At 69.5% G+C, this 55,510-nt stretch carries 54 protein-coding genes and 5 pseudogenes; 25 read left to right on the top strand and 34 right to left on the bottom strand.

From position 1 onward, the window contains the following. Positions 1-479 precede the first annotated feature (479 nt). From ACIBLA_RS25865 to ACIBLA_RS25835, 7 genes are all read right to left on the bottom strand, one after another. The gene (locus ACIBLA_RS25865) at positions 480-2,294 is read right to left on the bottom strand and encodes an ATP-binding cassette domain-containing protein (RefSeq protein WP_399200038.1); all 1,815 of its coding nucleotides are present in this window, start codon (positions 2,292-2,294) and stop codon (positions 480-482) included. Beyond that, positions 2,291-4,018, bottom strand: a complete 1,728-nt coding sequence (locus ACIBLA_RS25860; RefSeq protein ID WP_399200037.1) for an ABC transporter ATP-binding protein — start codon at positions 4,016-4,018, stop codon at positions 2,291-2,293. Before ACIBLA_RS25860 ends, ACIBLA_RS25865 begins: the two co-directional genes overlap by 4 nt. A gap of 77 nt (positions 4,019-4,095) precedes the next feature. Next, positions 4,096-5,145, bottom strand: a complete 1,050-nt coding sequence (locus ACIBLA_RS25855; protein WP_399200036.1) for an LLM class flavin-dependent oxidoreductase — start codon at positions 5,143-5,145, stop codon at positions 4,096-4,098. Positions 5,146-5,159: 14 nt separating this feature from the next. Continuing rightward, positions 5,160-5,675 carry a lasso peptide biosynthesis B2 protein gene (locus tag ACIBLA_RS25850; protein WP_399200035.1) on the bottom strand — a complete coding sequence of 172 codons (516 nt, stop codon included), beginning with the start codon at positions 5,673-5,675 and terminating at the stop codon, positions 5,160-5,162. Further along, positions 5,672-5,929, bottom strand: coding sequence for a lasso peptide biosynthesis PqqD family chaperone (locus tag ACIBLA_RS25845; protein WP_399200034.1), 258 nt, complete (start codon positions 5,927-5,929; stop codon positions 5,672-5,674). The genes ACIBLA_RS25850 and ACIBLA_RS25845 overlap by 4 nt, the downstream gene beginning before the upstream one ends. Beyond that, positions 5,926-7,776, bottom strand: coding sequence for an asparagine synthase-related protein (locus ACIBLA_RS25840; RefSeq protein WP_399200033.1), 1,851 nt, complete (start codon positions 7,774-7,776; stop codon positions 5,926-5,928). The genes ACIBLA_RS25845 and ACIBLA_RS25840 overlap by 4 nt, the downstream gene beginning before the upstream one ends. Before the next feature lie 154 nt (positions 7,777-7,930). Beyond that, positions 7,931-8,071, bottom strand: coding sequence for a keywimysin-related RiPP (locus ACIBLA_RS25835; RefSeq protein WP_399200032.1), 141 nt, complete (start codon positions 8,069-8,071; stop codon positions 7,931-7,933). Between the two features lie 472 nt (positions 8,072-8,543). Between ACIBLA_RS25835 and ACIBLA_RS25830 the strand changes: the two genes are divergently transcribed. Then, positions 8,544-9,077 carry an AAA family ATPase gene (locus tag ACIBLA_RS25830; protein WP_399200031.1) on the top strand — a complete coding sequence of 178 codons (534 nt, stop codon included), beginning with the start codon at positions 8,544-8,546 and terminating at the stop codon, positions 9,075-9,077. A gap of 212 nt (positions 9,078-9,289) precedes the next feature. On the opposite strand, the gene ACIBLA_RS25825 is transcribed toward ACIBLA_RS25830, so the two are convergent. From ACIBLA_RS25825 to ACIBLA_RS25810, 4 genes are read right to left on the bottom strand one after another with little or no spacing between them, the layout of a single operon-like run. Beyond that, positions 9,290-9,577, bottom strand: coding sequence for a hypothetical protein (locus ACIBLA_RS25825; protein WP_399200030.1), 288 nt, complete (start codon positions 9,575-9,577; stop codon positions 9,290-9,292). Positions 9,578-9,597: 20 nt separating this feature from the next. Beyond that, complete coding sequence (locus tag ACIBLA_RS25820) at positions 9,598-10,119, bottom strand: polymorphic toxin type 44 domain-containing protein (RefSeq protein WP_399200028.1); 522 nt, start codon at positions 10,117-10,119, stop codon at positions 9,598-9,600. Between the two features lie 4 nt (positions 10,120-10,123). Beyond that, positions 10,124-10,762, bottom strand: a complete 639-nt coding sequence (locus ACIBLA_RS25815) for a hypothetical protein (RefSeq protein ID WP_399200027.1) — start codon at positions 10,760-10,762, stop codon at positions 10,124-10,126. A 13-nt stretch (positions 10,763-10,775) separates the two neighbouring features. Then, on the bottom strand, positions 10,776-11,111 hold the full coding sequence (locus ACIBLA_RS25810; protein ID WP_399200026.1) for a hypothetical protein: 336 nt from the start codon (positions 11,109-11,111) through the stop codon (positions 10,776-10,778). A 267-nt stretch (positions 11,112-11,378) separates the two neighbouring features. On the opposite strand from ACIBLA_RS25810, the gene ACIBLA_RS25805 reads away from it, so the two are divergent. Together ACIBLA_RS25805 and ACIBLA_RS25800 are read left to right on the top strand one after the other, a co-directional pair. Next, positions 11,379-11,789, top strand: coding sequence for a hypothetical protein (locus tag ACIBLA_RS25805; RefSeq protein ID WP_399200025.1), 411 nt, complete (start codon positions 11,379-11,381; stop codon positions 11,787-11,789). 278 nt (positions 11,790-12,067) lie between these two features. Further along, complete coding sequence (locus ACIBLA_RS25800; RefSeq protein ID WP_399200023.1) at positions 12,068-12,364, top strand: hypothetical protein; 297 nt, start codon at positions 12,068-12,070, stop codon at positions 12,362-12,364. Positions 12,365-12,376: 12 nt separating this feature from the next. Here ACIBLA_RS25800 and ACIBLA_RS25795 read toward each other — a convergent pair whose 3' ends face one another. From ACIBLA_RS25795 to ACIBLA_RS25770, 6 genes and pseudogenes are all read right to left on the bottom strand, one after another. Then, positions 12,377-12,892 (bottom strand): hypothetical protein, encoded by a 516-nt coding sequence (locus ACIBLA_RS25795; protein ID WP_399200022.1) that lies wholly within the window; start codon positions 12,890-12,892, stop codon positions 12,377-12,379. An 18-nt stretch (positions 12,893-12,910) separates the two neighbouring features. Continuing rightward, positions 12,911-13,149, bottom strand: a pseudogene (locus ACIBLA_RS25790) (hypothetical protein). A gap of 19 nt (positions 13,150-13,168) precedes the next feature. After that, a complete protein-coding gene (locus ACIBLA_RS25785) occupies positions 13,169-13,405 on the bottom strand; it encodes a hypothetical protein (RefSeq protein WP_399200021.1) in 237 nt (78 codons plus the stop codon). 488 nt (positions 13,406-13,893) lie between these two features. Next, complete coding sequence (locus ACIBLA_RS25780) at positions 13,894-14,487, bottom strand: phage tail sheath family protein (RefSeq protein ID WP_399200020.1); 594 nt, start codon at positions 14,485-14,487, stop codon at positions 13,894-13,896. Positions 14,488-15,253: 766 nt separating this feature from the next. Further along, entirely contained in the window at positions 15,254-15,694 is a 441-nt protein-coding gene (locus tag ACIBLA_RS25775) for a hypothetical protein (RefSeq protein ID WP_399200019.1), read from the bottom strand. Between the two features lie 847 nt (positions 15,695-16,541). Next, positions 16,542-17,210 (bottom strand): annotated as a pseudogene (locus tag ACIBLA_RS25770) (helix-turn-helix transcriptional regulator); the annotation flags it as partial. A gap of 282 nt (positions 17,211-17,492) precedes the next feature. Between ACIBLA_RS25770 and ACIBLA_RS25765 the strand changes: the two are divergent. The 7 genes from ACIBLA_RS25765 to ACIBLA_RS25735 all read left to right on the top strand — a co-directional run bounded on the left by ACIBLA_RS25765 (position 17,493) and on the right by ACIBLA_RS25735 (position 23,003). After that, a complete protein-coding gene (locus tag ACIBLA_RS25765) occupies positions 17,493-17,864 on the top strand; it encodes a DUF2255 family protein (RefSeq protein ID WP_363246375.1) in 372 nt (123 codons plus the stop codon). A gap of 73 nt (positions 17,865-17,937) precedes the next feature. Beyond that, a complete protein-coding gene (locus tag ACIBLA_RS25760) occupies positions 17,938-18,951 on the top strand; it encodes a zinc-binding dehydrogenase (RefSeq protein ID WP_399200046.1) in 1,014 nt (337 codons plus the stop codon). Beyond that, complete coding sequence (locus tag ACIBLA_RS25755) at positions 18,948-19,748, top strand: carboxymuconolactone decarboxylase family protein (RefSeq protein WP_363246376.1); 801 nt, start codon at positions 18,948-18,950, stop codon at positions 19,746-19,748. Before ACIBLA_RS25760 ends, ACIBLA_RS25755 begins: the two co-directional genes overlap by 4 nt. After that, positions 19,745-20,584, top strand: coding sequence for an SDR family oxidoreductase (locus tag ACIBLA_RS25750; RefSeq protein ID WP_399200018.1), 840 nt, complete (start codon positions 19,745-19,747; stop codon positions 20,582-20,584). Before ACIBLA_RS25755 ends, ACIBLA_RS25750 begins: the two co-directional genes overlap by 4 nt. A 92-nt stretch (positions 20,585-20,676) precedes the next feature. Next, a complete protein-coding gene (locus tag ACIBLA_RS25745) occupies positions 20,677-21,528 on the top strand; it encodes an aldo/keto reductase (protein WP_399200017.1) in 852 nt (283 codons plus the stop codon). 33 nt (positions 21,529-21,561) lie between these two features. Then, positions 21,562-22,539: an aldo/keto reductase gene (locus ACIBLA_RS25740; protein WP_363246379.1), complete on the top strand. Its 978-nt coding sequence runs from the start codon at positions 21,562-21,564 to the stop codon at positions 22,537-22,539. 44 nt (positions 22,540-22,583) lie between these two features. Continuing rightward, on the top strand, positions 22,584-23,003 hold the full coding sequence (locus ACIBLA_RS25735) for a cupin domain-containing protein (RefSeq protein ID WP_399200016.1): 420 nt from the start codon (positions 22,584-22,586) through the stop codon (positions 23,001-23,003). Between the two features lie 51 nt (positions 23,004-23,054). Here the strand turns inward: ACIBLA_RS25735 and ACIBLA_RS25730 are convergent, their stop codons facing one another. Continuing rightward, entirely contained in the window at positions 23,055-23,948 is an 894-nt protein-coding gene (locus tag ACIBLA_RS25730) for a helix-turn-helix domain-containing protein (protein ID WP_399200015.1), read from the bottom strand. Between the two features lie 272 nt (positions 23,949-24,220). Here ACIBLA_RS25730 and ACIBLA_RS25725 point away from each other — a divergent pair, with 272 nt between their 5' ends. Both ACIBLA_RS25725 and ACIBLA_RS25720 read left to right on the top strand, forming a co-directional pair. Then, positions 24,221-25,204: an aldo/keto reductase gene (locus tag ACIBLA_RS25725; RefSeq protein ID WP_363246382.1), complete on the top strand. Its 984-nt coding sequence runs from the start codon at positions 24,221-24,223 to the stop codon at positions 25,202-25,204. A 107-nt stretch (positions 25,205-25,311) separates the two neighbouring features. Next, the gene (locus ACIBLA_RS25720) at positions 25,312-26,211 is read left to right on the top strand and encodes an alpha/beta hydrolase (protein WP_363246383.1); all 900 of its coding nucleotides are present in this window, start codon (positions 25,312-25,314) and stop codon (positions 26,209-26,211) included. Between the two features lie 40 nt (positions 26,212-26,251). On the opposite strand, the gene ACIBLA_RS25715 is transcribed toward ACIBLA_RS25720, so the two are convergent. Next, positions 26,252-26,983 carry a TetR/AcrR family transcriptional regulator gene (locus ACIBLA_RS25715; protein WP_399200014.1) on the bottom strand — a complete coding sequence of 244 codons (732 nt, stop codon included), beginning with the start codon at positions 26,981-26,983 and terminating at the stop codon, positions 26,252-26,254. 120 nt (positions 26,984-27,103) lie between these two features. On the opposite strand from ACIBLA_RS25715, the gene ACIBLA_RS25710 reads away from it, so the two are divergent. Next, a complete protein-coding gene (locus ACIBLA_RS25710) occupies positions 27,104-27,904 on the top strand; it encodes an NmrA family transcriptional regulator (protein WP_363246385.1) in 801 nt (266 codons plus the stop codon). A gap of 177 nt (positions 27,905-28,081) precedes the next feature. Here ACIBLA_RS25710 and ACIBLA_RS25705 read toward each other — a convergent pair. Further along, positions 28,082-29,286 (bottom strand): annotated as a pseudogene (locus ACIBLA_RS25705) (IS256 family transposase). Between the two features lie 519 nt (positions 29,287-29,805). Beyond that, positions 29,806-30,543 carry a flavodoxin family protein gene (locus ACIBLA_RS25700; protein WP_363246627.1) on the bottom strand — a complete coding sequence of 246 codons (738 nt, stop codon included), beginning with the start codon at positions 30,541-30,543 and terminating at the stop codon, positions 29,806-29,808. 388 nt (positions 30,544-30,931) lie between these two features. Between ACIBLA_RS25700 and ACIBLA_RS25695 the strand changes: the two genes are divergently transcribed. Continuing rightward, positions 30,932-31,756, top strand: coding sequence for a hypothetical protein (locus tag ACIBLA_RS25695; RefSeq protein ID WP_399200012.1), 825 nt, complete (start codon positions 30,932-30,934; stop codon positions 31,754-31,756). Here ACIBLA_RS25695 and ACIBLA_RS25690 read toward each other — a convergent pair. After that, positions 31,726-32,397: a hypothetical protein gene (locus ACIBLA_RS25690; RefSeq protein WP_399200011.1), complete on the bottom strand. Its 672-nt coding sequence runs from the start codon at positions 32,395-32,397 to the stop codon at positions 31,726-31,728. The genes ACIBLA_RS25695 and ACIBLA_RS25690 overlap by 31 nt on opposite strands. Positions 32,398-32,726: 329 nt before the next feature. Here ACIBLA_RS25690 and ACIBLA_RS25685 point away from each other — a divergent pair, with 329 nt between their 5' ends. Continuing rightward, positions 32,727-32,987: a hypothetical protein gene (locus tag ACIBLA_RS25685; RefSeq protein WP_399200010.1), complete on the top strand. Its 261-nt coding sequence runs from the start codon at positions 32,727-32,729 to the stop codon at positions 32,985-32,987. 58 nt (positions 32,988-33,045) lie between these two features. On the opposite strand, the pseudogene ACIBLA_RS25680 reads toward ACIBLA_RS25685, so the two are convergent. The 5 genes and pseudogenes from ACIBLA_RS25680 to ACIBLA_RS25660 form a co-directional block, all read right to left on the bottom strand. Further along, a pseudogene (locus tag ACIBLA_RS25680) lies at positions 33,046-33,246 on the bottom strand (hypothetical protein); the annotation flags it as partial. Next, complete coding sequence (locus ACIBLA_RS25675; RefSeq protein WP_399200009.1) at positions 33,247-33,501, bottom strand: hypothetical protein; 255 nt, start codon at positions 33,499-33,501, stop codon at positions 33,247-33,249. It abuts the pseudogene before it with no gap. Positions 33,502-33,719: 218 nt separating this feature from the next. Beyond that, positions 33,720-34,508 carry a 3-oxoacyl-ACP reductase family protein gene (locus tag ACIBLA_RS25670; RefSeq protein ID WP_363246632.1) on the bottom strand — a complete coding sequence of 263 codons (789 nt, stop codon included), beginning with the start codon at positions 34,506-34,508 and terminating at the stop codon, positions 33,720-33,722. Beyond that, positions 34,509-35,459: an NmrA/HSCARG family protein gene (locus tag ACIBLA_RS25665; protein ID WP_399200008.1), complete on the bottom strand. Its 951-nt coding sequence runs from the start codon at positions 35,457-35,459 to the stop codon at positions 34,509-34,511. It lies immediately after the preceding gene. Positions 35,460-35,727: 268 nt separating this feature from the next. Further along, complete coding sequence (locus ACIBLA_RS25660; RefSeq protein ID WP_399200007.1) at positions 35,728-36,459, bottom strand: hypothetical protein; 732 nt, start codon at positions 36,457-36,459, stop codon at positions 35,728-35,730. Positions 36,460-36,741: 282 nt separating this feature from the next. Here ACIBLA_RS25660 and ACIBLA_RS25655 point away from each other — a divergent pair, with 282 nt between their 5' ends. The 3 genes from ACIBLA_RS25655 (at position 36,742) to ACIBLA_RS25645 (ending at position 40,882) form a co-directional block, all read left to right on the top strand. Then, on the top strand, positions 36,742-37,122 hold the full coding sequence (locus tag ACIBLA_RS25655) for a hypothetical protein (protein ID WP_399200006.1): 381 nt from the start codon (positions 36,742-36,744) through the stop codon (positions 37,120-37,122). A gap of 1,091 nt (positions 37,123-38,213) precedes the next feature. Continuing rightward, on the top strand, positions 38,214-39,125 hold the full coding sequence (locus ACIBLA_RS25650) for a hypothetical protein (RefSeq protein ID WP_399200005.1): 912 nt from the start codon (positions 38,214-38,216) through the stop codon (positions 39,123-39,125). Positions 39,126-39,715: 590 nt separating this feature from the next. Then, positions 39,716-40,882, top strand: a complete 1,167-nt coding sequence (locus ACIBLA_RS25645) for a hypothetical protein (protein ID WP_363246635.1) — start codon at positions 39,716-39,718, stop codon at positions 40,880-40,882. 201 nt (positions 40,883-41,083) lie between these two features. Here ACIBLA_RS25645 and ACIBLA_RS25640 read toward each other — a convergent pair whose 3' ends face one another. After that, positions 41,084-41,902 (bottom strand): hypothetical protein, encoded by an 819-nt coding sequence (locus ACIBLA_RS25640; RefSeq protein ID WP_399200004.1) that lies wholly within the window; start codon positions 41,900-41,902, stop codon positions 41,084-41,086. Positions 41,903-42,048: 146 nt separating this feature from the next. Here ACIBLA_RS25640 and ACIBLA_RS25635 point away from each other — a divergent pair. Together ACIBLA_RS25635 and ACIBLA_RS25630 are read left to right on the top strand one after the other, a co-directional pair. After that, positions 42,049-42,222 (top strand): annotated as a pseudogene (locus ACIBLA_RS25635) (transposase); the annotation flags it as partial. 446 nt (positions 42,223-42,668) lie between these two features. Beyond that, positions 42,669-43,400, top strand: a complete 732-nt coding sequence (locus ACIBLA_RS25630) for an SAVMC3_10250 family protein (protein ID WP_399200002.1) — start codon at positions 42,669-42,671, stop codon at positions 43,398-43,400. A 216-nt stretch (positions 43,401-43,616) separates the two neighbouring features. Here ACIBLA_RS25630 and tpg read toward each other — a convergent pair whose 3' ends face one another. Both tpg and tap read right to left on the bottom strand, forming a co-directional pair. After that, the gene (gene tpg / locus ACIBLA_RS25625) at positions 43,617-44,174 is read right to left on the bottom strand and encodes a telomere-protecting terminal protein Tpg (protein ID WP_363246638.1); all 558 of its coding nucleotides are present in this window, start codon (positions 44,172-44,174) and stop codon (positions 43,617-43,619) included. Positions 44,175-44,181: 7 nt separating this feature from the next. Next, positions 44,182-46,428: a telomere-associated protein Tap gene (gene tap, locus ACIBLA_RS25620; protein WP_399200001.1), complete on the bottom strand. Its 2,247-nt coding sequence runs from the start codon at positions 46,426-46,428 to the stop codon at positions 44,182-44,184. Between the two features lie 165 nt (positions 46,429-46,593). On the opposite strand from tap, the gene ACIBLA_RS25615 reads away from it, so the two are divergent. Further along, positions 46,594-46,824: a hypothetical protein gene (locus ACIBLA_RS25615; RefSeq protein WP_363246640.1), complete on the top strand. Its 231-nt coding sequence runs from the start codon at positions 46,594-46,596 to the stop codon at positions 46,822-46,824. A gap of 47 nt (positions 46,825-46,871) precedes the next feature. Continuing rightward, entirely contained in the window at positions 46,872-48,080 is a 1,209-nt protein-coding gene (locus tag ACIBLA_RS25610) for a hypothetical protein (protein ID WP_399199999.1), read from the top strand. A gap of 34 nt (positions 48,081-48,114) precedes the next feature. Here ACIBLA_RS25610 and ACIBLA_RS25605 read toward each other — a convergent pair whose 3' ends face one another. Beyond that, positions 48,115-49,119 (bottom strand): hypothetical protein, encoded by a 1,005-nt coding sequence (locus ACIBLA_RS25605; protein WP_399199998.1) that lies wholly within the window; start codon positions 49,117-49,119, stop codon positions 48,115-48,117. Positions 49,120-49,513: 394 nt separating this feature from the next. On the opposite strand from ACIBLA_RS25605, the gene ACIBLA_RS25600 reads away from it, so the two are divergent. The 3 genes from ACIBLA_RS25600 to ACIBLA_RS25590 are packed head-to-tail and all read left to right on the top strand — an operon-like array spanning position 49,514 to position 52,524. Beyond that, on the top strand, positions 49,514-50,746 hold the full coding sequence (locus ACIBLA_RS25600; RefSeq protein ID WP_399199997.1) for a CaiB/BaiF CoA transferase family protein: 1,233 nt from the start codon (positions 49,514-49,516) through the stop codon (positions 50,744-50,746). Then, complete coding sequence (locus ACIBLA_RS25595) at positions 50,747-51,679, top strand: hydroxymethylglutaryl-CoA lyase (protein ID WP_399199996.1); 933 nt, start codon at positions 50,747-50,749, stop codon at positions 51,677-51,679. A 56-nt stretch (positions 51,680-51,735) separates the two neighbouring features. Next, positions 51,736-52,524 (top strand): IclR family transcriptional regulator, encoded by a 789-nt coding sequence (locus tag ACIBLA_RS25590; RefSeq protein ID WP_399199995.1) that lies wholly within the window; start codon positions 51,736-51,738, stop codon positions 52,522-52,524. Between the two features lie 259 nt (positions 52,525-52,783). Here ACIBLA_RS25590 and ACIBLA_RS25585 read toward each other — a convergent pair whose 3' ends face one another. The 3 genes from ACIBLA_RS25585 to ACIBLA_RS25575 all read right to left on the bottom strand — a co-directional run. Beyond that, positions 52,784-52,921: a hypothetical protein gene (locus tag ACIBLA_RS25585; RefSeq protein ID WP_363246923.1), complete on the bottom strand. Its 138-nt coding sequence runs from the start codon at positions 52,919-52,921 to the stop codon at positions 52,784-52,786. 5 nt (positions 52,922-52,926) lie between these two features. After that, positions 52,927-53,280, bottom strand: a complete 354-nt coding sequence (locus ACIBLA_RS25580) for a hypothetical protein (protein WP_399199994.1) — start codon at positions 53,278-53,280, stop codon at positions 52,927-52,929. Between the two features lie 90 nt (positions 53,281-53,370). Continuing rightward, positions 53,371-55,510: Ig-like domain repeat protein (locus ACIBLA_RS25575; protein WP_399199993.1), on the bottom strand; the 2,140-nt coding region annotated here is incomplete at its 5' end.

Raw genomic sequence — 55,510 nt, 5'->3', positions numbered from 1 at the left:
CGTAGGTGGTCCCCGGCGGCGTACCGATCACCAGGAACTTCCGTACCGGAAGCGTCTGCACGGGGCTGTCCATGCAGTAACACGTCCTGGTGCACCTGAGTTGGCGTCCGGAAATACTTGCAGCGCACCAGGTCAACCCGGCACCGCGTAGAGAAAATGCAGGTCATCTGCCTCCGGAAACTGTCCGGTTCTATTTGAAGCATCGCAGTTCAAAGGGCATGGACTCCACAGAGAGCACATCATCCCCTGCTGGACGTGACAGCCCCGAACATCTCGGTAAAAGACCGTCTGTTTTTCCGGTGAGCCCTTTCCGACCTCAGGTTGAAGCGTGGTGAAGGACGTCGACGGCCTTGACGATGTCGGTGATCCCGTGGCTCCGGGCAGCGCGGGCGAGGCCCGCAGCAGCCGCCCGAAGGGTTCGGTCAGGACCCTGCTGCCAGGTTGGAAGGAGCTCAGTTCGCGGCCGGCTCCGGCTCCCGTCACCACGCTGTCGTCCTCGCGGGAGAAGATGCGGCCGGGTGTGCCGGGCCGGTGCTCCAGAGTCCGGCCATGTCCGCGTAGGTCGGTGAGGTGCGGCACAGTTCGTCGTGGGTACCCGTGCGCAGGCGGTTGCCGTCCAGCAGGACCACACGGTCCGCGCGCAGCGCGGAGCTGATTCGGTGTGCGACGACGATCAGTGTACCCGGCCTGGCGGCGAGGGCGAGTTCGGCCTGGGCCTCCGCGACCGGGTCGAGGTGGCACGTGGCCTCGTCCAGGATCACCACGCGGGCTTCGGACAGATACACCCTGGTCAGGGTGATCAGCTGCCGCTCTCCCGCCGACAGCGAGTCCGGCCGCTCGATGAGCCCGGAGTAGCCGCCGTGGGCGCGTACGAGGTCGGCGAGGCCCATGCGTTCGACCGCCTCGTCCAGTTGGCGCCTGCCGGCGCCAGGTGCGAGATAGGTCAGGTTCCCCTCAACGGTGCCGGTGAACACGTAGCTCTCCTGCGGTACCAGGCAGACCGTGTTCCGCAGCCATCGTTGTCCGAGTGCGTGGAGCGCTGTCCCTCCGAGGGTCACCTCGCCGCACTCGGGCCGTTCGAGACCCGCGAGCACGTTTGTCAGGGTGGACTTGCCGATACCGCTCGGTCCGACGATCGCCAGGTGCTCCCCCTGACGGACGCGCAGATCGGCGCCGTCGAGCACGGGCTCGGAGTGCGGTCCGTAGCGGAACGTGGTGTCACGCAGGGCGAGTTCGTATCCCGGCGCTGTCACACCGGTGTCGGCGTGGCTTTCACTCGTCCTGCGGTGCCCGGCCAGACGTCCCAACACAGTGGTCAGCTCCAGTCCGGCGTTCCCGACGAGGTGCACCAGCGTGCGCAACGCGGGCTCCAGGACGGCGACCAGGTAGGTGGCGGCTCCGACGAGTTCTCCGGCGCTGATGAGCCCTTGGGAGATGAGCCACGGAGCGGTCAGCAGGAGGGCGAGCAGTGGCAGACGCGCGGCGAGGACGATGCATCCGATACGGGCCGCGCCGACGGTCGCCAGCGAGGCGGTGGCGCGTGCGCTGGCGGTGAACCGCGCGTCGGAGTCCGTCTGCGCGCGGTTGGTCGCTCCGCAGGCGACGATGTCGCGTATGCCCTCCGTGATCCGGGCGTTGTGTGCGGCCAGTTCCTCGTCGGCCGTGAGCGCCCCACGATATCTGCGCCGCCAGATCAGGGAGAGCCGGGCGATGCCGAGTCCGGCCCCGGCCATGATGCCCAGGACCAAGGGCGCGAGTACGGGAGCGAGGGTCAGGAGGCCGCCCAGGGCACCGACCGCACCGAGCCCGGCGGCGAGGGAGGCGAGCAGCACGTTGGGCAGCAGACGCCGGACGGTCTCGGTCTGGCCGATGACGCCCGCGACGACGCCCGCGTTCGGCCGGTCACCGTCGGCCACAGCGCGTGTCAGGCTCCCGCTCACCGTCACGCCGACGAGACGGTCGCGGAGCGCCTCGACGAAGACGGCCATGGGCGGGACAGCCTGTCGGCCGGCGAACGCGCCGACGACCATCGCCACTCCGTAGCAGGCGAGGAACAGTGTGCCGGTGGTCGGTTCGCCCGTCAGGAACCCCCTGTCCAGGGCGGCGGCCACGAGATGGCCGGACACCAGGGCGGGCAGGACCGATGCGAGTGACCAGGCCAGCATCGTCCACAGCGCACGACGGTGTTGAACGACCGTAGGACGCACGAGCGCCCAGCCTCCGCGAGCGTCCCCGTCGCTGTCCGCGTCCGCGCCCCTGCCCCGTACCGGTGCTGCCGTCGACTCCGGTGTCATGTCCTTGTTCCCTCATGCACGGTCGTCTTCCGCACGACGCCGTCGCCGGCCGCCCCGAAGACCGCTCGATAGTCGGCGTCCGCCAGCAGAAGCTCGTGCGTGGCCAGCGCCCGGACCCTGCCGTCCGCCAGCCAGGCCACGAGGTCGGCGCCCGCCGCGACGGACATACGGTGGGTCACGATCAGCCGGGTCGTGCCGCGTCGTACTCGCCGCAGGGCCCCGCTGATCTCTGCCTCCGTCGCCATGTCCACGCTTGAGGTCACGTCATCGAGGACCATGAGGCGCACCTGACGCCATGCCGTCCTCGCCAGCCCGAGGCGCTGCATCTCGCCGCCGGACAGCCGCAGTTCCCCCAGGGGTGTGTCGAGCCCGGCCGGCAGTCTCCCGACGAATCCGGCCGCGGCACATGCCTCCAGCGCCGCTTCGATCCGGCCTGCGGCACAGGTTCCGTCACCGTAGGAGAGTGCGTCGCGAAGGGTCTCGCCGAGCAGGACCGGACGTTCGAACGCGTAACAGACGGCCCGGTGACGATCCTCGGTCCCCAACTCCGCCAACGGCACCCCGTCGAGCGCGACGCTACCTGTATCGGGCGCCCGCAGCCCGCCCACGACTTCGGCGAGTGTGGACTTGCCGGACCCGGAGGCCCCCACGAGGGCGACTGTCAGGCCGCCCGGCAGCGTCAGGTCCACCCCGTCCAGCACCGCACGTCCGGCTCCGGCTACTCGTACGCCGCGGAGCGTGACCGTCCCGGGGCCCGTCGGCAGGGTTCGGTCGCCGCGCGGCGGCGGCGGAGTGTCGAGAAGCTCCGCGACCCGCGCGGCCGACCCGCGGGCGTGGGCGACTCTCGCGAGCAGGGCGGTCTGGCCGAGGAGTCCGAGAGCGTGGAAGAGATATGCCTGGGCCGCGAGCAGTTCGCCGGGCGTGAGACGTCCCGCCAGTACGCCGTGGCCGGCCACGGCCAGAACCGCGATCTGGAGAACCGGATTCACCAGCCCGCCGCGCCACGCGGCCTTCCGCTGCACCTCCCAGTACTCGTGTCCCCTGGCGGACAGCTCGCCGAGCGGTGTGAGGACGCGGGCGATCTCCCGATCGACCGTGCCGTTCGCCCTGATCGTGCGTGTCGCCTTCAACGCGTCGATGAGCAGGCTCGCGAGCGCGCTGTGCGCCCTTTCGTACTCACTTGTCAGTGAACCGACCCGGCGCATGAGCCAGCCGGTGAGCCACCACATCAGGGGTGCGCCCCCGAGCGCGACGGCACCGAGCCACGGGTCGATGAGGACGAGAGCGACCAGACCGCCGACCGACGTGATCGATCCCCCCACGAGCGCGACGAGGCTGGAGGTGACACCGGCCGCGCCCGTACAGGACTCCAGCGTCCTGCCGAGGACGTCGCCGCTGTCGAACCGGACACGTCCCGGAGCGCCGAGCGCGAGCATGTGCCCGGTGATCCGGCGGCGCAGGCTCAGGGAGGCGTACGCCTTGGTGGTGATCTCCAGGTACTCCCCGGCCACTTCGCACGCGGTGGCCAGGGCGAGCACCAGGCAGACCAGCGTCAGCGCGTGCGCGGCGGGGCGGGCCCCGATGGCCGCGTCCAGCGCGCTCGCGAGCGCGGCGGGCAGAGCCAGGGTGGCGACAGGCCCGCAGACCCCGACGATCAGGCCGGCTTTGCCGTGCCGACCGGCTGCCGAGACCGAGTCCAGCAGAATCCGATCCTTCGAGAGCACGGCTGTCTCCTCAGAGTGTCACGGGGAGTCCGACCAGTTCTGTTCGATCGGGCTCGATCGCTTCCTGTCGGATCCGATCAGAGTGAGACAGCCCTCGCGATCAGCTCCTCTCGGGCGGCCAACTCCCTTCGTACGCGCGGGAACACGTCCCGCGCGAGCCGTGCGACGTTGGCCAGTACCGCATCGGTCTCTCCCACCGTCTCCACCTGGCACAGGACCCGGCGGCACCCCGACGTCGTGATGTCACGTACCAGGTTGTCCGAACACACCGTGGGGGTGCCGACCGGATGAGTGCCGAGCAGCCGCTCGGCGATCGCCGAGGTCAACCGCTCAGGGTCGGGCACCTGGGACTGGAGGGCGACGAACCCGCGGGCCCGGCCGCGCATCAGCTCGCCGGCGAGCCGGGGTTCGTCGGTGACATGCGCGAAGACGGAGGAGGCGTGCTCGTACGGGCCCCCCGGGTGGCCAGCCTCGGCGGCGAGTACGGCGTGTTCGGCGACCATCTCGGCCTTGGCCTGCGGGTCCTTGTCGAAGTAGAGCAGCATCGGCAGGCCGCGTTCCGCCGCGAGGCGTACGGTTGACGAGGAACCGGCCGCTACGTAGACCGGCGGCCCACCGGCCATACGGGGCCGGGGCGTTGTCGTCACCGGCGGAAAGCTGTGGAGGCCGGAGCTTGCGGACACCTCGCCCCGGAAGGCGCGCAGCGTCAGATCGAGCGCCTGTGCCAGGCCGGTCCGCCAGTGATCGTGCCCGCCGCCGATGACGTCGTATGCGACGCCCGACTGTCCCCGGCCCGCTCCCAGGACGAACCGCCCGCCGGAGAGCTGGTCCAGCAGTGCGGCCTGCTCGGCCACATGGACCGGGGAGTGCAGGGGCAGCAGGGTAACGGCGGTGCCGACACGTATCCGTGCGGTCACGCCGAGCAGATACGCCGCCATCGCCAGCGCCGAGGGCGAGACGGTGTTCTTGAGGAAATGGTGCTCGGTGACCCAGACTTCGTCGAATCCCGCGGCTTCGGCGGCCTGCGCGATTCCGACCGTACGGGCCAGCACCTCGCCGTCGTCCTGACCGTGGAAGCGGTGTGCTTCCAGCAGTACGCCGAAGCGGACCTCCTCGCCGGCAGTCATCCGCGACTCCTCTCTCAGGTGCATGGCGGGGTGATGTCGTTCTTCGGGTCGGGATCGGCATCGGGATCGCGGACGAGCCGGCGGGTGGGCGTACGCGTCGTCGCCGTACTCACCGGGTGGCGGGGCAGGACGGTTATGGTCTTGCGGTAGAGGCTCATGTCGTCCGCCTCGTCCACGGCCACGCCGTCGACCTCTACCCAGGCGTGTGCGCGGAAGGGGTCGACACGGACCCCGGTACACCACTGGGGCCACGTACCGCCCGCGCGGCAGAGCAGGGCGACCGCCACCGAACGCTCCAGGCAGCGTTGCCCGGCGCACCGTGTACTCGACGCGACCACCGCCTGCCGTGCCGAGAGCGTCCCCGCGGCGGTGGCGGGCCGTGCTCCGCGGCTGAGAAATTCCAGAGCCGTGCGGAGCCGCATCGGTGACAGCGGCACCAGCGCGCGTGCCACGCCCACGGCCAGTTTCGCGACCGCCTTACGGCGCAGCGGCACCCGTGTGGTCCGCTCCAATGTCACGGGCATGCTCATGCTGTCACCAGTTTCGCGTCACGCAGCGCCGTCAGCAGGGTGTGTACGTCGCCGATGGCCTGTTCGGAGCCGATCGGGTATCGCCCGCACAGCTCCGAAGCGATCTCGTCCGGCGAACTGCCGTGCAGCGTCAGGCGCAGCACGGTCGCGCCGGTGCCGTTCAACTGCCAGTAGCGTCCGTTACGTTCGTCGAGCAGCACCAAGGCGTCGCCCACGTCGGTGGTGGTGACGTGGGCGGCGAGCGCGACAGTCATCGGATACCTCCCTGGCGGGCCAGTCCCGCCGACTTCGACCGCCGGTGCTCGACCGAGCGGAGCCAGACCTCACAGGACAGCGTGCTCAGCAGCAGCGCGATGTTGTAGGAGTACGGGTGCGGGCCCACGAGCGCCGAGCGGAAGACCCGCGCGTCGACCAGGCCCATGCGGGCGAGCCGCATGTCGTCGGTGAGCGTGAGCAGTTCGGGTTTGTGCCGTCGGAGTCCGGCGTAGACGTCCTCGCTGTGTTCGCCCTTGGTCTGCCGGCCGAGGACGTGCTGGGGCACGGCGCCCCGCATGGCGTCGCTGAGTACCGGCTTGTAGCGGCGGGGGTCGCAGTGGTCCTCCAACTTGACGGAGATGGCCGCCTCCAGCACCCGCGTGTCCAGGAAGGGGGCGTGCCAGGTGGTCCCGAATCGCCGGGCCAGCCGGTCCGACAGACGTACGGCGTCGGCGCACTGGTGCACGCCCTGGAGGAACTGGTGCTGGGCACGTGAGGGTGATAGGGGTCGGGGCGCCGTCTTCGCCGCCTCCCGGTAGGAGCGGCGCACTGTGTCCACCGCGTCGGAGGTGGTCCACGGGGCGAGAACTGGCGGTACCGACCAGCCCATCGACGGCACGGCCGAGGACCGTTCGGGTTCGGTCACGGATTCGGCGGCCTTGTCGAGCCAGCGGGCGTAGGAACCGCGGTCCGCCAGCTCTTTGAGGGTGCCGCCGAGCGGCCACCGGTAGAGGGCGCGCTGTGCGCCCAGGCGGCGCAGGTGCTTGAACGGCCGCCGGCGGACCAGTGTGTGGTAATAGCTGGGCAGCGGCACGAAAAGTTCGTCGCCGCCGTGTCCGGTCAGATGCCGGTCGGCTCCCCAGGCGGATGTCGCACGTGCCAGGTGTTCGTGCTGTGCGCGTGCCCGGAGCCACGCGAACGGCGCTTCGGCGTCAGGTTCCGGCTCGGTGAGACCGGCGAAGTTCAGCGGTGCCCGCTCGTGGGACAGGACGCGATGCTCGACGCCGGGAAGTCCGGCCGCCGCGTCCGCAGCCCACCGCCCGTCGTCGTTGCTCGGGTCCCGAACGGTGAAGCGTGTTGTCATCAGACGGGCCGAACTCTCCGACGCCAGATGGCAGATGGTGGTCGAGTCCATGCCACCGGTGAGATCCGCGCTCACCTTCGTGCGGGAGTCGGTGCGGGCGCGGACGGCCTCGGTGAGGGCCGACCGGATGGCGTCGACGGCTTCGTCCGCGGGTGTCTCCGACGGCGGGGGAGTCCACCAGCGGGTGGGGCGCGCGTCGCCGCGGGTGGTCAGTTCGAGATAACTGTCGGTGGCGAGCCGGCGCACTCCGCTCCATAGACCGCGTTCGTACAGTGGCCATGGTGGCAGCGGTGAGAGCAGATGGTGTGCCACCACGTCCTCGTCGACGCCCGCGCCCGTGAGCCGGGTGAGCCCGTGCGGGCTGTCAGCGGCGACAGACGCCGTGCCGACCCCGCTGTAGAAGATCTGGTGAGTGCCCGAGACGCTCCCCTGGACCCGTACCCGGCCGCCGAAGCTCGCGGCCAGATGGAAGGCTCCCGGCACCGTGCGGGCGGTTGTGTCGAGGGCTCGCAGGTCGTACGAGCCGGCGACGGCGCGGGTGAACTCCGCGGCGTCGACATGGGTGAGCCCCAGCAGCGCGACGTGACGGTCACCCACCGTGGCGGTGACCAGTTCGTCGGAATGCCAGCGGCCGACGATCCAGGGCCGTCCGGAGGAATGGGCGAGGACCTCGACGCCGTGGTGCTCGCGCGACAGCGCGTCGTACAACAACGCGCCGATCGACGCGCCGGCGGAATTGTCGGGAAGTACGGTGAATTCCATGGCTGCCTCCGTCGGCGCGTGTGCCCGCCGCGCCGCGTGGATTCCGATCGATGACAACCGCCGCTCGCGACTGTGCCGGCGTGTGACGTCACGCCGGCACAGTCAACGATCTCCGGACAAGCCGCTTCAGCGGGCGGTCGGAAGGTGCCTGAGGTCAGGAACCGTCAGGGTTGCACGCCGCAAAGCAGCGCCAGTCCCACTCGAAGCCGCGACCGGTCGGGCCGAGCGTGACCTCGGCGAAGTCACCGGCGGGCACGAGAGCGGGAGCCTCGTACGTAGTCGTCTCCTCGTTCATGGGAAACAACCTCCTTTATTTCTCTCGGACTTCGAATAACCCCCGAGATTCTCCGCCCCGGGTGGTGTGGTTCGAAATTACGAGGTGGCTCGCGGAAAAGCACGTCACGCGAACGCGTGACAGAGCGGGTGGTCTCGCACTCACGTTCGCATCAACTGGGCCCGGCGGAAACAGTCGTTCGCCGGGCGCACAGCCCGACTACACACCAGCTGATGATCGGTGCGAAACGGCGGGCGGAGCAGGAGCGGTCGCCCGTTCGGTGCGGGTCGGTGGAGAGCAGCAAGCGGCGCCCGCAATCGCGCCACGTCCGCATCGCCCCGGCTCAGGCAAGCTCCCGCGGCGTCGCCCAGTCCGGTCCGCCACCGCCACTCCAGCTGTAGATCGTGATCTTGCTGGTGGGGTGGGGCTGCGGCCATAGGCATAGAGCGATATCGGATCGCGTGACGTGGTCGCGAGCTGGCAAGCTGCCGTCATGGATCACGCGGAGGTACTGCTCATCGGAGGGCGTGCCGGTGTCGGCAAGACGACGGTGGCCTGGGAGGTTTCGGCACAGCTGCGGGCCGTGGCGGTTTCTCACGCAGTCATCGAGGGTGACTTCATGGGGCAGGTGCATCCGGCCCCGGACGGGGATCCGCACCGCTCGGAGATCACCGAGAGCAATCTGACTGCCGTATGGGGGAACTTCGCCCAGCGCGGTTACCGCCGCCTGATCTATACGAACACCCTGAGTGTGGTGCCCGAAACGACGGGCATGTTCGAGCGTGCCATGGGGGCAGGCGTGCGGATCGTACGGGTTCTGCTCACCGCATCCGACACCACCGCCGGCGAGCGGTTGGCGGGCCGGGAGCTCGGCTCGGAACTGGAGCAGGAGCTGAAGGCGAGCGCCCGCAAGGCACGGCTCTTGGACGAGCGGGTAGCTGCTGACACCGTGCGGGTGGTGACGGACGGGCGGCCCGTCGTGGACATCGCCCGTGAGGTGGTGGCCGCTACCGGCTGGGGCGGTTAGCACTCCGGCGGCACCTGGGCAGCACGACTCAGGACGTGAATGCCAGGACATGGGCCGGCTCCCCAGCCTACTGGCCCGGAGCCGTGGTCGCGACGACGCGGGCGTCGGGCGAGGGCCTTGTCCGACTTGCCGCTGACGCGCTGGAGGTGGGACAGACGCTCGACTCACTTCCGTCCATTGAGGGGGACTCATGGCCCGACGAACCTCGGTAGTCAGCAGCGGTAGCCGTTGGGAACGTGGAGAAGGGCGACGAAGATCCAGACCATGACCGCGGCGCCGATCGTGCCACCAAGGAAGGCAACCGCGAGGCTCCAACGTCCTACGTAGCCGATGAGCACACCCCACCACGCCGCCGAGATGATCGCGAGCAGAGCCCCGTAGAAAATCAGGGCAAGGCCGTTGGCCGCGCCGTTCACTCCGACGTCGCATGCCCGCCAGGCAGCCGCGAGAAGCACAGACCCGAGCACGCCCGTGGCCAGGCCGCCTACGGGGGCGGCCACGCAGCCCCACTGCCCGCGCGTCACTTCCGGGTCCTGACCTGCGGGACGTTCTCGCCGTTGCGCTGCGCTTGCTCCATCTGGTCCATCGCGTCGTTGATTCCTTGCCGGAGCTGTTCCTCGGTCAGGTCGTCTCCGTACTTCTCGTAGAGGTCGACCCCAACCCGCATCGTGATCTGATCGCCTTGGTCGTCGTCTCCCGTGAGTACAGTTTCTCCGAGGGAGGCGCCCTGGATCAGGGTGTCTGTGTCGAAGCCGGCGGCCCGACCCACGTATCCGTAGTGAACGTTGGAGTAGATGTCGTAGAAGACTTCGCGGTTCGTTCCGGGCTGCTTGAAGTAGTAGTCGTCGATGGTCTGGAGGTCGTACCGCTGCTGGAGTTGGGGCTTGTGGTCCCAGTCCTGGCCCGGGGCCACCTTCGCGCCCCACATCACCATCGCCGTGTTGATGTCGGATCCATAATTCCGCCCGAACTCATACCATTCAGGCTCATCAAGCAGGGTCTTTATATTGCCGACGGTGTCCGACTTCGCGTTCCGCTTCATCTCCTCAAAGATCCACTTCTCCGCGTCGGTGAACTTCTGCTCGCTGCGCGCCTGCCCTGTCGGGGGGGATGACGGGCGTAGCGGTGGCGTTGAAGCCTCCGATCGTGCCGTCGATCAGGTTTCCGTCCACAACCACGGCTTCGAGCGCTTGTTTGACGGCCTTGTCGAACTCGTCCATGGCGCGCACCGCCGCAGCGATATGCGAGGTCCAGGACTCCTCCACACCCTTCAGGTCCGGGTCGTGTCGCAGGGCCTGTTCCTGAGCAGTCTCCTGGATCCGTGTGAAGTCGAAGGCTGCGCGTCCTGCTGCCGAGACCGCCATGCCTGCGGCCACTGCGTCGTCCCGGGCCGATTGGACCTTCTTCTTCAGGTCCGCGAAACTGGCGTGCGCGTTTGTCAGAATCTTGGCGACCGACTTTGCCTCGGTTTGCGCGGACTTGTACTCGCGTCGGGTCGTCGCGAACTCCGCGTACGCCGCCTCCAAGCTGAGCCCATGCCAGTTCTGCCCCAGCGTGATCTTCTGGACGGTCTCCCCGTAACGCTTTTCCACCTTCGCGAGGTCGGCGGCCATGGTTTCCCATTTCTCGGCAGCCGTCGTCAGAACGCTGAGATCGGTCGTCATGATTTCCTGGTAGGTCAACACGGGCCGACCCCCCCTACAGCTCGTCAAGATTGGATCTGACACGTCGGAGTTCGTCGCCCGTGCCGACATCGATCTGGAAGAACACGCCTGAGGCGCTGCGTAGAGAGACCTTTTCCGCGCTGAGTCGTCCCATCAACACCCTCACCTGCTGGTCCCAGGTCTCCACTACTTTCTTCAGGCCGGAGGCAGTCTCCCAGCCGTCAAGCGTCCTGGCCGCGGTGTTCGTGCTCTCCTTCGCCCCATCCGAGACCCTCTTGGTGTCCGGCTCTAACTCAGTCTCGATGTCGTTCGCCGCCGCCTTCTTCTCCTCCGGTGACGAACCGAATAGATCCCCGCCACCCGGAGCCAACGGGCCGACCGGTGTACCGCGTGCGCTCAGACATGCGACGCCCGCACACCTAAGGGTGCGACGTCATGTGGGCGCAGCACTGTGAGCCGGGATTCGGTTCACCTTTTCGTCCGCTTTTTTTTACTACCTGTCACCCTGCTGTCTCGCGCGGACTCATCCGGGTGATCACTCCAGGGAAGCCCTCTCACGCTGTGCTCGTGATCGTTTAGCTGAGGGCGACAAACCCCTCATCGGGGTACCCCACTGTTGAAGGAGTCCACGATCGCGATGAGCAGGAAATCGAAGGTTCTCGCAGGTGTCAGCGCCAGCATTGCTCTGGCGGCCGCCGCGGCAGGGATCGCTTTCGCCGCTGCTCCCGGAGCCCCGGCCAGTGCCCCGCACGCGCAGGCCGCCGCCTGGGTAAACAGCGACGGGACCGTCCGTTACAGCCAGGGCATCGCCCAGGTGACCCACCCCTCAACCGGCCGCTACTGCGTCACGCTCAGCGACGTCAAGGACATCAACGCCGTGATCCCAGTGGCCACCCTCGTCCACGCCGCCAACGGATCCAGCATCACCCTCACCCGCAACGCCCCACCGCAGAACCTATGCAACGGCACGCCCGACACCATCCTGGTCAACACCCACGACAAGGACGGCGCCTTCCAGAACTACTCGTTCGACTTCGTCACGCCATGACCCGGCCCCACACGCTGACCAGGCTTCTCGCGTAACTGCTGAACCACCGGCGCTCCCGCCAGCTGGTCCTCATCTCCGCCGGCGGGAGCGCCACACTCGGCTGGCCGCCGCCTCCTGGGGGCGGCGTGCGGCGTCGCGGCCGACATGATCGAGCAGCCCTGCCCCGTGGAGGCTGCTACGTTCGGCGAACCGCGAATATCGCTCTCTGTAATTGATTGGATACTCAGAGGTGTTCGAAAGGGTGGTGTCCGCCATCCCCGGCTCACAGGAGGAATTGCATGCGACGTGCCACAACCGTGCCGGGCGGTCTGGTCATGGCCGGCACACTGGCTCTGGGCCTGTCCGGATCTGCCTGGGCCGCTCACGGCTGGCTGAGCATCAGCGGGAAGTCGTACCACCAGCCCCCTGAGGGCTGCTACACGGGCGTGTACGTGCCCCTGTCGGTGAACAACCAGACCGACACGGCCGTCCACGTCTACTCCGGCTTCGATTGCCAGGGCGACTACCTCGGCACGGTCGAGCCCGGCTCCCACGGCTTCTTCGAATGGGGCGGAAGCGTCTACGTGCCCCAGTAAGAGCCTAGCTACTTACAGGTTCTGGGTGAGGGTCTCGCCCCACCCGAGCGGCACGCACGCCTGGTAGAGGTTGCCGGCCGCCGCGTTCTGCGCTGCGATGCGCAACATCAGGGTGAGGCTGTTCAGCGTCTCGCCTTCCGCGCCGGTTTCCTCGAGGCGGTCGGCGAAAGCGCGGTGCGCCTGGTCCAGGGCTTCGGACCAGCCGCCGGCGCACGTCGCGGGGTCCACGCCGGTGACCGGGGTGAACCACAGGGCGGCGTGCGACTGGAGGACCTGCTCAGTGGTCCGGTAGTCCAGTGCGGTCCCGCAGGACAGCCCCAGCGGGCCTTCGGTATCGGCGGCAATGCCGGCCCAGTCCGGAAGGCTTTGGGAGTGCTCGGGGCACAGGAACAGCAGCCAGTCCGGCGCACCGCCGCTCTCTCCGGCCGGGCCTTGCCGGAGCACGGTCGCCGTGCTCTCGCAGGGCAGGGGCTGGCGCATGACGGTGAGCTCCCGGTTGGCGCTGAGCTGGGCGACGCTGGTCGGCACGCGGGCTCCTTCGGGGAACTAGACCTCGATGTACGCGACGACCACGACGGTGCGCAGCGCCGTGACCCAGTACAGGAGCCGTACGCGCTCGAGTTCGTCGGCGTACTGGAGCAGTTGGGGCCGGCACTGTTGCCGGGGATCGGCTCGCCGATGTCGGGGTCGACGGAGATGACGACCAGGGCGCGGTCCAGGGCGTGGATGTCTGCCTCGCTGGTGATGTTCTCCAGCTGCTTCGCCGCAGAGTCGGAGAACGCGATCCTGGCCGGCGTGAGGCCATCAGGCGACGGCCCGACGCTGCGCCGTGAGGCGGGCGAGGTGGGCCTCGCGCAGCTCCTCCCACGGGGTGCACTGCTCCGGGTCGGGCAGGCCATTGGTGGCGATGTCCTCCAAGACGGCGGCGAACCGGTCCGCATCCGCACGGGTCTTGGCCGCGTACGCGCGAACCGCGTCGGGGGCGCCGGGCTCCAGGGGCTGCCGGGCGGCGGTGTCGGCGGGGGCCGTCTGTTCGCTCATCGGGGCCTCCAGGGCGCGGAACTGGCGTGTGCCACCACGGTATCCGGCGGGCGCGGGCCCCGGGGCAACTCCGCACCACCCGGCCCGCTCCGGGCCGGGTGGTCGTCACACGCCGAGCGAGGACTCGACGTCACCCCAGGGATTCTTCCGCACCCCGCCGGCTCGCCCGGGGGCGATCCCGGCGGTTACTGTCCTCTGACAACGAAGTTGGACGGCTTGCCAGCGAAGTTGGACCGGTCAGGCGGCCATCCCGCGAACCGTTCCTTCCTCCGTGCTCGGCAGCAATTCATGGCGAAATCCCGGAGCGCGTCACGCAGCTGCTGGCCGGGACCAGCGGCGTGTACGACCCGGACGCCTGGCCGGCCGCCTGCGGGGTGGCGTGCGGGCGGCCGGCGGGACGTGTGGTGGTGTGGGGGTCAGATGTTCCGACGCTCTTGGGCGGCGTCGATGCGGGTCCTCTCCATGTCCCGGGGTTCAACGGTGGCTGGTCATACCTGGCCCATCTCCTGGGCGAACTGCAGGATCGTGAATTCGGCGGGCCGCACAGCCGCCAGGCCGACCTTGACGACGAGCCGACCCGCCGCGACATCGTCTTCCGTCATCGTGGTGCCCTTGCCGACCAGGACGAAGTACGCCTCCTGCGCTGTCGAGCCCATGAGGCCGCCCTGCTGCCACATGTTGTACAGGTAGGTGTCGGCGGCGGAGCGCAACCGCTCCCAGGTGGGCTGGCTGTTCGGCTCGAACACGGCCGAGCCCAGCACCTGCGAGATGTCGCGCCTGACGGCGTTGGCGAGGCGGCGGACGGGGATGTAGCGCCACTGGTCGGTGCCACTGAGGGTCCGCGCGCCCCAGATGAGCGTGCCCCGGCCGGTGAAGGTGCGGATGAAGTTGAGGTCGAGGTGGGTGGCCTGGTCGGTGTCACCGGCCTGGTGGAGCGGACCGTCGATACCGCGCAGGGCGATGTTGGCGGGGGCCTTCCACACGCCGCGCTGAAGGTCGGCCGCGGTCCAGGCTCCCGCGACGGCGCCGCTGGGTACGACCGGCTCGTCGTTGCCGCTCTGCCGCAGCCAGGGGAAGTACACCGCTCCGTAGCTGCGCGCGTCCTCGTCCAGGCCCCAGGCGTCGACCGCCGCGGCGGCCTGGCCGGGGGTGTGGTCGCGGTCGGTGTGCAGGGCCGGTGAGCGCGTGGGCCCGCTCGCCGGCCGCCTTGGCGCCCTGGTCCCACAGGCCGGGGGCGACCAGGATCGTCACGTCCCCCAGCGCGGTCACCGCCGCCAAGCCCTGCTCGAAGGTGGCGCCGGCGGTGTCGACCAGGTAGCAGTACCCGCCGCCGTTCTCGAAGTAGCTCTTGAGGACCGGGCCCAGGGCCTTGCGGACGTCCCCGTTGCCGTCATCGCCAGCCAGTTTGATGAAGTCCAGCCAACTGTTCACCCGTACCCCGCCTGCGGCCACACCGGGGAAGTCACCGACGAACGCCGTCACCGCGGTCCGCCCCGGCTGGACGCTCAGGCCGGTGCTGAACGTCTCCTCGACGTAGATGCCCGGGTTCACCGAAATCGCCATGCGACTCTCCTCCACTGTGGTGGGCACAACGCGGGTGATCTTCCACCGGGACCCCGGGCACCCGCCGCTGTTCGCGTGTTCTGACCAACGCCACACCGCGCTTCAGGTAATGCATCCAGCCCCACCACCCGAGCGGTCAAACTCCGCTGAGACACCCGCCACCCCGTCGAAAGGCGGGGTCCCCCGGCGACGCGGGTGTTCTCGTAGACGGCGAGGGCCTGGTTTGCCGTCCGAGCCCCGCCAGAAGGATCGGCGGGATTCGGAAGACGGTTCGGGTCGGGCTGTCTACTCGGGCTTGTCGATCGTCATGGTGAAGCTGAGGACCATGATCTGCTCGTACTTCGGAGGGAACCGCTGGCCGATCCTGAGGAGGGATTTGGCGTCGACGTCCACGTCGTTCTGCTCGATGGTGAACGTGCCGCCCCCAGCGTTCTTGTAGGTGTCGCCGACCTTGACGATGGCCTCCTTCTCCGGGCTGGAGACGGTCAGGGACGACGTGATGTTGTCGAAGTCGTCGCCGACGTCGCCCGTCGCGGTGAGGGTCTTGCTGCGGCCGGCGAACTTGCCGTCCTCGTAGAGCGTGACGGTCCACCCCTTCGGGATGGTCACCGAGCTGATGAAGTCGTTCTCGTCCAGGGCGCTCGTGTCGTAGGCGCCAGGCTGCAAGGTCTGGCTCTTGCCCTCGCAGCCGCGTTCGCCGTGCACGATCACGTAGTCGTTGGCCATGGTCCCCTCGCTTCGTTCGGTTGATCAAGACGAGGGTGACTGTAGGGATCAGGGACTCCGGCTGCGGCGGGGCTCGCCCGATCATTCACTCGTCCGGGGAGCGGAGCGAGGAGACCGGGAAAGCAGCCGGTCAAACTTCGTTGAGACGAACCCCAGGCAGTCAAACTTCGTTGAGACTCATCAAACTTCAGTGAGACGGGTCACCCAGGCGGTCACCGCTACGTTCCGTGCGGATCGCGCTTGCTCGGCAGCATGATCAGCACTGTCACGCTCCGTCCCGGATTTCCGGCCCTGGAAGGGGTCTCAGCCACCTCCGGACCCCGAGAAACGGACACAACGGGCACTTGTCGACGGGGGCGTGACAGTTTTCGAGGGGCGCGTGACACGGGTGTCACGCTCACGCTCCGTCAGCGTGACACGGGTCGCGGGCAGTTGTTGCCGGAGTCAGTGGCCCTCGGGGCGAGCGCGGGTGAGGAACGCGGCGAGCGCGCCGGCGGCCTCGGGCTCGGTGGTGGCGAGCCGGGCCGCGAACGCCAGCTCGTCGACGTCGGTACCGGGGACCAGGCGGGCGAGTTCGACGTCGGCCTGGACGTACCCGCCCGCGTCGCCGGGTGAGTTCGTCGCGTACGGCTTCGTCACCGTCGCGGGGCTCGGTCTGCTCCAGCGTGCCCAGCTCGCGCAGCGCCTGGAGCTCGTCGGCGCGGGCCGCGATCCGGGCGGCTTCGCGCAGCTCGGCTTCCCGGGCGGCGGCGGCCGCGGCGTCGGCGGCGAGCTCGGCTTGGACGACGTCGTCGGTGTCCGGGTCGTAGACGGTGCCCGGCGCCGCGTCGGCGAGCAGCTGGGCGAGGCGCTCCCAGAGCTTGGCAAAATCGGGGCTTTTGAGGAGCAGCTCGCCGACGAGCTGGGTGAGGTCGGGGGCGTCGGGGTCGGTGCCGGCCAGGGCACGCAGGCGGGAGACGCAGTGCCGGATCTGGTTGTCCCAGTCGGGGAAGATCTCGCGGGCGGCGGGGTGGAGGAAGAGGTAGCGGCCGAGGTTGCGCTGGGTGGCTGGCCAGTCCGCCAGGCCGGGGTATAGGGCGAGTCCGCCGGGGTTGTGGGCGAGGACGTCCATGCTGCGGCTGACGACGTAGGCCGGGCTCGGGCGCACGGTTTCCAGCAGCAGCTTCAGGTGCGGGCGCACGGTGCGGCTGGGGGCGGGGGCGGCCTGGGGTGCGTAGCGGGCGGCGCGGACGGCGAGGTCGCGCAGATGCTGGTGCTCGATGTCGTCGAGCTGGAGGGCGCGGGCGAGCGCGTCGATCACGGCGGGGCTGGGGCGGGTCTCCTTGCCGCGTTCCAGGCGGGTGTAGTAGTCGATGCTGACCCCGGCGAGCGTGGCCAGCTCCTCGCGCCGCAGTCCCGGAGTGCGGCGGACGCCGGGGCCCGGGGTGAGCCCGGCGGACTGAGGGCTGGTCTGGGTGCGGCGGGCGCGCAGGAAGCGTGCCAGCTCTTCGCCGCTGCTGGGCTGCTCAGGTGCCATACCGCCAGTGTCTCTCCGCCTTCGGTGCGACATGCGCCTGAGGGGGGCCCTGTCACACCCCCGCTGGCCACCCCCTGTCACATCCCGGCCTGCCTGCGGCGGCCGTAAGGAGGCACGGTTGATGGTGTCGCACCGTGCCCCAGTGTCCACCGCCCCGTGTTCCGGTGGCCTGGCCCGGTTCGGATGGCGTGCCCTTGGCGTGCGGGGAACGGTGGACGTGGTGCACGGCGACACGGCTGGTCAGGGGCCCGCCGCCTGGCCTTGGAGCGGAAGGGAGTGACGATGACGGACTGGAACGGCCCGGATCTGGAGAAGATCGCCGCGGCCGACGAGCTGGACCTGGCATCCGAACGGGCTAACGGAGCCCTGCGCGAGGCGGTGACGATGTGGGTGGTCCGCTCCGGCGACCAGCTGTACGTCCGCTCGGTCAAGGGCACCGACGGCCCCTGGTACCGGGGCACGCAGTCCCGCCACCAGGGCCGCATCCAGGCCGGCGGCGTCCGCCAGGACGTCACCTTCCACCCGGCCGAACCTGGCGAGTACCCGGGCGTGGACGCCGCCTACCGGGAGAAGTACGGGCACTACCCGAGCATCGTCGAGCACGTCCTGACCGACCGGGCCCGCGCCTCCACCCTGCGCCTCGAACCCCGCTGACCGGCCCGGAGACCGCCGACATCCCCCTTCTGACTCACAGAGCTACCGCAGAGCAACGAAAGGCAAGACCATCATCCGTGCCACCTTTATGTACGGCCCCGGCGACGTCCGGGTCGAGAACGTGCCCGACCCGAAGATCGTCGAGGCGACGGACGCGATCGTCCGGATCACGATGGCCTGCGTCTGCGGCTCCGACCTGCACCCCTACCACTCCATGGACAAGACCGACGAAGGTGCCCCGATGGGGCACGAATTCCTCGGAGTCGTCGAGGAGACCGGCTCTGCGGTCACCGGCCTCAAGCGCGGCGACTTCGTGGTCTCGCCGTTCGCGTTCGCCGACAACACCTGCCCGATCTGCCGGGACGGCTTCCACACCGCCTGCCCGCACGGCGGCTGGTACGGCGCCGGCGGCGTCGGAGGCGCCCAGGCCGACGGCACCCTGGTGAAGCTGCCCGCAGAGGTCGACAAGAGCCTGCTGCCGTCGCTGCTCGCGCTGAGCGACGCCTACCTCACCGGCTACCACGCCGCCCACATGGGCCGCGTCGAGGCGGGCAAGACCGTGACCGTGATCGGGGACGGCGCGGTGGGCCTGTCCGCGGTGCTGGCCTCGCGCCGGATGGGCGCGGAGAAGATCATCCTGATGGGCCGGCACACCTCCCGTACCGACCTCGGCAAGCAGTGGGGCGCCACCGACGTCGTCGCCGAGCGCGGCGAGGAGGGCATCGCCAAGGTGATGGACCTGACCGGGGGCGAGGGCTCCCACGTCGTGCTGGAGGCCGTCGGGCTCATGCCCGCCTACGAGCAGGCGTACGGCGTCGTGCGCCCCGGCGGGGTCATCTCCCGCGTCGGTGTCCCGCAGTACGAGGAGGCCCCCGTCGGCTTCGGGTCGCTGTTCGGGAAGAACGCCAGCCTGACCGGCGGGCCCGCCCCGGTGCGCGCCTACCTGGAGCCCGCGATCGCCGACGTGCTCGCCGGCCGCATCGACCCGGGCCGGGTGTTCGACGCCGAGGTCTCCCTGGCCCAGGTCGCCGACGCCTACAAAGCCATGGACGACCGCACCAATCTCAAGGTCGTGGTCCGCCCGTGACCGCCCGCAAGCCCAACCCGGCGGCCGCGGCCGCGCACGAGCGCCTCTTCCCCGGTCACGTCTCCACCCTCGCGGTCACTGACCCGGAGCTGATCGAGTACTTCGACAACTTCGCCTTCGACGAGGTCCTGCGCCACACCGGCGACCTGGACGAGCGCACCCGGCTGATGACGCAGCTCGCGGCGATGATCGCCGTCGGTGCCGTCTCCGAGTACCGGGTGATGGTCGGCGCCGCCCTCACTATCGGCGTCACCCCGGTTCAGGCGAAGGAGATCGTCTACCAGGCGGTTCCGTACGCCGGCATGGCCCGGGTCTTCGACTTCCTGCACGCCACCAACCAGGTGCTCACCGACCGCGGCATCGAACTGCCCCTGGAGGGCCAGTCCACCACCGGCCCGGACACCCGGACGGAACAGGGCCTGGCGGTCCAGAAGCAGATCGTCGGCGAGAAGGCGGTGGACGCCATGTACGCGAACGCACCCGCCGACGAGCAGCACATCCAGCGGTTCCTGAGCGGCAACTGCTTCGGCGACCACTACACCCGCACCGGCCTCGACGTCCACACCCGTGAACTGTTGACCTTCGCGATGCTCGCCGCGCTCGGCGGCGCCGACGCCCAGGTGAAGGGCCACGTCGCCGCGAACCTGAACGTCGGCAACACCCGCGCCACCCTGCTCGCCGTGCTGACCGGCCTGCTGCCGTTCATCGGCTACCCCCGCACCCTCAACGCCCTGGCCGCCGTCGACGCCGCCGCCCCGGCCGACACGGCCCCGACCACGAAGAAGGACAACGCATGACCTCCCGTACCTGGCTCATCACCGGTGCCAGCAGCGGCTTCGGCCACGCCCTGACCACCCAGCTCCTTCAGCGCGGCGACACGGTCATCGGCACCGTCCGCAACGTGGACAAGGTCGCCGCCCTGGCCGAGAAGTACCCCGACACCTTCCGCCCGGAAATCCTCGACGTCACCGACACCACTGCCGTGCGCAAGACCGTGGACGCCGCGTTCGAGGCCGGCCGGGTCGACGTGATCGTCTCCAACGCCGGCTACGGACTGTTCGGCGCCGCCGAGGAGATCACCGACGACCAGGTCGACCACATCATCGCCACCAACCTCACCGGCTCCATCACTCTGATCCGCGCGGCCATGCCGCACCTGCGCGCCCAGGGCAGCGGCCGCATCATCCAGATGTCCACCTACGGCGGGCAGGTCGCCTTCCCCGGCAACTCCATGTACCACGCCGCCAAGTGGGGCATCGAGGGGTTCGCCGAGTCGGTCGCCCAGGAGGTCGCCCCGTTCAACATCGGCGTGACGATCGTCGAGCCCGGCGGCGCGCGTACCGAGTTTCGCTACGGCAGCGCCCAGGTCGCCGACCCGATCGACGCCTACGACGGCAACCCCGCCCACGCCTTCCACGCCATGCTCGACCCGGCCAACGGCCTCGCCCCCGGCGACCCGCAGCGTATGGCCGCCCGCATCATCGAGTCCGTCGACACCGAGCCCGCCCCGCTGCGGATGGTGCTCGGCTCCCAGGCGCTGGATTCCACCCTCGGTGTGCTGCGCAAGCGGATCGAGGACTTCGAGGCCCAGCGCGACCTGGCGGCCTCCACGGACTTCCCCGCCGGCGAGTGACCCCCTCCAGGAACCCGGGCAGTCGGTAGCCGCTGCGGCCACCGCCCACACCGACCGGCCGCTCCCATCCCCCGAACGACAAGGAGACCTCCGTGCAGACCGTCACCCTGAACAACGGCATCGAGATGCCGATCCTCGGCTACGGCGTCTACCAGATCCCGCCGGACCAGACCGAGCAGGCCGTCGCCGACGCCCTCACGGCCGGCTACCGGCTTCTCGACACCGCGGCCGCCTACGGCAACGAGGAAGCCGTAGGCCGCGCGATCAAGAACAGCGGGATCCCGCGCGAGGAACTGTTCGTCACCACCAAGCTGTGGGTCCAGGACGCACCCGCCCAGGACAACACCCTCCGCGCGCTGGAGACGTCCCTGACCAAGCTGGGCCTGGACCACGTCGACCTGTACCTGATGCACCAGCCCTACGGCGACGTGTACGGGCAGTGGCGCGCGATGGAGACCGCGAACCGGGAGGGCCTGGCCAAGGCGATCGGCGTCGCGAACTTCTTCCCCGACCGGCTCCTGGACCTGATCCTCAACAACCAGATCGTCCCGGCGGTCAACCAGATCGAGACCCACCCCTTCTTCCAGCGCACCGCCGATCAGGCGCTGATGCGCGAGCACGGGGTCCAGCACCAGTCCTGGGGCGGCTTCGCCGAGGGCAAGAACGACCTGTTCACCCATCCCGTCCTGACCGAGATCGGCAAGGCGCACGAGAAGTCCGCCGCCCAGGTCGTGCTCCGCTGGCTGATCCAGCGGGACATCGTCACGATCCCGAAGTCGGTCAGCCCCGACCGGATGGCGCAGAACTTCGACGTCTTCGACTTCGCACTCACCGACCGGCAGATGACACAGATCGCCGGCCTCGACACCGGCACGACGCTGTTCTTCGACCACCACGACCCCGAGATGGTCGCCTGGCTCAGCAAGCGCCGCCTCGACAGCTGACCGCTGGACCCGCTCGACAGGAGAAGCACGACGATGAAGCACATCAAGCTGGGTGACTTGGAGGTTGCCCGGATCGGGCTTGGAGCGATGGGCATGTCCCACGGCCTGACCGGAGCCGGAAGCGACGACGCGGAATCCATCCGCACCATCCACCGCGCCCTCGACCTCGGCGTCACCCTCATCGACACCGCCGAGATCTACGGCCCCTACATCAACGAAGACCTCGTCGGACAGGCCCTCAAGGGCCACCGCGACCAGGTCGTGCTGGCCACCAAGTTCGGCATGATCGACCACGGCGGCGCCGGCGCCTGGAACCTCAACTCCAGCCCCGCCAACATCCGCACCTCGGTCGAGGGGTCGCTGAAGCGGCTGGGCACCGACCACATCGACCTGTACTACCAGCACCGCGTCGACCCGGACACCCCCATCGAGGAGACCGCCGGCGCCGTCGCCGAGCTGATCGCCGAGGGCAAGGTCCGCCACTTCGGACTGTCCGAGGCCGGAGCGGACACCATCCGCCGCGCGCACGCCGTCCACCCCGTCACCGCCGTGCAGTCCGAGTACTCGCTGTGGACCCGTGGCGTCGAGGACCGCGTCCTGCCCGCCCTGCGCGAGCTGGGTATCGGTCTGGTGCCGTTCTCTCCCCTCGGACACGGCTTCCTCACCGGCACCGTCCGCGACGAGAACGACTTCGAAGAGGGCGACTTCCGGCGCGGCAACCCGCGCTTCACCGGCGAGAACTTCCGGCGCAACCTCGCGCTCGCTGACGAAGTCCAGGCCATCGCCGCCGAGGTCGGCGCCACACCCGCGCAGGTCGCCATTGCCTGGCTGCTGGCCCAGGGCGACGACATCGCCCCCATCCCCGGCACCAAGCGCGTCGCCCGCGTCGAGGAGAACACCGCAGCCGACAGCCTCCTGCTCAGCCCCGAGGTCCTGACCAAGCTCTCCAGCCTCCCCCCGGCCGCCGGCGACACCCACACCGAAGCCGGCCTGGCCATGCTGGAACGCTGACCCAGCTTCCTCACCCCCGCCCGCACGAAAGCAAGGAGCATCCCGTGGAGTTCGTCACCCCGAAGCCGACCGGCAAGGGACCCGAGGACTGGTTCAACGGCGACGTCTGGTTCGACGTCATCCACGCCGGTCAGGAACCCTCCCGCCTGCGCGCCAACATGGTGCGCTTTGCTCCCGGCGCCCGCACCGCCTGGCACCACCACGCGGTAGGCCAGACCCTGCACGTCGTCGCCGGCGTCGCCCTGGTCGGCACCCGCGACGGGGTCGTCTTCGAGACCCACCCCGGCGAGACCGTCACCTGCCCGCCCGGCGAGGAGCACTGGCACGGTGCCACCGAGGAGAACTTCATGCAGCACCTTGGCCTGTGGGACGGCACCGCCCCCGACGACGACCGCCCAGAGACCACCTGGCTCGAGCACGTCACCGACGACCAATACAATGCTCCGCGCACCCGCAGCCACTGATGGCGTCTCACAAACGTTGGTCGGGCTTGTTTCGCGATCTTCCCTTGGTGCTCACCGGTTCTGTCGATCGGCGGTGCCGGTGCTGCTGGCGGGCGAGGGGTTCTCAGTGGCGGCCCAGGTGGCCAGGAGGCGGAGGGAGTCGGCGCTGGGGGTGTTGGGGGTGGCGGTGTAGATGACGAAGGTGAGGTCGGGGTCGGAGGCCAGGGGCATGGCCTCGAAGTTCAGTTCCAGGTCTCCGACGGCCGGGTGGTGGATCTTCTTGGTGCCGGTGCGGTGCTGGCGGACGTTGTGGTCGGCCCAGTGTCTTCGGAAGGTCTCGCTGCGGGTGGACAGTTCCCCGATGAGGTCGGTGAGGTCTTTGTCGTAGGGGTTGCGGCCGGCTTCGGTGCGGAGGATCGCGGTGATGCCGTCGGCGGTCTGCTCCCAGTCGGGGAAGAAGTCATGGGCGGCGGGGTCGAGGTAGATGAACCGGGCCGCGTTGGCGGGGCGGCGCGGGTCGGCCAGGAGCGGCGCGTACAGGGCGCGGGCCAGGTGGTTGGTGGCCACCAGGTCCTGGCGGCCGTTGTGGATCCAGGCGGGTCCGTCGCGGACGGCGTCCAGCATGTACTGCACAGCGGGCCGCAGGCGCCGCGCGGGAGTGCGGCGGCGGGAGGCGGCGGGGGCGGGGGCACGTCGGGCCAGGTCGTACAGGTGCAGGCGTTCGGCGTCGTCGAGCTGCAGGGCGTGGGCGACGGCGTCCAGGACGCTGTCGGAGATCCCGGACAGGTTGCCGCGCTCCATGCGCACGTAGTAGTCGACCGAGATGCCGGCCAGCGTCGCGGCCTCCTCGCGCCGTAGCCCCTTGACCCGCCGGTGACCGCCCCAGGCGGGCAGTCCGGCCTGCTCAGGGGTGATGCGGGCGCGGCGGGACGCGAGGAATTCCCTGATCTCGGCGCGGTCGTCCATGCCTTCCACGGTAGGCGAGGGCCCTGGGATGAGGGAGGTACTGGCGTTACCCGGAAGACCCGTCACTGCCCCCGCCGGACAGAACGACGTTTCCTGGGGATGTGCCGTTCACGACGGCCGGGCCCACCTGAGGCCCCGTCCTGCCTGAGGCACCTGAGCAGCGATGACGACGTGCAGGACGTGGCCGATCCCGGCCCTGATCCCCGCTGGCAGCGCCGGTGACGCCGTCCACCGCTCCGTGCCAACCGAGCTCCAACCCGAGGAATGATCACATGAAGCACACCACTCTGGGAGATCTGGACGTCTCCCGCATCGGCCTGGGCGCGATGGGCATGTCGGTCTTCTACACCGGCGCCGGCAGCGACGATGCAGAGTCCGTGCGCACCGTCCAGCGGGCGGTCGACCTGGGCGTCACGCTCATCGACACCGCCGAGGTCTACGGCCCCTACACCAACGAGGAACTTCTCGGCCGGGCACTGAAGGGTCGCCGTGACGAGGTAGTCCTGGCGACCAAGTTCGGCCTGATCTCGCACGGAGCTCCGAACGGCGGCATGGGCGTCCTGGACAGCAGCCCGGCGACCGTCCGTGCCGCCGTCGAAGGCTCGCTCAAGCGGCTGGGGACCGACCACATCGACCTGTACTACCAGCACCGCATCGACCCGGGCACGCCGATCGAGGACGTGGCGGGTGCGGTCGGCGAGCTGGTGGCCGAGGGCAAGGTCCGTGCGTTCGGCCTGTCCGAGGCCGGTCCTGACACGATCCGCCGGGCCCACGCCGTGTACCCGGTCTCGGCGGTGCAGTCGTCGTACTCGCTGTGGACCCGCGAAGTCGAGGAGCGGGTGTTGCCCGCGCTGCGTGAGCTCGGCATCGGCTTCGTGCCGTACGCGCCGCTCGGCCACGGCTTCCTCACCGGAACCCTCCGCTCGCCCGAGCAGTTCGACGAGGGCGACTGGCGCCGGACCAGCCCGCGCTTCCAGGGCGAGAACTTCCAGCGCAACCTGGCCCTGGCCGACGAGGTGCGGGCCATCGCAGACGAGGCCGACCTCACTCCGGCCCAGATCGCGCTGGCCTGGCTGCTGTCCCGCGGCGAGCACATCGTCCCGATCCCCGGCACCAAGCGCGTGGCCCGCGTGGAGGAGAACACCGCCGCCGACGCGGTCGAGCTGAGCGCCGAGCATCTGACCCGGCTCGACAGTCTGCCCCCGGCCGTCGGCCACGACCACAACGAGGCCGAGCGGCAAACGATCGAACGCTGACCTGCCCGGCAGCCCCCGCCACACCGGTCCACGGCACTGTCCGTACTGATCGTGCAGCCCACCGCCCCTTCACCCGTAGGCCCGTAGCAACCCATCAGAGGATTCCCGTGCGCACTTCTGTCACGTTCAAAAGCAACAACCTGGCCATCTCCGGCGTCCTCTACCTGCCCGACGACTACGACGGCAGCCCGCGACCCGCCGTCGTGGTGGGGCATCCGGCCGGCGGCGTGAAGGAGCAGACCGCAGGCCGCTACGCCGAGGAACTTTCCCGCAAAGGATTCGCGGCCCTGGCCTTCGACGCCGCCTACCAGGGCGAGAGCGAAGGCCAGCCGCGCGGCCTGGAGGACCCCTTCCAGCACGCCGAGGACGTCCGCGCCGCCGTCTCCTTCCTCAGCACCCGCAGCGAGGTCGACCCGCAGCACATCGGCGCCCTGGGCATCTGCGCGTCGGGCGCCTACGTCCCCTACGCCGCCCAGACCGATCGGCGCATCAAGGCCGTCGCCACCGTCAGCGCCGTCGACCCCGGCGCCGAACTGCTCGCCGAGCCCGAGGTCCGCGACCACCTGCTCGACCAGGCAGCACTGCTGCGGACCCTGGAGGCCCGCGAAGGTAACGCGTATGCCACCAACCTGCTCCCCGGCACCCAAGCCGACGCGGACGCCCTCCCGGCGGGCAGCATGTTCGGCGAGAGCTACGGCTACTACCGCACGCCGATCGGACAGCACCCCCGGTCCACCGGCTGGGGCGTAGCCCGCTTCGACCTGATCGCCCAGTTCGAGCCTTACCGCAACAACAGCTGGCTCGCAACGCGACCACTGCTGATGATCGTCGGCAGCAAGGCCGACACCCGCGTCTTCAGCGAGACCGGCGTGGCCCTGGCCGGCGAGAGCGCGGAGCTGTTCGACATCGACGGGGCGACCCACTTCGACCTCTACCACCGCGACACGTACGTCTCCCAAGCCGTAGACAAGCTCGCCGCCTTCTACGGCACCCACCTCAAGAACTGAGCCCGGTCCACGCTGCCGCCGCCTGGTCGCGCCAGCCGCCCTACCGGCCGTCCGGGCCGCCGCTCGCCGTGGGGTGCCGGTCGAGATTCAAGGAGCGCAGAAGCTGGGTGATTTCGTCGTCGTAGAGCTTGTCCAGGAGGGTGGTGCGGGCGGGGAGGTGCCCGTAGACCTCCAGGCTGATCAGGCCGTGCAGGTGGGCCCAGATGCGCAGGGTCAGGGCGACGCTGGCGGGCGGGATGTCGGGGAATGACGGGCGGACCTGGTCGAGGAGATCGGGTTCGAAGTCGGACCAGTGGAAGTCGCTGTCGGCGTACAGGTGCCCGGCAAGGGGCCAGGCGGCGGCGGCCAGGGCGAGCAGGCCGGTGCAGAAGCGCAGTTCGGCCTGGGGGGCGGCGCCGCCCTCGGGGGGCTGGTAGCCGGGTACTGCGTCGCCGTAGATGAGGCGGAAGCCTTCGGGGTTGGCCAGTGCCCAGGTCCTCAGGGCGTGGGCCCAGGCCCTGATCCGGCTCCCGGTGTCCAGGCCGGCCGCCTGGACGGGGACGTCGACGGTGTCGGCGAGCGAGGTGTAGACGTCGTCGATGAGGGCGGTGACCAGGTCGTCGCGGGTGGCGAAGTAGCCGTAGAGGGCGTTGGGGGTCATGCCGATCTGGCGGGCGATGGCCCGCAGGGTGATCGCCCCCGGGCCGCCGGTGGCCATCAGCTCCAGCGCCACGCTCTTGATCTCGGCCGTCGTCTCGGTGCGCAGGCGTTCGCGCCGTCCCATGGTCGCCATCCCGCAACTTTACAGCGTCCCCATACTGCTCGCTGTTCGAAAACTTCACACCGTATAGTTATTCACGGCGTCCACTCGCGATGAGTGGACCGCCCCGATCAGCAATCAGGAGAAGAAGCCATGTCTGCATCCGCGCAGCTCACCCTTGTCCTCGGGGGCACCGGCAAGACCGGTCGCCGCGTCGTCGACCGGCTCACCGCCCTCGGCCACCCGGTCCGCATCGGCTCCCGCTCGGGCCGGCCCCCCTTCACCTGGGAGGACCCGGCGACGTGGAAGCCCGCCCTCGAGGGGGTCGACCGTGTCTACATCGTCCACCCCGACCCGTTCCAGCCGGACTACGCCGAGCAGATCGGCGCCCTTGCCCGGGCCGCGGCCGACTGCGGCGCGGGACGTCTGGTCCTGCTGTCGGGCCGGGGGGACAGCGCTTCCCAGGCCAGCGAGGAGGACGTCAAGGTCCCCGGGGTGGAGTGGACCGTGGTGCGCGCGGGCTGGTTCAACCAGAACTTCAGCGAGGCGTTCTTCCTCGACGCCGTCCGCGCCGGCGAGCTCGCCCTGCCCGCCGGCGACTGGACCGACGGCTTCATCGACGCCGACGACATCGCCGACGTGGCGGTCGCCGCCCTCACCGAAGACCGCCACCACGGCAAGACCTACGAACTGTCCGGGCCCCGCCTGCTCAGCTTCGTCGACATCGCCGCGGAACTGTCCGCAGCCACCGGACGCCACATCACCTACACCCCGCTCACCCCGCAGCCGAGCCCCGCTGGCGAACCCGACATCATGGCCGAGGTGTTCGCCTCGGACCCCGCCGCACCGCACCGGCAGCTCGCTCACGGAGTCCAGGAAGCTCTCGGCCGCGAGCCCAAGGACTTCTCCCAATACGCCCGGGAGACCGCGGCGACCGGCATCTGGAACGCCTGACCGCATCCAGCCGGGCGACCGATCAGGCCGCCCGGCTGTAGCCCTCGGCACCGGGCCGCTCGTCACCGCGGAGCCGGCTGAAGTCGACGTCCAAGTGCGGGTCGCACCCCTCACGCTGAAGCCGAGTTCGTGTCGGAGGGGTGTGTCAATTTAACGGCTGATCTTGGTTGTTGAGGTTCAGTTGTTGGCTGGTGTGAGCCGGCCCTCGAAGGCGATCTGGAACGCGTTGAGTGCTGCCTTCCAGCGTATGGTCCATCGCTTGCGACCCTTGCCGGTCGGGTCGAGGCTCATCAGTGCCATGTAGATGCACTTGAGGGCAGCGGCCTCGTTGGGGAAGTGTCCGCGGGCCCGGACGGCCTTGCGGATGCGGGCGTTCACGGACTCGATCGCGTTCGTGCTGCAGATGACCTTGCGGATCTCGACGTCGAAGGAGAGGAAGGGCACGAACTCGGCCCAGGCGTCCGACCACAGCTTCACGATCGCCGGATACTTGCGGCCCCACGACTCCTGGAATTCCAGGAACCGCTCCGTCGCCGCGTCTTCGCTGGGTGCGGTGTAGACGGGCTTGAGGGCCTTGGCGACCTTGTCCCATTCCTGGCGGGCCGCGTAACGGAACGAGTTCCGCAGCAGGTGAACCACACACGTCTGGACAATCGTGCGAGGCCAGACGGCCTCCACCGCCTCGGGAAGGCCCTTGAGCCCGTCGCAGACCAGCATGAGCACGTCGTCCAGGCCGCGGTTCTTCAGCTCGGTGAACACATGCAGCCAGTACTTCGCGCCCTCGCCGCCGTCGCCGGCCCAGAGCCGAGGATGTCGCGGGTGCCGTCCACGGTCACTGCCATCACCACGTAGATGGGACGGTTCGCGACCTGCCCGTCCCTGATCTTGACGTTGATGGCGTCCACGAACAGGACGGGACAGACGCGGTCGAGGGGACGGTTCTGCCACTCGGCCATGCCCTCCATCACTGTGTCGGTGATGGTGGAGATGGTCTGCTTGGACACCTCGGCGCCGTAGACCTCGGCCAGGTGAGCGGCGATCTCGCCATGCGTGAGCCCCTTCGCGGACAGCGACAGCACCATCTCGTCGACCCCGGTCGGCCGCCGCTGCCGCTTCTTGACGATCTGCGGCTCGAACGTGCCCGAGGTGTCACGCGGCACCTTGACCTCGACCGGCCCGACGTCGGTCAGCACGGTCTTGGCCCGGCCTCCGTTGCGGGAGTTGCCGCTGCCCCGGCCGCCGACATCATGCTTCTCATAGCCGAGGTGATCGGTGATCTCACCTTCCAGCGCAGATTCCAAGACCCGCTTGGTCAGCTGCTGCAGCAGCCCGCCCTGCCCGGTCAGCTGCAGCCCCTCCGACCGGGCCCGCTCCACCAGCATCGCGACCAGTTGCTCGTCGGACACGGGCGCAGACTGCCCGGACTGGGCACTCTCGACAGGCTCCACGGTCTCCAACGATCCGTGACGGCGGGATCGCGGTCGTCGGGTGATCAGCGAAGTGCTGCTGGACGTCGTCGTAGGAGGCGGCACCGCCCAGGTCGGTGATTCGGTGCAGCACCGCCCGGGCCCCAGGCATCAGCGCTGCGATCACCTGGAACAGCTGCCGGTCCGTCCAGCCGTCCCCGAGGTCGTCGTCGGCGAGGTCCTGCGGGCCGGGGCGGAGGTCCGCAGCCGGGGGGGGCGCAGGGGCGGCCCCTGCTTCCAACCAACGCGGCTGCCCATGCCGCTGGTGTCCCTAGGTCCTGTCCGGGCGATCTTGTCGGATAGCCCGGGGCGTCTGGTGCGGTGCGTCGCAAGGCGCCGAAGTGCCCGCAGGGTGGTTTCCTGTGGGCATTTCGGCAACGCGGCGAGGTGCCGTGCCAGGCGTTCCGGGCCCGGCAGAGATCGCCCGGACAGGGCCTAGCGGTGTTCCGGGTTTTCGTAGTCGTGGCGGCAGCCTGCGTCCCAGGCGGTGCGCTGGTTGCCGTAGGCGGGGATGCCATCCAGGTCCTTCAATGCCCGGGCCAGGTGGAGCAGGTTCCAGGTCATGAACGTGGTGTTGCGGTTGGTGAAGTCGTTTTCGGGTCCGCCGGAGCCCGGGTCGAGGTAGGAAGGGCCGGGGCCGGCCTCGCCGATCCATCCGGCGTCGGCCTGGGGAGGGATGGTGTACCCCAGGTGTTGGAGGCTGTAGAGGACATTCATCGCGCAGTGTTTGACGCCGTCCTCGTTGCCGGTGATCAGGCAGCCACCGACGCGACCGTAATAGGCGTACTGGCCTGCGTCGTTGAGAAGACTGGAGCAGGCGTAGAGGCGTTCGATCACCTGCTTCATCACGGAGCTGTTGTCGCCCAGCCAGATCGGTCCGGCCAGCACGAGGATGTCGGCCGCCATGACCTGACGGTAGAGGTCCGGCCAGGCGTCGGTCTCCCAGCCGTGCTCCGTCATGTCGGGCCACACGCCCGTGGCGATGTCGTGGTCGACGGCCCGGACGATGTCGACGTGGACACCTTGGCCTTCCAAGATTGCGGTACTGCGACCGATCAGGCCCTGGGTGTTGCTCGTCCCCGGCGAGCGCTTGAGGGTGCAGTTGATCACCAGCGCCCGCAGGTCGTCGTAGCGGGCCGGCGGTGTGTCGGTGGCGGGCGACGAGGCGGTCACACGGTCCTCCCGGAACTCTCTGCGCAGCACGATGCTCGGCGGCGCGCGTCCACATCCGGATCCAGCCTGCGGGCAGCCCGCGGCAGCCGCCATCACAGGGCCGCCGAATGGCCTCGGCATGCCCGAGGCATCGGTGTCCGCACGGCCGCCTCGGCCGGCTGCCTGTGAGTGGCCGGGCTCGGTGGCGGGCGGAGCTGCCGCGTCCGTTGTGATCATTACCGCGATTGAAGGCAGGGTTCCGCTTCAACTCGCGGGACCATTGGGACGGTTATGAGCCACGGCCGATAGCTTCCTGTGCCCGATTGATTCTTCTGCGTAGTGTCCTGCGCTCGTGGCACGCAACTCGTACACGTGTCGCATTTCTCTCAAGGGAAGGACACACGCTTCCGTGTCTTCACACAGACATCAAGCACCAAGGCGCCGGGCGCGCATCGCGGCCGGGGCCGCGTTGCTCCTGGTCGTCGAGACCGCGCTCATAGCCGGGGCGTCGCTGCCGACCAGCGCCGCGCCCGTGCCGGATTCCGGTGCCGCGAAGGCGGTCCAGCCGTCGAAGGCCGACATCCTCGCCTCCGACATGGCCTGGGCGGCCAAGCACGCGAAGGGCTCCAAGGCGTGGGCGATCACCGAGGCGAAGAAGACCGGCAAGAAGGTCGTCGTCACCGACGAGACCACCGAGACGACCTACACCGTCGCCAACCCGGACGGCACCCTCACCACCGAGCTGACCGCGGGCCCCGAACGGGTCTGGAAGAACAGCAAGTGGCAGAAGGCCGACGCCACGCTCACCGAAGCCCCGGACGGCAGCATCACCGCGAAGGCGCACCCGGGCGGCCTGCGCCTGGGCGGCAAGGGCGGCCAACTGCCGAAGTCGCTGCGCGCCGCGCAGAACGACAGCGCCCGCGATCTCGTCACCCTGGGCAGCGGCGACAGCCAGGTGACCCTCCAGTGGAAGGGCGGTCTGCCGCAGCCCGAGCTGGACGGCACCCGCGCCCGCTACAACAACGCCGTGCCCGGCGCCGACGTCATCGTCGAGGCCACCCGTACCGGCTTCGAGCAGTTCGTTGAACTCGGCGAGCGGCCCACCGGCACCTACACCCTCCCGGTCAAGGCCAAGGGCCTGAAGGCAAAGGCGAACAAGGACGGTTCGGTCACTTTCACCGACGCCCGCACGGGTGCCGTCTTTCAGGCGGGGTGCCAGCCGTCGCCCTCGTAGTCGGCGATGATCTCCGGGGCGTCCTGGTCCAGCCAGCGGAGCCCGTCGGCGGTGGGTGAGATGAACGGCCTGGCATCCTTCATGCCCTCCCGCCCTATCGCCAGCCCATCGCCGTCGAGGGCGTCCGCCGCGCTGGTGAGGTACTCGGCGAGAGTGAAACCGAGGTCCTGCGGAGGCGTCGCATCACCCCAGGTGCCGAGGTTCCCGTCACCGTCGACCCACATGCCGTACATGCCGGCGTCTGCCAGGTCCGCCAGAAACGGGATACGTGGACCGGCTTCAGGAAAGACACCCGATCCGGCCAGACCGACCGCCTCACCGAGGGGCAGCCACCCGAACCCGCCCGGCAGGAAACACGAGGCGTTCTCGTGCATCCAGTGCGGGTCGGCCGGGTCCGGAGGGACCACATCGTGGGGGTAGTCGGCGTAATGCCCGGCCTCGTTGATGCCGTCATGCAACAGGTACAGCTCCCGAAGCCCAGGCGGGAAGGCCACCCCGATCTCGTCCTCGACAGCACGGATCGCCTGCTCACCGGCCGGCGGGCGCAGCATGCTCCGCGTCAAGACGGCATGCTTGCTCAGCCACTGCTCAATGCGCTCCCACGCGGCGGTCACTCGCGCGGCATCATCAGCTTCGGTCATGCCCCCGAATCTAGCGGAGCGGTGATCGACGGGACACGCTCTGCGCTATCGGCTCGGGCCCTGGCGGCGGAGAAGACCCGCGTCTAAGGATGCGGGTCTTCTCCGTACGACCCGGCCGACAACGGGGGCAGTGCGCGTTCCGGTAACGAGAGGCCTCGCGAGAGGTTACGGGTCGACGGCCACGAGCGGCGGGCCCTCTGGCAGGCCGGCCACAGCCGGCGTCCTCGGCACGGGCGTGCGACTTGCCGGGCGGCCCGACAGGCCGCCGACGGGGACGGGCAGGTGTCCGCACCCTGCGCACCGAACTCGACACCGCGGGCCTCACCTCCATGACACCCACCATCGACATCGCCGCCGCCTTCCACCAAGCCGCCCTCGACGACCACGACGCCCTGGACGCCACCATCACCCGGCTCCGCGAGCACACGAGCGACAGCTCGTACGGCTACTACACCGACATCGCGCACTTCATGGCCGACCTCCCGCTGCCCGACAACCACACCCCGCCGCGCTGGCCGAACACCGAGCAAGCCACCCGCACCCGGCGGCGAAACCTCGTCACCGCCCGCCGCCAGCACACCGGGCAGTGACACACACTGGCCCTGCCGGATCAACTGATCCGGCAGGGCCGTGACGTGGTGCTGCTGTTCAGGGGGTGAGGTCCAGCACGCGTACCGCCTCACCGGCCCACCGCCGCGGGGCAGCGGTCGCGATGACCGCCCCGTCCGGACGCTCCAACGTGGGCTGCGCCGCGTACTGGCTGTGCGCCGCCGCCCAGGTCTCGCGCCGCGCGAGAGCGAGCGCCGCAGAAAGATCCAGATCAACCACGGTGATCCCCGGTAACGCCGCTCACCGGGACACTCCGGCCGCCTGCGCCAGGCGCCGGTCCAGCTCACCGTCCAGGTCCCGCTCCTGCTCCGCCGTGGGCGCGTAACCGGTCCACTCCTCCAGCGCGGCCCAGGCCCACTCGGCACGCTCACCCGGAGTCAGCAACGTCTCCGCCAGACGGGCCAGATACGCGCGCAGCGACAGACCCTCCGCCACCGCGATCGCGGCAAGCCGGTCCTTGGCTTCCTCAGGGATACGGACATTGGCATCAGACATCGTCGTACTCCTTCCCATCCCCGATGAATACGGGTACGTACCCGTACCCGCCGTGGTGGCGGTGAAGCTGCGGCTGACGGGAGCCATCGCGGGTGCCGCGCGGCGCCAGCACCGCACCGCCGGTATGACTGTTGTGCCCCAGAGAGTGAACCTCGTGCGGCTCCCTTCAATGTGCCGCATGCCCAGGCCGGCGACCTCAGCCACTGCTGTCGCTGGTGTCAGACGGCGAAGCCGCCGTCGATGTTGATCGTCGCGCCCGTCACGTAGGCCGACTCGGAGCCGGCGAGGTAGACGATCAGGCCGGTCAACTCATCCGGAGACGCATACCGATTGACCGGGGTCAGTCCGTTCATCAGATCGGCGTGGTCCCCTTCGGACGGATTCAGGTCTGTCGCGATCGCGCCCGGCTGGATGTTGTTCACCGTGATCGCTCTCGGTCCCAGCTCCCGGGCCAGCGCTCGGGTGAAACCGCCGATGGCCGCTTTGGTGAGGGAGTACGTCGTGCCGTTCGGAATCGGCATCCGCTCGGCGAAGACGCTGCCGATCGAGATGATCCTGCCTCCGTCGCCCATGTGCCGCAGCGCTTCCCGTGTTGCCACCCACACCGAGCGTACGTTCACCGCGACCTCTCGGTCGAAGTCGTCGACGGTAAGTTCCTCGATCGGTGCCATGTGACCGCCTCCGGCGTTGTTCACCAGGATGTCCAAGCGGCCGAAGGCCTCCACGGTGCCGGTGACTGTCGCGCGGACGGCTTCGGCGTCTCCCGAATCGGCCGCCAACGCCACCGCCCTGCCGCCTTCCGACGTGATCTCGGCGACGACCTTGTCGGCGTGGCCGGGTGACGAGTGGTAGGTGATGGCGACAGCCGCGCCCTCACGGGCGAGGCGACGCGCGATGGCCGCACCGATGCCACGGCTCGCGCCTGTGACCAAGGCGACCTTGCCGCTGAGCGGCCCGCTCGTCTTGCCCTCCGAGCCCTCACGAGACGCCGTACGTGTCGCGCTCATTCACTTCACCTCGATCTTCGAGGAGTTCTCGGCCAGCCAGGCGTCAAAGCTCTTCAGTTCCGGGTTGATCTCGCGCAGCCGGTTCAGATCGCGGGCGCCGGTGAACTCCTGGTCGAAGTCGCCGTAATACTGGAACATGTTGGCGACCTCCGCAGCGGCCGGGATGTCCAGGGAGCGGAAGACGTCGTAGGGCACCGACTTGAAGCGCACCGGTTCGCCGAGCGCGGCTCCCAGCTTCTCCGCGTACTGCGCACCGGTCAGGTGGTCGCCGGCCAGGCCGATGGTGCCGCCGACGAACTGCTCACCACCCTTGAGGATGGCGTGCGCGGTGCGGCCGATGTCCGCCACGTCCACCCCGGCGAGGAGCTTGCCGTCCTCCAGCGGCAGGGTCAGGGTCAGTACGCCGTCCTCGGCGCGCTGGGGGCCCATGGCCTGCAGGAAGCCCTGGAAGAAGAAGGTGGTGTTCAGGAAGGTCGTCGGCACTCCAGCCTGTGTGAAGAGCTCATTGGCCTCACCCTTGGCGTCGAAGTGCGGCACGTTGTACTTGTCCTGCAGAACGGGCATCCGACCGTCGTCCAGCGGCAGCAGTTCGCGCGTGTCCTCCAGCGTCGACCAGACCACATGGCGCAGTCCCGTGGCCTTGGCAGCCCGGACCAGGACGTTTACTTCCTCGGTCTCCTTGGCCGCCGAGCCATGCGCCCAGAAGTTGGTGACGAGGAAGGCGCCGTAAGCGCCCTCGAACGCTTGGCGCACGGTCGGCTCGTCGTAGAAGTCCGCCTGGACAACCTCCGCCCCGAGCCCAGCAAGCTCCTTGGCTGCAGGCGAGTTGGGGTTCCGGGTCAGCGCGCGCACCGTGAAGCCCGAGTCCGGATCGGCGAGGATCGCCCGTGCGGTGCCACCACCCTGTGCGCCCGTCGCTCCGGCGACCGCGATGACCTTCTTGTCGCTCATACCAGCTACCCCTGTCCGAGTGGAGAACCATCTAGTTGAGGTATCAACTCAATCAGGATTACGTTGATGCATCAACCTTTGCCAATGAGATTCGGCCAAGTAGCGAAGGCCGTGAATGCTCAGTTAATACCCCAGTCGCAGGTCGTGATCTTCATGCCTGATTCGCGGCTTGTCGGCCGTAGTGACCGACCCGGGCGCGGGTCTGGTGGCGGCACCAGTCGGACCAGCGGAGCTGGTGGGCCGCGTCGCGGAGTCCTTGAGCCCGGTCTCACAGTTCCCCGCCGCCTCCCGGCGCGCGCTCCGCGCGTCGGGAAGGCCTCGTCCACGCGCGTACGGACACCGTGCAGCCGGAGAACGCTGCGTGGCTGAAGGACACCGTGCCACCCGAGAACACCACACCCCTGAAATCCATGTAACCGTCGATGGTGACGCCGGGGAGGTCGAGGTCGCAGCCCTGCCAGGAGCGGTGGGTTCCCCGGGGGCGTCGATAAGGCGCAGGATGGTGTGCCGGACCTTGCGGAAGGCCAGGTAGCGGTGGTGTTCCTCTTGGTGGGTGGGGGTCGGGGGTGAAGGGGAGTTGGAGGTAGGCCCACAGGACGTCGATGCAGGTCTGGCGCAGGTTGTCGTCGGGGGCGTCGTCGGCAAGGCCGGCCAGGGCGTGAACGCCACCGAGGCGGATGGCGGGTGAGTCGGAGCCCAGTTGCTCAACGGCCTGAGTGAAGCGCTCGCTGTGCAGCCGGGTGGCTTCGCGGTGTGCACCGGCCTCGTCGACACGCCGGCGGCGGTAGGCAACGACCAGGGCGACGAGCGCACCAGCGCCGGCAACCACCCCGAAGGAGAGTTTCACCAGATCGAAGAGCGTCTTCGCGTCGAGCTTCGCGGTCTTGTCGATCTCCTTGAAGTCCAGAAGCACCACCAAGCTGACGAAGACGCAGCCCGCGACCAGGACCGCGGCGGCGAAGGTGAGGGCCAGCGCCCGGCCGACCCTCCACAACCGCAACTCCCGATCATTCGGGGATCGTGACCTTCGACTGGATGTCATGACGATGAAGACAAGGCGCTGAGTCACCGGTTGCAGCCAGCCCGACGAGCTCGGAAGCTGACTCCGGGGTATGGGCTTAGAACTCGTAACAGAATGGCCCCCTCCGATCCGCGCGCGCTAGGGCAAGCCCGGCACGCAGGGTCCCAAACCGCGGGCGCGGGACCCTGCCCCTGAGCGTCGCGCGGGGGCAGGATGCGAGGAGGATGGCGGCAGCGGTCACCAAGAGGGCGAGTGCGGCTGATGATCGACACCCAGAGGGACACCTACGAGGAGGCGGTGGCCGCGGTCGAGGCAGCCTACGGGTTGCGGCCTTCCGTTCCAGACGCGTGGCCGGCTATACCGGCCGCGGACCCCCGCCCCGGCCCGCAGGACCTCGACGACGACGTCCTTGGGGACGGTTGGACGGATCAGCTTCCGCTGGTTGATCAGGCCAACACGGAGTGCCCAGCGTCGGTAACCGATGCCAGGTGGGGGCGTTCGCCGTTCGCTGGGTGGACGACCTGGACCAAGCCGGACTTCCACAAATTCAGCGACGCCATGTACAGCGACATCCGCAGTTTCATCCAGGTCGCACGGGCAGGGTCGTCCTCTGCGGCGTCGCGGGAGGAAGTGGGCGGGTGAATCTCATGGAAGTAGTCGGACATCGCGACCGGCTCGCGGGTCTGGGCAACCAGCTCAAGCAACCTGCGCCCATCAGGGCTCAGCATCATGCCGGCAGCCTCTGCGGGCGACTTCGCGGATCGGGTCCGCTCGGGCTGGTGTGCGCCGTACGGTCTTTCCACGGACGGTGACCCGTTGGTGACGTCGGGTCAGGCAGGGAGGGGACCCGACGGTGGTCAATGCTCGTACGTACCCGCTGTGGCGGGACCTCGCGATGAGTGAAGACCTCCCCAAGGAGGCACTCAAGACGGTGATCGAAGCCCTGTGCACCCCGGCGAGGAGCCGGCACGGTTTCGACTCGCAGACCGAGCAGTGGCGGGAGGAGGCGCTGAAGACCGCGCTGCCCCCGCTTCTGGCCCGCACATCGGCCAGGCGGCTGAGGGGCCGGCTCCTGGTGCAGGCCGACGAGACGATGCTCGCCAAGCTGGCGGCTGCGGGCACGGTGACCGTCGACGACCTGCCCGCCATCCTGCGCACCCATCGAGTGGGGGCCGGACTGATCATCGGCCTGGCCCGGCACCCGGAGCAGGTGGAGGCAGCCGTCGCCCTGTTGCCCCGTCTCGCCAACGGGGAGCCGGAGCAAGTCATCAGTGACTGGGATCCAAACCGCTACACCCGAACCGAAGGGGACACCCCGGTCCCGCCCGTGCCGCAGGCTCTGTTCGACGCCGTTCTGGAAGCGTCCCTCACTCCGCTCGCGGCGTTCCTGCTCTTCCCTCGGCGCGAAGAGGGCTGGGAAACCCTGTCCACCGTTGGCAAGGACTGGTCGCTGGAACTGGGAAGCCGTGACGGCTGGGCCATGCTGGCCAGGTGCCCCGAGCGGTGGGCGGAACTCACCGGAGACCCCACGCTCGGCGCGGCCGTCCAGCACTTGCTGCTGGACGAAGCCGAAAGCTCCGCCGCCGAAGACGCCCGCATCCGCGCCAGTTACCCCCACGAAGAGGAGCCTTCTTCCGCCGAAGACCCGCCCCCCCGCACTCAGCGAGGAACTGCTGCGCGCCTGCCTCCCGGCCCTGTGCCTGCCCGAGCTGCCCGAACTGCCCAACCCGACGGTGACCGCGCGCAGGACCCTGCACCACATCGCCAACCGCGTACGCGACAACCCCCGCCTCACCGAACTCGCCAGCAGCCAGCTGCACGCGGCCGCCGACACCCTCGTGCGCCGCGGGCAGCTGCTGGACCTGCCCGAGAAGCGTGCCAACGACTACGAATTCGACGGCCTCGTCCGGCGCCTCGCTGAGGACCTGGCGCTCCTCAGCGCCAGCCCTGAACACCTCGCCAGAGCCTGCGCCCAGCTCGCCTCCCTGGATCAGCCGGCCGTCGTCTCCCCAGCCCCCAGCCGGGTCTGGACACGCGTCCTCGACGACAAGACCGACCACGACCGTCCCGCCAGCCTCCTGGAGCGCCACTCCGAGCACCGCCGGGTCCAGGCCCTGGCCGCTCTCGCGGCCAACCCGCACACCCCGCGTGCGACCGTCATCGAAGACGTTCTCACCGTCCTGCACCCCGCAGAGCTGGCCTGGATCGCCGAGAAGGCCGACGGCCCCGACTGGTTCCTGAACGCGGCGGCGGCGGTCCCGGCCGACGACGAGGACGACGGAGTGCTCCGGCTGCTGACCGACGAGGACCTCGACCAGCACCCCGACCCGGCGGCCATACTGCAGTCCTGGCTCGACCACCCCGCCGTCGACGAGATCCTCCCCCGCTCCGGGGTCTACCGCACCGTCATCAACTCCCGACACCACACACTCGCCCACCTGCTCCAGATCCCCGCCGACGAGGTCCTCCTCAGCAACAAGCCCGAGACCGCGCTGAAGATTCTGGCGGACCGCTGCGGACGCAGCGCCGACCGGTGGGCAGCACTCGCCGCCGCCATGACCTTCGACTACGACGAGGAACAGGTCCCCTTCGGTGAACTCCTTGATGCACTGAACGGCGGAGCCGGTGCCGGGTCGGCGTCCTGAAAATGAAGCGTCCACGCGCGCTGCAGTCGCCGACGGCCGGGGCAGAAACCCAGGCCGCACCCAGTCCCTGCAAGAAAAGACGTTGCTGCCGAGAACCGGGGAGAGGCACCTCATGAACTTTTCGTTCGAGTGATGGCAATACGGGGCGGACTGCGTGGTCTACGGGAAACCGGCCGGGTTCTGGCAGGAGTTGTACCGGGTGCCGGATGAATGGGACTGCTGGAACTGCGATGCCATCAACATCACGCACGACCCGCCATGGACACCAGCCGACTGACACCTCCCGGAGCCTGGTTGCCGCCGAAAGCTCCTCCGAGACAGCGGTCGTTGGAGTGAAGCGGTCCTGCTGGGTGGGCGGAACCCGGTCCCCACCCGTACGGGCGCCTCACGGCGCGAACACCAGTTCCGCAGCCTCCACGTTGGGCGCGACACGCCCAGGGGTGTGCCATCACTTCGGGTGAAGCATCCGCCTTCTGGACCAGTGAAGATCCATCAGGATGGACACTCATGGCGACCAACTCTTCACTGTAGGTGACGGTCTGGATGGCTTCGGCTGCCCTGCCCGCACTGCCCGACCGGTAAGGACCGACATGAACGCACTTCACCGCGGCGGCAACCGCAGATCCCCCGTCCTCCTGGGTCTGCTGGCGCTGCTGGCGATCCTCACGGCGTGGGCCCTGCCCTCCGCCGCCACCGCACAGGAGGGCCGGCTCAAGGGCTGGGGAGCCAACGAGAGCTACCAGCTCGGCGGCGTTGTCACCAGCGCCAAGTACAAGCCCGTGACCGTACCCGGGCTCACCGGCGCCGACATCCAGAGCATCTCGGCCGGCGCCAGTCACAGCCTGGCACTGCTCTCCAACGGGACCGTGGAAAGCTGGGGCCTCAACACCAGCGGCCAGCTCGGCATCGGCACCGTCACCAACCAGGACCAGGCGTCCACCGTCACCGGACTGCGCGGCGTGGTCGCCATCGCGGCGGGCAACAACCACAGCCTGGCACTCCTCGCCGACGGCACCGTCAAGGCCTGGGGCCTCAACTCCAGCGGCCAGCTCGGCGACAACACCGTCGCCACCCGCACCACCCCGGTCACCGTCTCCGGTCTCACCAACGTCGAGGCCATCGCCGCCGGGAGCGCCCACAGCCTGGCCGTCCTCGCCGACGGCACCGTCAAGGCCTGGGGCATCAACGGCAACGGCCAGCTCGGCGACAACTCCCTCACCCAGCGCAACACCCCGGTCACCGTGACCGGACTCGCCAACGTCCGCAGCGTCGCCGCCGGCAACGCCCACAGCCTCGCCCGTCTCGCCGACGGCACGGTCTGGGCCTGGGGCTACAACGCCCAGGGCCAGCTCGGCGACAACTCCCTCACCCAGCGCCTCACCCCCGTCAAGGTCGACAGCATCACCACCGCCCGCGAGATCAGCGCCGGCATCCACCACAGCGTCGCCCGCCTCGCCGACGGCACCGTCAAAACCTGGGGCTACAACGCCCAGGGCCAGCAGGGTGACGGCACCCTCACCAACCGCCCCGCCCCCATCACCCTCGACGGCGCCACCAACATCCGCGCCATCTCCGCCGGCCATTACCACACCCTCGTTCTCGACCGCGACGGGAAGGTCAGCGCCGTGGGCTACAACAACAACGGCCAGATCGGCGACGGCACCGCCGTCGACCGCACCGCCCTCACCACACCCATCAACAGCCTCAGCAGCATCTCGCTCATCGCTGCGGGCGGAGCGTTCAGCCTCGCCGGATAACGGCACCGGACACCGCACCAACACCGGGTCGGCAGCCGGGAACACACCGGCGGCCGGCCCGGCCTCCTCGAGCTTGGCAGCCAGAACGTCTGCGACGCCATCCCTGCCACCTCGGGATCCGCATCGAGAAGAATCAACCGGCCCCGCACCAGCATGGCAGCTTCGCCCCGGCGTTCTCGGTCGGTGGCGACCACGGCGGATCTAGCACATGGCGAGTTGCTCGTGATCGGGGAGGTCGAAGTGGGTGATGCGCCCGGTCAACACCGTGCCCAGTTCCCGCAACTCGTGGGCTTTGCGGACGAAGACGCGCTGGCAGGGCAGCTGCGGTGAGAGGGAGATGAGGTCGGGGCAGGGGCGCACGATGCCATACAGCGCACGGAACCGCCCCTGGGAGTGCAGAGGCACTCCGTAGGCGAAGTGCGCGGCCATGCTGGCGTTCTCGGGGACTTCCACCCTCAGTTGCTCCTCACGCCAGGCCCGGTCGGCCACCGTGGCGAACAGTTCCTTGATCTGCTCCTGGGACAGCCGGCTCCACCACGCCCTTGCCGTCTCAACGGCCTGGCGCTCCCTCTCCTTCTGTTCGGCCCGCTCACGGGCACGAAGCGCTTCCTCTTCGGCCCAACGCTCGCGGAGCTTCTCCATACGGATGCGATGTTCCTGCTCCTGCACCAAGCGGCGCTGGCGGGCTCCCTCGGCACGGCGGCGCCGGTGAATCTCCTCCATGTGCTGCTTGCGGCGCGCTGCTGCGGCTTCCCGCTCCCCTGCCATCTCCAGCTTGAGCATGTGGTGTTCCCACGACTCGTTCGTGAGCGAGCACTCGACAGGGCGGCCGGGATCGTGGCAGAAGAACCGCACGCGTCGAGGCGAGTGCTTGGCATAGACGCCCCAGCCGCACTCGGGGCAGGCGAGTGAGACGCGGGGGCTGGCCTTGCAAACGTTGTTCCAGTCGAGCCCGCATCCGAGATCATGCTGAGTGGCGTCGAGGCGGCCGTTGTCGGGGTGCAGTGCAGTAAAGGGCATGAATAGCACCTCCTGTGCGATCCGGAGCGAAAACGTATTTTTTTATGTCGCGGCAGGAGATATCAGGAGCCACTGACAATCAGCTCGCCGAGCGGCCGGCCCGGTGGGAGGACCGTCTGTGGCTGCTGCGGCCGAACCGTCTCGGTCAAAGCCTCGGTCGGCTCCGCTCCGACCGCGTGATGCGCCGGCCGACACCGCCACGGGGCTACGACCCCGCGGGTGGCCGACCGCCCAGGAACGGCGGCGAATTCGTCTTCGGCGACTCCACGACCTGGGGCACCGAGCAGGCTGTGACCATCACCGACACCCGCCTGTACGGGCACCGACTGGTGGGCGGCGAGCGCCTGGTGGAAGCCGGGCGACGCCATCTCGCGCGTCTTCACCGGAGCCTCCTGGGCATCTGGTGCGGTCGGAGCCTCGGGGGCGGGCGCGGCGCCGGCGGGCAGGACTCGGATGCTGCCTACGGCGTCGGTGCCTGTCGTTTCGTTCGCCGCGGCGACAATCCGCGCGCCGATCAGGCGCAGTTGGGTGCCGTAGGCGGGCGAGTCGGGGCGCAGGTCAAGACGGCCTTCTTCGGTGTGAAGGCGACGGCCTGGACGTGGTCGGCCAGTCGAGGTGCGACGGCCGCCGCGATGTCCGGCCAGCAGTCCAGCACGGCTCCGCCCGGCAGGGCCCTGTCCTTGGGTCTTCGAACATCAGAGATGGGGGTGTAGCGGGGTGCACGAGAAGACAGAATGGACTTACTCAGTGCACGCTAGGGGGCAGCATGCGCGACTTGCTCTACTTATCAGAAAACAAAATGCGGGCGCTGGCCCCGCAACTGCCTGGTCGTCTCCGGAGAAGGTTGGGCTTCGAGACCGGGTTCAACGTTGGGGTTGCGTCGGCCACGGCAACGCTGCCGAGCGAGCCGCAGCCGTCGTCAATCGCTCTGTTGGACGCGACAGTGAAGATGATTGGGAAGACGAAAGGCATTCGTTCGCGGACCGAAACCCGCCTCCGCGTCGGCGACTGGATCCAGTTCACGGACGACTTCCGCTTCGGCGACGCGGCCACAGCGCGCTATCTGCCCGAGGACCCAGACCCCGGCCATGCGCTCGCCGGACTCGTCTATTTTGCCACCGCCAATGCCGAGCCTCCGTTCGTACTCTTAGGTTCCTCCGTGCATGTCCTGGATCGCTGGCAGTCAGGGGACTCACCGGAAGGGCGGGTGGGAATGTTTTACATGGACGCGGTCATTGCCTACGCCCGCCAACTCGCACAACTGCCCGACGAGGCCGCGACCACCAGGTTCGTTCCACCTGCCACTGGGAGGCGTGAACTCGACTACGCCCTCCGGGTTCTGGGCCGATCTGCACAGGGGAACAGTCCCGACGAGGGGTGGGTGACCGAGCCAGTACGGCTAAGTGGGCACGCCCGGATCCTCGCAGTGGTTCGAACATCTCAAGGACCCAGCGTGCTCGCTACACCGCTGTATGTGGAGTATGCCCAACGCGAATGACCAGCGACTGCGCACTCCAGAAGGAGGCTGGCGCAACTCTGCTTGCTGCGGCGCTGGCGGCTGTTGTCGCCGTGATCGTCCTCTGGAGCACTGCCGGGCCGGAACCCTGGCGTCGTTGGACACGGCATGACGCGCATGAACCTCCGGCCCGCAGACACGCGAGCGAGCCCCGGACCGGCGACGGTTCGGGGCTCGCTCGCTTTTCGGAGCGCGGAGCTACAGGTCGAACTCCAGGTGTTCGATGTCGGTGAAGCGGACCTCTTCCAGTGAGCCGGCGCGGCGGCCCCCGTCCTGGAAGTAGGTCTCCTTGAGGGCTTCGGCGGCGATCTCCTGAAGGCGGGCGTCGCTGGCGCCGGCCTCCTGGGCTTCGAAGAGGCGGGCGGCGTGACGGGGCGGCAGGGCAACGGTCAGGTGCCGGATGCGGTCCTGGTCCGTCGACCCGATCGGCGCCGTGTAGCCCATGCGGGCGCGGGTGTCGATGACGATGCCACCGGTGCTGGCCGCCTTCTCTTTGGCTTTGGCCCGGATCTGTGGCTGCCAACGGGCCTTCACTTCACGCTCTATGCGGGCCGCGAGCTCCGGGCGGGGCTTCTTGATCTGGTCCTTCACGTACCGCTCGACGGTGCGCTGGGAGACCCGCAGCATCTGTGCGACCGCCCTGGTGCCCTTGAGCTGCTTCACCAGGTAACGCATCTGCGCGCCCGCCGACTTGGGTGCCGGGCGGGTGAACGCCTTCTGCACCGCCTGGTCCAGGCCGTCACCGATGATGCTCATCGCCTACCTACTCCCCGTTGTCCTGGTCGGTGACGGTGCCGTCCTTGATGTACCGGGCGAGGTTGAGCTCGGGGGCGCTGAACTGCTCCCGTACGCCTTCGCCCCACAGCACGCTCTGGGTGCCTTCGTGCTTGACCAGGCCGGGGTTGACCCCGAGCTTGAAGCCGCCGGGCAGCGGCTTGCCCTCCCGGTAGGGCAGGAAGTCCAGCGGGCTCTCACCGTCGACCGCGTACACGACGCAGTCGGACAGGATCGCGACCGGGTACTGCCCGGTGAACGCCGCATGCTTGAGCAGCTTTCGGTGCAGGTTGATTCGCGTGCGGGAGATGACCGCCGCCCGAATGTCCGGCCGCCACGTCGGACGCGACAGCGCCCGCCACGGCTGACCCGGCTTCCAGCCCTCACCCCGCGGGCGCTCACGCAGCTTCCCCAGGCCGCCCTTCACCGTGGCCTTGACCGCGGACACCACGATCGCGAGCTCCGGGTCACGGCCGCGGTAGCCGTCCATCGCCGCGAGGAAGTCCTCCGGCGACAGGTCGGCGCCGACGCCGAGGTCGGCCATCGTGGCGAGGTAGGCGTCGCGCAGCCGGTTGTACCAGCCGTCCAGGTAGCGGCCGTTGTCGTACCGCACCCACGCCTCCACCGGCGCGACCTCGTAGCCGAGTTCGACCGCGTAGGCGACGGTCGGCGTCGCGTACCAGGCCGGACCCTCCGGCCGGACGCCCTTGGGCGTGAACGGGCTCGGCAGCAGACTGGCGTCCAGCTCCACCCACTTGTCCTTGCCGGCCTTCACGCGGGACAGGTCGACGTGCGACAGGTCGACCAGCCACGAGCCGGGCAGCTTCGGGGCGAACACCGGGTCCTTCACGCGTGTTGGCGCGCTCAGGCCGAGGGGCAGGCCGTTGGCGCCGGCGGCGAAGGCCATGTTCACGTCCAGGCCCACCAGGTTGCGGCGCAGGCATTCGGTGTCGGTGAGCGGCCGTGCCCAGTCGTACGCCTCCTCGAACAGCTTCTCCCCGGGGCCGCGGACGTGGAAGCGCGGCAGGTCCGCCAGGAGCGGGTGCCCGTCAGGGGCCTCACACGGCGCGCAGTCCACCGGCTCCTTCCCCAGTGATCCGGGGTTGTGCTCGGAGTGCCGCTTCCCCGCCCCGTCCGGTTCGGAGGCGCGGGTCGGCGGGTGCAGCGCGGTCATCAGCTCCAGGCCGGTGACGGCGGTGGAACCGCGCGGCGTCATCACCCTGACCGCGTACGTGCCGAGCAGCCGGGCGAGCTCCGCCGGCGGAAGCTGACCGGCCTCCCCCCAGTGCCGGGTGTCGAGCGCCTGCCAGGACGGGATGCACATCTGGACACAGGCCCGCTCCGGACCGGTCGCCGGGCGGTAGATCCGCGCCCACGGTCCGAAGCCGCGCTTCGTCAACTTCCACTCCGCGCGCGCCAGTTGCCTGATGACCTTGTGACCCTCCGGCAACCTGCCCGCGAGCCGCTCCTCCTCCGTAAGGACGACCGGGAGGCCGTAGCGCTCCAGCGCGGACTCGGTAAGCACGAGCAGCGGGTCGGCCGGCTTCCCCGGCCCGGACAGCTTCGGCGTGCCCAGCTTCGCCTCCGTGAGGGTCCAGTCGACCAGTGCCGGGACGGACTTAGCGGGCACGTCCAGGACCAGACCGCCGGTGCAGTACGCCAGCACCTTCCCGTCGTCGACGTCGACAACCGCCAGCGGCCCGTTCTCGAAACGCGGGTCGGTGCCACCTGCCGGGGTGTTGGCCGGGGCCGCCTTCTTCGCGCCCGGCCGCCGTGACATCGACGACGGCCTGGTGGTGCTCGCCGTATGCGCGGCCGTCGGAGCATCGGGGGCAGGGCTGGTCCGGGTGTTCTGGGACGCCGCCGCGGCCGGAGTCTCGGGTGCCGGTCCTGCGGGCAGGGCCTGCGCTTCCGCAGCCGGAGTGAGCGCACCGGTGAACGTGGCCGTCACCGCGACGTCCTGAACGGGGGCTGTCACAACCGTGTCGTCCGCGGGGGCGGGGTAGAGCTCCGCGAGCTTCTCCAGCAGCCGGGCGTACGCGTCCCGCTCCGGCGGTCGCGGCTCTGTCTTCCCTGACTCCCAGCCGGACACCGTGGCCCGGCGCACCTTCAGCGCGGTGGACACCTCATCAATCGTCAGACCGTGCGCGGCACGCAGCCGCTTGCGCTCCGCCGGAGGCGGCAGCGTGGCGCGAGACGCGACCAGCGCATCGACCGCGTCGAACAACTCGGACATGGAACACCTCCTGACCGACACCCTATCTCACGAAACGCATGAATCGCGTATATTGCTCGTACGAAGCTCGTACGAAGTGCGTACGAAGTGCGTACGTATGACGTGTTGACCTTGACCTGCCGCTATCGGCGGCCTGCGGCTGAAGGTGTCCTGTCTTGCTGAACCTTGACCGATCTGAGGAAACGGTCGTCACCGCCCGTTTCCGCGTCGAGCGGGACGATCCGGCCACCGAGTACGGCCGGAAAGTCACCGTCCACCACACACCCGAGGGACCCCGAGGTCTTCGCTCTGGACCTCGCCGCCGGTCGGCGCTCCAACGTCCTGTGCGTCGTCTTCGTCGTCCTGTGCCCGCTGCTGTGCGCGGGCGCGTCGGTCACGGGCGCGGTACTGCTGTGACGCCGCCCGGTCCGCGGCGTCCGAAAGTCAGGCCCTAGTCTTGCCGGATGCGTATCGGGGGCATCGGGGGCATCGGAGAAAGCAGCGAAGGCGGCGACACGGAGAGTTCTGCCGAGCGGCCGGGGCCCCGTGGCCGGTTGCGTCGAGCGGGGAAGTACCAACTCCTCGTGGTGGGAACGGCGTTCGTGGTGCTGGTGGCCACCGTCGCCGTCGTGGTGGCCGTCACGGGTGACGAAGACGGCGAGAAGTGCCATGAGGTGCCCACGTCGGTCCGGGCACTCGCCGACGACCCTGCGGCGGCCACGAAGGCTCTGGATCCCGGGGACGACCTCGACGGGATCTCGTCCGCGACACATCTGCTGGCGCACGACGAGTTGTGCGGCGACGGGGCCCGCGTGCTCGGCCGCGTCGTGGACGCGGGCACCCGCGCCACAGGACCCGGCAAGCCGCACACCGCAGCGCAGGCCCGTAGCGCCTACGCGGTGGCAGCGGTCCTGAGCGGTCAGGGGATTCCGGCGGGACTGGCGCCGGGTGTGGCACGGATGCTGGCCGAGTACGTCGTGGACGCCGGTCGGGACGACGGCTTCGGCGGGAGTGACGCGACCAGCCCGGTGGCCTTGCCCAATGAGGCACTGCCCGACAAGAACGGCTATACGGCACTCGGCCGCTTCCTCGCGCCCGGCGAGGTGCACACCAGATTCGAGTACGAGGGCATCGACGGGGACGCGGACATGAGGACCCTGGTGGCCGAACTCACCGAGGACCCGGAGGCGTTCGCCGTTCTCTACGACGCCGAACGCGCCAATCTGGCCGCCTACCTGGAGCGGTTGACCGACGAGGGCGGCGACCCCGACTTCCGCCCCTCCCCGACCGACCGCGGATCGGGTCCGACGACCTGGCCGGACAACGATCTCCAGGATCTCGCGGGCCGGGTGGGCACCTTGATGAAACACCGCGCCAACCACACCAGGGACGGCACGATCTCCGACCTCGACGCCTTCGACCGGTCCGTACGCGAGCACACCCGGGGCACGTTCCGCCCGGCTGAGAAGCAGCTGAAGACCCGCCTCCCGGTGGGCGACATAGCTGCCCGGCCCGTTACCGGCCCCGTGCGGGGCGATCTGATGGACGGCCGGGACCAGCTGTTCACCGTGCTGGACAGCTGGGCGGAGCAACGCCACGTACCGGACCGACGAGCGGCCGCCATGCGGCAGATGATGGACGACTTCTACGTCCGGGGGCTGTGGCTCAGGTAGTGCCGCCGATGCGACGGTGTGTCGTGACGTCGCGTCAGGAGTGGAACCGGAGGTCCGTGCAGCCGTGGCGGCGGACCTCGTCCCGCGCGAACTCCTCGAACATCCGCTCCTTGGCCGCCGCGTTGACCCCGGGGATGTCACGGGAACCGCTGAAGGCGTAGTTGGCGGCCTCGCCGTCGCAGCGGGCGCTCGCGGTTCCCGGCCGGGGCCTGCCGTCGTTGTCGTATGCCGTGAGCCGGTTGCTCCAGTCGCCGTACCAGGACACGAAGGCGAGCCTTGAGCCGTCCCGCCACGATTCGTCGTCACTCCCGGACAAGAGCTCGCAACGCCCCGTCGGGGCCGCGCTGTTCGCGCCCACTCTGATCCGCCAGTCGCCGCCCTCCGGCAGCCCGGCCCGGGACACCCAGGCGCAGGCCGTGTCCCCCGCCTCGGCCACGGGGACTGTCGGCACATCGTCTGCGGCACCGGCCAGTGGAAGGTCCTTCTTCGGGGGCTCGATCGCCTCGGCGTCACAACCCACCTTGCCCGAGGCCGAGTTGGCGAAGGCCACGGCGATACGGTACGCGGCCAGCTGCGTCCTGACGGGAATGTTCTGCCCCAGGGAGGTCTGCACCATCAGCTTGCGCTGTCGGCCCTGACTGTCCTTGCCGAGATCCGGGCAGGGCACGAGGAACCGAATGGAGCCGTACTGGTCGATGAAGCCCGGCAGACTCCCGGGCAGCGGCGCCTGGTCGTCGAACCCTTCCTCGGGAAAGACCACCATGAAAGCCCGGTCCTGGTCGTCGCGTCGCGTGTACGCCGACATGGTGATGGTCCGTTCCCCGGAGACGTTGTAGCCCTCGAAGGTGAGCGAACAGGAGTAGGAGCCGAGCGCCTCCGTACGCTTCGACTCTGCGGACTCCAGGTCGGCGTCCACCGGCGTGAGCCCCTTCACAGCATCGCGCGGCAGCACGCCGTCGCACGCCTGACGGACCAACAGCCACTCCTGCACGGACGGCGCGGCCAGATAACCGCCCAGCCCGACCACGACCGCAGCCACCACAGAGACCTTCACCCAGCGCCGCATCGTTCCCCCGTCGTACCGGCCACCCGGAGGTGCCCTGCCCCTTCCGTACGTACCGCCGCACCCTACTCGTCGGCGCCGGGCGCCCACCGGCCGGGGAACGCCGTCGGTCAGCCTCCAGCCGAGGGCGCCGAGGACGGTCACCCGGCTGCGGGAGTCGTCACGGGGAGGGTGACGTACTGCACGGCATCCGGGTAGCCGACCCGGATGATGGTGAACCGGTCCTCGCGGTGTCCGGGGCGAGGCGCTGCTCCACCTCTACGCGCCGGCCTGACCGGGGGCGGGCGGCCAGACGCCGTTCGGCGGCGTCGATGTCGGCCTGGGTGTAGGGCTCGTGGACAAGGCGGGCACGAGAGAGCGGGTCCTCAACGTGCGAGGTACCGACCATGGCGGGCAGCAGCGCGCCCCCGGACCCCTGGCGGGCCTGCGCGTAGTGGAACTGGGCAACTTCATCGCCGCACCCTCGGCCGGCCGGCTGATGGCCGACCTCGGCGCGGACGTCGTGAAGGTGGAGCGGCCCGTCGGCGGCGACGAACTGCGCCGCTGGCGGCTGCACGAGGGCGACACCTCGCTGCTCTTCCGGGCGATGAACCGGAACAAGCGGTCCCTCACCCTCGACCTGAAGCACCCCGAGGGTCGGGCCGTCGCCCTGAAGCTGGTCCGCCGCAGCGACATCGTCCTGGAGAACTTCCGGCCCGGCACTCTCGAACGCTGGGGCATGAGCCCCGAGTTGATGCGCGAAGCCAACCCGGGCCTGGTCGTCACCCGGATTTCGGGTTACGGGCAGACCGGCCCCTACCGCGACCGGCCCGGCTTCGGCGGCGTGGCCGAGGCTGTCGGCGGCCTGCGCCAGCTGACCGGTTACCCGGACCGGCCGCCGACCCGGGTCGGCATCAGCCTCGCCGACTCGGTGGCCGGCCTTTACGCGGTGATCGGCTCGCTGGCCGCGCTCCGGCACCGTACGACCACCGGCCGGGGCGACACCGTCGACGTCGCGCTGTACGAGGCGGTCTACTCGCTCATGGAGTCACTGACCCCCGACTACGACGCCTTCGCCGTGGAACGCGAACGCAGCGGCAGCTCGCTGCCGGGCATCGCACCGTCGAACACCTACCGGTGCGCCGACGGCCGCCATGTCGTCATCAGCGGCAACGGCGACTCCATCTTCAAGCGGCTGACACAGGTGATCGACAGGCCCGACCTGGCCGACAACCCGGAACTCGCCGACAACGCCGGACGCGTCCGGCACGCCGAGGAACTGGATGCCGCCATCTCCGAATGGACCGGCCGTCTGCCGTACGACAAGGTCCTCGCGCACCTGAACGACGGCAACATCCCGTCCGGGCCCATCTTCACGGCCGCGGAGATCGCCACGGACCCGCACTACGCGGCGCGCGGCATGCTGGAGCGCCACCGTGTGACCGTCGCCGCCGGCGACGAGCCGGACGTGGCCTTCCCCGGCATCGTGCCCAAGTTCACCGAGGAACCAGGGCGCACCCGCTGGCTCGGCCCGGAGCTGGGCGAGCACACCGACGCCGTCCTGGCCGAGCTCGGAATCGACGACGAACGCCGCGCCGCGCTGCGCGAACTGGGGGTGGTGTGAATGAACGGCCTGCCCGAACAGGTCCTGATCACGGAGGTCCTGCTGCGAGACGGCCTCCAGATCGAACCGGTGATCGTGCCCACGCAGGACAAACTCCGCCTCGCCTACGGCTTCCTGGAGGCCGGGCTGACCTCCCTGGAGATCGGTTCCTTCGTCCATCCCGGCAAGGTGCCGCAGATGGCGGACACCGACCGGCTGGCCGCCGAGCTGCGCGCCGGGGAGACGGCCTCCCTGCACAGCCTGGTCTTCAACGAACGAGGCGCCCACCGCGCCCTGGCCGCCGGAGCACGCAACGTACGCCTGACCGTGTCGGCGAGCGACGGCCACAGCCGGGCCAACGCCGGTGTGCCGACGGAGCAGGCACTGGAGCGGCTGCGCGTCGCGGCGGAGCCGCTGACCGCGGCGAACGTCCAACTGGAGGCCACCATCGCCACCGCCTTCCTCTGCCCGTTCGACGGCGAGACATCACCGCGCCGCGTCGTGGAGACGGCACACCAACTGGCCGGCCTCGGCATCTCCGTACTCCACCTCGCCGACACCATCGGCGCGGCCAGCCCCTGGCACATCCGTCGCACCGTGCGGGCCGTGCAGGCGGAGCTGACCGACCTGCCGCTCGGCCTGCATCTGCACAACACCTACGGCATGGCGTCCGCCAACGTCTGGGAGGCACTTCACCTGGGCATCCGCCGGTTCGACGCCGCGCTCGGCGGAGTGGGCGGCTGCCCGTTCGCGCCCGGCGCCGCCGGGAACATCGCCACCGACGACCTCGTCAACGTCTGCCACCACGCAGGCATCGCCACCGGAATCGACGTGCGGCGGCTGGTGGAGTTGCGCGACGAAGTGCACGCACTGCTCGGGCGGAAGCTGCCGTCCGCCCTGGCCGCCGTCCCCGGCGCACCGGCACCGCTGCGTGTCACGGCCGCACCGGACTGACATACCGTGTCCTCCTGAACGGCGGCGGCATGGCGGGGAGACGGGGAGACACCGTGATGAGCACGAACGACAAGGGCGGTACGGCGCCCCTGCTGGTCCTGAACAAGATCCGGCAGATCCTGGAGTGCTTCACCATCGAACGGCCGGAACTGCATCTCCAGGAGATCACCAAGGCCACCGGCCTTCCCGCCAGCACCTGCCAGCGTCTGGTGCACAACCTCACCCGTGAGGGTTTCCTCGACCGCACCGAGGACACCTACCGCATCGGCCTCGGTCTGGTCCGCTGGGCGGCGCCCGGCACCTTCGGCCTGGACATGGTCCAGCTGACCCGCCCGGCGCTTCAGCAACTGCGCGACCGGACCGGCGAGACGGCGTGCCTGTACGTACGGGACGGAGCGTTCCGCACGGTCGTCTCGCTGGCCGAGACCCGGCACGTCGTCATGCGGCTGTTCATGATCGGCATGGTGATGTCCCTGCACGCCGGATCGGCCGGCAAGGTGTTCATGGCCTTCGACCCCTCGGCGCGACGCGCGGCGGTCAGCCACGGCCTCACCCGGCACACCGCGCGCACGGTGGTCGACATCGACGTACTGGACCGGCAGTTGGAGGAGATCCGCCGCACCGGCTTCTCGGCGTCGTTCGAGGAACGCGACCTGGGCGCCTCCTCGATCAGCGCACCGGTCTTCGGCAGCAGCGGCGAACTGGTCGCGGTGGTCGGCATCGGAGCACCGACCCAGCGCCTGACCCCGGCGGACATCGGCACACTCGCCCCACTGGTCGTCCAAGCGGGCGAGGAAGCCTCCCGCGCCCTCGGCCACCGCCCCGGAAGCCGGCCCGCCTCCTGATGTACGGAGTCCGGGGGGGGGGGGGGGGGGGGGGGGGGGGCGGGGGGCGGCGGGGGGGGGGGGGGGGGCCCCCCCCCCCCCCCGGACTCGGTCAGGTGAGGCCCCGGTACGCGCCCCGGTGGCGCAGCAGCCGTTGGCCGGGTGCCGTCCGGTCGGCGTTGGTGACCGAGCGGATGAGGGTGGTGGGGTCGCCGGCGGGCCGGCGCCTGAGGTTGGTGTCGATCGCCGCATCGAGGTCCGGGACGCCGTCCGGGTTGTTCTAGCGGGCGAAGACCTCCTCCACAGGCAGCCCCCGGACCCTGAACGGGGTGGTGGGCACGCCGTCGAGGTTGATCGACATCACGTCGTGGCACTTGGGCAGTTGGCTGATGGTCTCCGCCGTGACGTGCCCGCCCAACGGACTTACCGGCGCCGAGCTCGTCGATGAACGCCACCGACGCGGACACGTTCTCGCGGGGCCCGCGGGCCCCGGTCGCCCCGGACAGGCAATGTGCTGTTATCTGTGCGATCCATCTTGTCGAAAGTGGAGAACCCCGGCCGTTCCAGCCCGGCCTTCACGACTTTCTCCAGCGCGATGTTGATCAGGTCCGCCGGCCGGTTCTTCGCTGCGGCCTTCTTGCGGATCGGCCGCTCGGCGATCCGCCGAGCCTCCGCCTGGTCGTACGCACGCCGACCCCGCTTGCGGACCAGGCCCCGGTGGTGCTTGGCAGTGTTCTCCGCCCGGTACACCGGCAGCGCCCCCTCCGGCAGCTCCACCGCACTGCGTTGATCGAGCCGAGCCCGCCGCGGGCACGCCCGCGTCGGGCCGCGGTGTGCGGCCCGACGCGGTTTGTGCGGTCGGGTGGGTTACGGGATCGGCGGGAACGGGACGACGGTCAGGCCCGCTGTGACCGAGGACCGTGCGAAGCAGGCCACTCCGGCGAACGACGCCGTGTAGCTGGCCGCCGTCACGATGGTGCCGGGAACGGTGACGGTGGGCGGGGCGAGGGTCGCCACGCCGCTGGCGTCGGTGACGGCCGTGCCGATCAGGATCGGCCCGCTCACTGCGTTGGCGGTGAAGGTCACGGTCATGCCGGGGATCGGTGCGTTGGTCGCGGCGTTCCTCAGCGTCGCGTTCATGGTCTGGATGACGAAGGTGCCATTGAGCCGCAACCGGACCTGCTGGGGTGCGGCCGTGAGAGTGGTGGCCACGCTTGTCGCGTTGATGACCACGGAACCCGTCGACGCCCCGAAGCACGGGGCGCCGTTGTAGTGGGCGGTGATGGTGCCGGAGGACAAGCTGGTGGAGCTGAAGCAGGCCTGGCCGGCGGCGTTGACGGCGACCGTCTGGTTGAGCCCGCCGGGGCCGGTGAACGTCACCGTCCCGGTGGGCGTACCCGAACCCGGCGCGTTCGTCGTCACCGTCGCACACACCGTCACCGACTGACCGCACACCGACGGGTTGGGTGTCGCCGTGACCGTCGTGGTGGTCGTCGCCGGGTTCACCGTGGCGGTGGCCGTGCCGGTGGAACCGGTGAAGCACGGGGCGCCGTTGTAGTGAGCGGTGATGGTGCCGGAAGACAGGCTGGTGGAACTGAAGCAGGCCTGGCCGGCGGCGTTGACGGCGACCGTCTGGTTGAGCCCGCCGGGGCCGGTGAACGTCACCGTCCCGGTGGGCGTACCCGAACCGGGCGCGTTGGTGGTCACCGTCGCACACACCGTCACCGACTGACCGCACACCGACGGATTCGGCGTGAGCGAGACCGCGGTGCTGGTCGAGGCCGGGTTGACCGTGACCGTGAGGGTGCCGGACGAGCCGGCGAAGCACGGGCCCTCACCGTTGTACGTGGCGGTGACCGTGCCGGTGGCCAGCGACGTCGTGGTGAAGCACGCCTGACCACTCGCGTTCAGCGGCACCGTCTGGTTGAGCCCGCCCGGACCGGTGAACGTCACCGTCCCGGTGGGCGTACCCGAACCCGGCGCGTTGGTGGTGACCTTGGCGCAGACCGTCACCGACTGACCGCAGACGGACGTGGCGGGGGTCGCCGTGACGGTCGTCGTGGTCGCCGCCTCGTTCACGGTGACGGCGACGGAGCCGCTGGAGCCGCCGGCGCAGCTGGTGCCGTTGTACGTGGCGGTGACCGTGCCGGAGGACAGGGAGGTGGTGGTGATGCAGGCCTGACCACTCGCGTTCAGCGGGACCGTCTGGTTGAGCCCGCCCGGACCGGTGAACGTCACCGTCCCGGTGGGCGTACCCGAACCCGGTGGGGTGATGGTGACCGTCGCGCAGAGTGTGACTGACTGGCCGCACACCGATGTGGCCGGTGTCGCCGTCACGGTCGTGGTGCTGGCGGCCGGATTGACCGTGAGGGAGGCGGCGCCGGTGGACGGCAGGAAGCAGCTGCTGCCGTTGTAGACGGCGGTGACGGTGCCGGTGATCAGCGAGGTGCTGGAGAAGCACGCCTGTCCGCCGGCGTTCAGCGGCACGGTCACGTTCAGCCCGCCGGGTGCGGTGAAGGTGACGGAGCCGGTCGGCGTGCCGGAGCCCGGCGCGTTGGCGGTGACGGTTGCGCAGAGCGTGACCGACTGGCCGCAGACGGACGGGTTCGGCGTGGCCGTCACGGTCGTGGTGGTGGCGGCCGGATTGACGGCGAGGGCGACGGCGCCTGAGGAGGCCGCGAAGCAGGGGCCCTCACCGTTGTACGTGGCGGTGATCGTGCCGGTGGCCAGGGACGTGCTGCTCAGGCAGGCCTGGCCGCCGGCGTTCAGCGGCACCGTGACGTTCAGGCCGCCGGGACCGGTGAACGTCACCGTCCCGGTGGGCGTACCCGAACCGGGCGCGTTGGTGGTCACCGTCGCGCACACCGTCACCGACTGACCGCACACCGACGGGTTGGGTGTCGCCGTGACCGTCGTGGTCGTCAACGCCTCGTTCACCGTCACGTCGACAGTGCCGGTGGAACCGGTGAAGCACGGTGCGCCGTTGTAGTGGGCGGTGACCGTGCCA

This window comes from Streptomyces sp. NPDC050433 (genome assembly GCF_044458565.1).
In the GTDB taxonomy this organism is placed as follows: Bacteria; Actinomycetota; Actinomycetes; order Streptomycetales; family Streptomycetaceae; genus Streptomyces.
The sequence above is the reverse complement of the archived record's forward strand: the minus strand, read 5'-3'. Positions and strand labels throughout refer to the sequence as shown.

Bases quoted from the DNA above. Each gene is read 5' to 3' on its own strand.
- ACIBLA_RS25710 (WP_363246385.1), top strand. From the start codon at position 27,104: ATGTCTGCATCCGCGCAGCTCACCCTTGTCCTCGGGGGCACCGGCAAG.
- tpg (WP_363246638.1), bottom strand. From the start codon at position 44,174: ATGAGCATCATCGGTGACGGCCTGGACCAGGCGGTGCAGAAGGCGTTC.
- ACIBLA_RS25765 (WP_363246375.1), top strand. From the start codon at position 17,493: ATGACGGACTGGAACGGCCCGGATCTGGAGAAGATCGCCGCGGCCGAC.
- ACIBLA_RS25670 (WP_363246632.1), bottom strand. From the start codon at position 34,508: ATGAGCGCGACACGTACGGCGTCTCGTGAGGGCTCGGAGGGCAAGACG.
- ACIBLA_RS25845 (WP_399200034.1), bottom strand. From the start codon at position 5,929: ATGACTGTCGCGCTCGCCGCCCACGTCACCACCACCGACGTGGGCGAC.
- ACIBLA_RS25805 (WP_399200025.1), top strand. From the start codon at position 11,379: ATGAGCAGGAAATCGAAGGTTCTCGCAGGTGTCAGCGCCAGCATTGCT.
- ACIBLA_RS25715 (WP_399200014.1), bottom strand. From the start codon at position 26,983: ATGGCGACCATGGGACGGCGCGAACGCCTGCGCACCGAGACGACGGCC.
- ACIBLA_RS25675 (WP_399200009.1), bottom strand. From the start codon at position 33,501: ATGTCTGATGCCAATGTCCGTATCCCTGAGGAAGCCAAGGACCGGCTT.
- ACIBLA_RS25590 (WP_399199995.1), top strand. From the start codon at position 51,736: ATGAGCACGAACGACAAGGGCGGTACGGCGCCCCTGCTGGTCCTGAAC.
- ACIBLA_RS25800 (WP_399200023.1), top strand. From the start codon at position 12,068: ATGCGACGTGCCACAACCGTGCCGGGCGGTCTGGTCATGGCCGGCACA.
- ACIBLA_RS25835 (WP_399200032.1), bottom strand. From the start codon at position 8,071: ATGAACGAGGAGACGACTACGTACGAGGCTCCCGCTCTCGTGCCCGCC.
- tap (WP_399200001.1), bottom strand. From the start codon at position 46,428: ATGTCCGAGTTGTTCGACGCGGTCGATGCGCTGGTCGCGTCTCGCGCC.
- ACIBLA_RS25610 (WP_399199999.1), top strand. From the start codon at position 46,872: ATGCGTATCGGGGGCATCGGGGGCATCGGAGAAAGCAGCGAAGGCGGC.
- ACIBLA_RS25665 (WP_399200008.1), bottom strand. From the start codon at position 35,459: ATGAGCGACAAGAAGGTCATCGCGGTCGCCGGAGCGACGGGCGCACAG.
- ACIBLA_RS25645 (WP_363246635.1), top strand. From the start codon at position 39,716: ATGAACGCACTTCACCGCGGCGGCAACCGCAGATCCCCCGTCCTCCTG.
- ACIBLA_RS25775 (WP_399200019.1), bottom strand. From the start codon at position 15,694: ATGGCCAACGACTACGTGATCGTGCACGGCGAACGCGGCTGCGAGGGC.
- ACIBLA_RS25595 (WP_399199996.1), top strand. From the start codon at position 50,747: ATGAACGGCCTGCCCGAACAGGTCCTGATCACGGAGGTCCTGCTGCGA.
- ACIBLA_RS25655 (WP_399200006.1), top strand. From the start codon at position 36,742: ATGATCGACACCCAGAGGGACACCTACGAGGAGGCGGTGGCCGCGGTC.
- ACIBLA_RS25855 (WP_399200036.1), bottom strand. From the start codon at position 5,145: ATGACTGCCGGCGAGGAGGTCCGCTTCGGCGTACTGCTGGAAGCACAC.
- ACIBLA_RS25725 (WP_363246382.1), top strand. From the start codon at position 24,221: ATGAAGCACACCACTCTGGGAGATCTGGACGTCTCCCGCATCGGCCTG.
- ACIBLA_RS25730 (WP_399200015.1), bottom strand. From the start codon at position 23,948: ATGGACGACCGCGCCGAGATCAGGGAATTCCTCGCGTCCCGCCGCGCC.
- ACIBLA_RS25850 (WP_399200035.1), bottom strand. From the start codon at position 5,675: ATGAGCATGCCCGTGACATTGGAGCGGACCACACGGGTGCCGCTGCGC.
- ACIBLA_RS25785 (WP_399200021.1), bottom strand. From the start codon at position 13,405: ATGAGCGAACAGACGGCCCCCGCCGACACCGCCGCCCGGCAGCCCCTG.
- ACIBLA_RS25865 (WP_399200038.1), bottom strand. From the start codon at position 2,294: ATGACACCGGAGTCGACGGCAGCACCGGTACGGGGCAGGGGCGCGGAC.
- ACIBLA_RS25840 (WP_399200033.1), bottom strand. From the start codon at position 7,776: ATGGAATTCACCGTACTTCCCGACAATTCCGCCGGCGCGTCGATCGGC.
- ACIBLA_RS25740 (WP_363246379.1), top strand. From the start codon at position 21,562: ATGAAGCACATCAAGCTGGGTGACTTGGAGGTTGCCCGGATCGGGCTT.
- ACIBLA_RS25690 (WP_399200011.1), bottom strand. From the start codon at position 32,397: ATGACCGAAGCTGATGATGCCGCGCGAGTGACCGCCGCGTGGGAGCGC.
- ACIBLA_RS25685 (WP_399200010.1), top strand. From the start codon at position 32,727: ATGACACCCACCATCGACATCGCCGCCGCCTTCCACCAAGCCGCCCTC.
- ACIBLA_RS25750 (WP_399200018.1), top strand. From the start codon at position 19,745: ATGACCTCCCGTACCTGGCTCATCACCGGTGCCAGCAGCGGCTTCGGC.
- ACIBLA_RS25630 (WP_399200002.1), top strand. From the start codon at position 42,669: ATGCGCGACTTGCTCTACTTATCAGAAAACAAAATGCGGGCGCTGGCC.
- ACIBLA_RS25820 (WP_399200028.1), bottom strand. From the start codon at position 10,119: ATGAAGCGGAACGCGAAGTCGGACACCGTCGGCAATATAAAGACCCTG.
- ACIBLA_RS25640 (WP_399200004.1), bottom strand. From the start codon at position 41,902: ATGCCCTTTACTGCACTGCACCCCGACAACGGCCGCCTCGACGCCACT.
- ACIBLA_RS25830 (WP_399200031.1), top strand. From the start codon at position 8,544: ATGGATCACGCGGAGGTACTGCTCATCGGAGGGCGTGCCGGTGTCGGC.